The organism is Dehalococcoidia bacterium, from assembly GCA_021295915.1.
Classification (GTDB): Bacteria; Chloroflexota; Dehalococcoidia; order Lucifugimonadales; family UBA1123; genus VXRN01.
Genome location: JAGWBK010000013.1, coordinates 57672 through 112477, shown reverse-complemented (window position 1 = coordinate 112477; position 54806 = coordinate 57672). Strand labels below are relative to the sequence as shown.

47 protein-coding genes (1 of these 47 only partly in view) are annotated in these 54806 nt (G+C 61.3%); 19 read left to right on the top strand and 28 right to left on the bottom strand.

What is annotated here, in order from left to right; translation table 11 throughout:
- Positions 1 to 2300 (bottom strand): transaldolase (gene tal, locus J4G14_06045; protein MCE2457361.1); only part of this gene is annotated, 2300 nt, incomplete at its 3' end.
- 219 nt (positions 2301 to 2519) lie between these two features.
- A complete protein-coding gene (locus J4G14_06040) occupies positions 2520 to 3719 on the bottom strand; it encodes an alkaline phosphatase family protein (GenBank protein ID MCE2457360.1) in 1200 nt (399 codons plus the stop codon).
- Positions 3720 to 4031: 312 nt separating this feature from the next.
- Between J4G14_06040 and J4G14_06035 the strand changes: the two genes are divergently transcribed.
- The gene (locus tag J4G14_06035; GenBank protein MCE2457359.1) at positions 4032 to 6338 is read left to right on the top strand and encodes a hypothetical protein; all 2307 of its coding nucleotides are present in this window, start codon (positions 4032 to 4034) and stop codon (positions 6336 to 6338) included.
- Here J4G14_06035 and J4G14_06030 read toward each other — a convergent pair.
- Positions 6254 to 7636, bottom strand: a complete 1383-nt coding sequence (locus tag J4G14_06030) for an amidohydrolase family protein (GenBank protein ID MCE2457358.1) — start codon at positions 7634 to 7636, stop codon at positions 6254 to 6256. The genes J4G14_06035 and J4G14_06030 overlap by 85 nt on opposite strands.
- A gap of 314 nt (positions 7637 to 7950) precedes the next feature.
- Between J4G14_06030 and J4G14_06025 the strand changes: the two genes are divergently transcribed.
- Positions 7951 to 9564, top strand: a complete 1614-nt coding sequence (locus J4G14_06025; GenBank protein MCE2457357.1) for a hypothetical protein — start codon at positions 7951 to 7953, stop codon at positions 9562 to 9564.
- Positions 9565 to 9633: 69 nt separating this feature from the next.
- Here the strand turns inward: J4G14_06025 and J4G14_06020 are convergent, their stop codons facing one another.
- From J4G14_06020 to J4G14_05985, 8 genes are all read right to left on the bottom strand, one after another.
- Positions 9634 to 10065 (bottom strand): PIN domain-containing protein, encoded by a 432-nt coding sequence (locus tag J4G14_06020; GenBank protein MCE2457356.1) that lies wholly within the window; start codon positions 10063 to 10065, stop codon positions 9634 to 9636.
- Entirely contained in the window at positions 10065 to 10376 is a 312-nt protein-coding gene (locus J4G14_06015; protein MCE2457355.1) for a ribbon-helix-helix protein, CopG family, read from the bottom strand. The genes J4G14_06020 and J4G14_06015 overlap by 1 nt, the downstream gene beginning before the upstream one ends.
- Before the next feature lie 46 nt (positions 10377 to 10422).
- Entirely contained in the window at positions 10423 to 11046 is a 624-nt protein-coding gene (locus tag J4G14_06010; protein ID MCE2457354.1) for a TlpA family protein disulfide reductase, read from the bottom strand.
- A gap of 15 nt (positions 11047 to 11061) precedes the next feature.
- The gene (locus J4G14_06005) at positions 11062 to 12771 is read right to left on the bottom strand and encodes an MFS transporter (GenBank protein ID MCE2457353.1); all 1710 of its coding nucleotides are present in this window, start codon (positions 12769 to 12771) and stop codon (positions 11062 to 11064) included.
- On the bottom strand, positions 12699 to 13742 hold the full coding sequence (locus J4G14_06000; GenBank protein MCE2457352.1) for an LLM class flavin-dependent oxidoreductase: 1044 nt from the start codon (positions 13740 to 13742) through the stop codon (positions 12699 to 12701). The genes J4G14_06005 and J4G14_06000 overlap by 73 nt, the downstream gene beginning before the upstream one ends.
- A complete protein-coding gene (gene recQ, locus J4G14_05995; GenBank protein ID MCE2457351.1) occupies positions 13739 to 15931 on the bottom strand; it encodes a DNA helicase RecQ in 2193 nt (730 codons plus the stop codon). Before recQ ends, J4G14_06000 begins: the two co-directional genes overlap by 4 nt.
- Positions 15932 to 16159: 228 nt before the next feature.
- On the bottom strand, positions 16160 to 16759 hold the full coding sequence (locus J4G14_05990) for a hypothetical protein (GenBank protein ID MCE2457350.1): 600 nt from the start codon (positions 16757 to 16759) through the stop codon (positions 16160 to 16162).
- A 272-nt stretch (positions 16760 to 17031) separates the two neighbouring features.
- Positions 17032 to 17364, bottom strand: coding sequence for a hypothetical protein (locus J4G14_05985; GenBank protein ID MCE2457349.1), 333 nt, complete (start codon positions 17362 to 17364; stop codon positions 17032 to 17034).
- Positions 17365 to 17461: 97 nt separating this feature from the next.
- On the opposite strand from J4G14_05985, the gene J4G14_05980 reads away from it, so the two are divergent.
- Positions 17462 to 18886, top strand: a complete 1425-nt coding sequence (locus J4G14_05980) for a CoA transferase (protein MCE2457348.1) — start codon at positions 17462 to 17464, stop codon at positions 18884 to 18886.
- Positions 18887 to 19166: 280 nt separating this feature from the next.
- Here the strand turns inward: J4G14_05980 and J4G14_05975 are convergent, their stop codons facing one another.
- The gene (locus J4G14_05975) at positions 19167 to 19772 is read right to left on the bottom strand and encodes an urea carboxylase-associated family protein (GenBank protein ID MCE2457347.1); all 606 of its coding nucleotides are present in this window, start codon (positions 19770 to 19772) and stop codon (positions 19167 to 19169) included.
- A gap of 387 nt (positions 19773 to 20159) precedes the next feature.
- Between J4G14_05975 and J4G14_05970 the strand changes: the two genes are divergently transcribed.
- The 4 genes from J4G14_05970 to J4G14_05955 all read left to right on the top strand — a co-directional run bounded on the left by J4G14_05970 (position 20160) and on the right by J4G14_05955 (position 23627).
- Positions 20160 to 20672, top strand: coding sequence for an adenine phosphoribosyltransferase (locus J4G14_05970; protein ID MCE2457346.1), 513 nt, complete (start codon positions 20160 to 20162; stop codon positions 20670 to 20672).
- Positions 20673 to 20856: 184 nt separating this feature from the next.
- Complete coding sequence (locus tag J4G14_05965) at positions 20857 to 21363, top strand: cyclic nucleotide-binding domain-containing protein (GenBank protein ID MCE2457345.1); 507 nt, start codon at positions 20857 to 20859, stop codon at positions 21361 to 21363.
- A gap of 197 nt (positions 21364 to 21560) precedes the next feature.
- The gene (locus tag J4G14_05960) at positions 21561 to 22559 is read left to right on the top strand and encodes an ABC transporter ATP-binding protein (protein ID MCE2457344.1); all 999 of its coding nucleotides are present in this window, start codon (positions 21561 to 21563) and stop codon (positions 22557 to 22559) included.
- 21 nt (positions 22560 to 22580) lie between these two features.
- Positions 22581 to 23627 (top strand): dipeptide ABC transporter ATP-binding protein, encoded by a 1047-nt coding sequence (locus J4G14_05955; GenBank protein MCE2457343.1) that lies wholly within the window; start codon positions 22581 to 22583, stop codon positions 23625 to 23627.
- A 272-nt stretch (positions 23628 to 23899) separates the two neighbouring features.
- On the opposite strand, the gene J4G14_05950 is transcribed toward J4G14_05955, so the two are convergent.
- Together J4G14_05950 and J4G14_05945 are read right to left on the bottom strand one after the other, a co-directional pair.
- Positions 23900 to 25597 carry a glycoside hydrolase family 88 protein gene (locus J4G14_05950; protein ID MCE2457342.1) on the bottom strand — a complete coding sequence of 566 codons (1698 nt, stop codon included), beginning with the start codon at positions 25595 to 25597 and terminating at the stop codon, positions 23900 to 23902.
- Between the two features lie 245 nt (positions 25598 to 25842).
- Positions 25843 to 26961: an FAD-binding oxidoreductase gene (locus tag J4G14_05945; protein MCE2457341.1), complete on the bottom strand. Its 1119-nt coding sequence runs from the start codon at positions 26959 to 26961 to the stop codon at positions 25843 to 25845.
- A 286-nt stretch (positions 26962 to 27247) separates the two neighbouring features.
- Here J4G14_05945 and J4G14_05940 point away from each other — a divergent pair, with 286 nt between their 5' ends.
- Positions 27248 to 27586: an antibiotic biosynthesis monooxygenase gene (locus J4G14_05940; protein ID MCE2457340.1), complete on the top strand. Its 339-nt coding sequence runs from the start codon at positions 27248 to 27250 to the stop codon at positions 27584 to 27586.
- A 351-nt stretch (positions 27587 to 27937) separates the two neighbouring features.
- Here the strand turns inward: J4G14_05940 and mutL are convergent, their stop codons facing one another.
- From mutL to J4G14_05910, 6 genes are all read right to left on the bottom strand, one after another.
- On the bottom strand, positions 27938 to 29734 hold the full coding sequence (mutL, locus tag J4G14_05935) for a DNA mismatch repair endonuclease MutL (protein ID MCE2457339.1): 1797 nt from the start codon (positions 29732 to 29734) through the stop codon (positions 27938 to 27940).
- Positions 29735 to 29738: 4 nt separating this feature from the next.
- On the bottom strand, positions 29739 to 30179 hold the full coding sequence (locus J4G14_05930) for an HAD hydrolase family protein (protein ID MCE2457338.1): 441 nt from the start codon (positions 30177 to 30179) through the stop codon (positions 29739 to 29741).
- Between the two features lie 213 nt (positions 30180 to 30392).
- Complete coding sequence (locus tag J4G14_05925; protein ID MCE2457337.1) at positions 30393 to 31070, bottom strand: ThuA domain-containing protein; 678 nt, start codon at positions 31068 to 31070, stop codon at positions 30393 to 30395.
- Positions 31071 to 31368: 298 nt separating this feature from the next.
- Positions 31369 to 31872, bottom strand: coding sequence for an OB-fold domain-containing protein (locus J4G14_05920; protein MCE2457336.1), 504 nt, complete (start codon positions 31870 to 31872; stop codon positions 31369 to 31371).
- Between the two features lie 113 nt (positions 31873 to 31985).
- Entirely contained in the window at positions 31986 to 33203 is a 1218-nt protein-coding gene (locus J4G14_05915) for an acetyl-CoA acetyltransferase (GenBank protein MCE2457335.1), read from the bottom strand.
- A 498-nt stretch (positions 33204 to 33701) separates the two neighbouring features.
- A complete protein-coding gene (locus J4G14_05910; protein ID MCE2457334.1) occupies positions 33702 to 34010 on the bottom strand; it encodes a hypothetical protein in 309 nt (102 codons plus the stop codon).
- A 465-nt stretch (positions 34011 to 34475) separates the two neighbouring features.
- Here J4G14_05910 and J4G14_05905 point away from each other — a divergent pair, with 465 nt between their 5' ends.
- The 3 genes from J4G14_05905 to J4G14_05895 all read left to right on the top strand — a co-directional run bounded on the left by J4G14_05905 (position 34476) and on the right by J4G14_05895 (position 38278).
- Positions 34476 to 34769, top strand: a complete 294-nt coding sequence (locus J4G14_05905) for a DUF503 domain-containing protein (GenBank protein MCE2457333.1) — start codon at positions 34476 to 34478, stop codon at positions 34767 to 34769.
- A gap of 139 nt (positions 34770 to 34908) precedes the next feature.
- On the top strand, positions 34909 to 37191 hold the full coding sequence (locus J4G14_05900) for a DEAD/DEAH box helicase (protein ID MCE2457332.1): 2283 nt from the start codon (positions 34909 to 34911) through the stop codon (positions 37189 to 37191).
- Positions 37192 to 37525: 334 nt separating this feature from the next.
- Positions 37526 to 38278, top strand: coding sequence for a hypothetical protein (locus tag J4G14_05895; GenBank protein ID MCE2457331.1), 753 nt, complete (start codon positions 37526 to 37528; stop codon positions 38276 to 38278).
- A 10-nt stretch (positions 38279 to 38288) separates the two neighbouring features.
- Here J4G14_05895 and J4G14_05890 read toward each other — a convergent pair whose 3' ends face one another.
- The 4 genes from J4G14_05890 to J4G14_05875 form a co-directional block, all read right to left on the bottom strand.
- Positions 38289 to 39599, bottom strand: coding sequence for a sulfatase-like hydrolase/transferase (locus J4G14_05890; protein MCE2457330.1), 1311 nt, complete (start codon positions 39597 to 39599; stop codon positions 38289 to 38291).
- A gap of 240 nt (positions 39600 to 39839) precedes the next feature.
- Positions 39840 to 40964 carry an LLM class flavin-dependent oxidoreductase gene (locus tag J4G14_05885; protein MCE2457329.1) on the bottom strand — a complete coding sequence of 375 codons (1125 nt, stop codon included), beginning with the start codon at positions 40962 to 40964 and terminating at the stop codon, positions 39840 to 39842.
- Between the two features lie 151 nt (positions 40965 to 41115).
- Positions 41116 to 42288, bottom strand: coding sequence for a CoA transferase (locus tag J4G14_05880; protein MCE2457328.1), 1173 nt, complete (start codon positions 42286 to 42288; stop codon positions 41116 to 41118).
- The gene (locus J4G14_05875) at positions 42288 to 43493 is read right to left on the bottom strand and encodes a CoA transferase (protein ID MCE2457327.1); all 1206 of its coding nucleotides are present in this window, start codon (positions 43491 to 43493) and stop codon (positions 42288 to 42290) included. Before J4G14_05875 ends, J4G14_05880 begins: the two co-directional genes overlap by 1 nt.
- Before the next feature lie 478 nt (positions 43494 to 43971).
- Between J4G14_05875 and J4G14_05870 the strand changes: the two genes are divergently transcribed.
- The 6 genes from J4G14_05870 (at position 43972) to J4G14_05845 (ending at position 49389) form a co-directional block, all read left to right on the top strand.
- The gene (locus J4G14_05870; GenBank protein ID MCE2457326.1) at positions 43972 to 44349 is read left to right on the top strand and encodes a hypothetical protein; all 378 of its coding nucleotides are present in this window, start codon (positions 43972 to 43974) and stop codon (positions 44347 to 44349) included.
- Entirely contained in the window at positions 44349 to 45335 is a 987-nt protein-coding gene (locus tag J4G14_05865) for an LLM class flavin-dependent oxidoreductase (GenBank protein ID MCE2457325.1), read from the top strand. The genes J4G14_05870 and J4G14_05865 overlap by 1 nt, the downstream gene beginning before the upstream one ends.
- A gap of 237 nt (positions 45336 to 45572) precedes the next feature.
- On the top strand, positions 45573 to 46847 hold the full coding sequence (locus J4G14_05860; protein ID MCE2457324.1) for an LLM class flavin-dependent oxidoreductase: 1275 nt from the start codon (positions 45573 to 45575) through the stop codon (positions 46845 to 46847).
- A 22-nt stretch (positions 46848 to 46869) separates the two neighbouring features.
- A complete protein-coding gene (locus J4G14_05855; protein MCE2457323.1) occupies positions 46870 to 47247 on the top strand; it encodes a hypothetical protein in 378 nt (125 codons plus the stop codon).
- A 244-nt stretch (positions 47248 to 47491) separates the two neighbouring features.
- Positions 47492 to 48418 carry an NAD(P)-dependent oxidoreductase gene (locus tag J4G14_05850; protein ID MCE2457322.1) on the top strand — a complete coding sequence of 309 codons (927 nt, stop codon included), beginning with the start codon at positions 47492 to 47494 and terminating at the stop codon, positions 48416 to 48418.
- 119 nt (positions 48419 to 48537) lie between these two features.
- The gene (locus J4G14_05845) at positions 48538 to 49389 is read left to right on the top strand and encodes an enoyl-CoA hydratase/isomerase family protein (protein MCE2457321.1); all 852 of its coding nucleotides are present in this window, start codon (positions 48538 to 48540) and stop codon (positions 49387 to 49389) included.
- Positions 49390 to 49933: 544 nt separating this feature from the next.
- Here J4G14_05845 and J4G14_05840 read toward each other — a convergent pair.
- The 4 genes from J4G14_05840 to J4G14_05825 all read right to left on the bottom strand — a co-directional run bounded on the left by J4G14_05840 (position 49934) and on the right by J4G14_05825 (position 52717).
- On the bottom strand, positions 49934 to 50182 hold the full coding sequence (locus J4G14_05840) for a hypothetical protein (protein ID MCE2457320.1): 249 nt from the start codon (positions 50180 to 50182) through the stop codon (positions 49934 to 49936).
- Between the two features lie 110 nt (positions 50183 to 50292).
- A complete protein-coding gene (locus J4G14_05835) occupies positions 50293 to 51099 on the bottom strand; it encodes an enoyl-CoA hydratase/isomerase family protein (protein MCE2457319.1) in 807 nt (268 codons plus the stop codon).
- Positions 51100 to 51248: 149 nt separating this feature from the next.
- Positions 51249 to 51686 (bottom strand): carbon monoxide dehydrogenase subunit G, encoded by a 438-nt coding sequence (locus J4G14_05830; GenBank protein ID MCE2457318.1) that lies wholly within the window; start codon positions 51684 to 51686, stop codon positions 51249 to 51251.
- Positions 51687 to 51934: 248 nt separating this feature from the next.
- Entirely contained in the window at positions 51935 to 52717 is a 783-nt protein-coding gene (locus J4G14_05825) for a glucose 1-dehydrogenase (GenBank protein ID MCE2457317.1), read from the bottom strand.
- 342 nt (positions 52718 to 53059) lie between these two features.
- Between J4G14_05825 and J4G14_05820 the strand changes: the two genes are divergently transcribed.
- Both J4G14_05820 and J4G14_05815 read left to right on the top strand, forming a co-directional pair.
- A complete protein-coding gene (locus J4G14_05820; GenBank protein MCE2457316.1) occupies positions 53060 to 54241 on the top strand; it encodes a hypothetical protein in 1182 nt (393 codons plus the stop codon).
- 148 nt (positions 54242 to 54389) lie between these two features.
- On the top strand, positions 54390 to 54806 hold the 5' portion of the coding sequence (locus J4G14_05815; GenBank protein MCE2457315.1) for a DNA-packaging protein. Its footprint extends 768 nt past the window's final position; 417 of the gene's 1185 nt are visible here — the first part of the coding sequence; the start codon lies at positions 54390 to 54392; its stop codon lies beyond the right edge, outside the window.

The window sequence follows — 54806 nt, the reverse complement described above, 5'->3', positions numbered from 1 at the left end:
CCGCCGAGACCGCTGACATCGCCGACCCTGTACCTGACCAGCGGATGACCGTCGGATATGAGACGCTCTGCCAACGCATCCATCCCCGACTCATCCCCAGCCATCTCAAGAGACACGAACACCCGGTCGTCGCCAACCTGCCCGAGTGCCTCCACAGGCTCCCCCGCAATCGGGACTATGCCCATGCCGTCCTTGCCCAGACTCTCGGCCACAAGCTGCTCAGCCCACAGCCCAAACGACGCGAGCGAAGGCGACGTCAGGATAGTCAGCTTATCGCGCCCTGCAAGGGCTAGCGATCCCAGCACAGCCCCGAACCACGCTCCCGCGTTTGAAGAAACGGGAATAGTCCTGCCACACGCGCCCTGCATTGCCATAGCACTGTTCAGCAGGCCTCGTAGGTCGAATCCGATCAGCGCAGCGGGTACGAGACCGAAGTAGCTCAGCACCGAGTACCTTCCGCCTATGTCCGGCCTGTTGCGAAACACGCGCCTGAATCCGGCCTCCTGTCCAAGCTCGTCCAGTGCCGAGTCAGCGTCTGTGATGGCTACGAACCTGTTCCCGGCACTCTCAGCGCCGATCGCATCCTCGACCACGCTTCTGAAGAACTTGTAGAGCATGTTCGGCTCGATCGTGGTGCCCGACTTGGACGAGACCAGGAACAGAGTGCGAGCCGGGTCGATGGACTCCACAACACTCGCTATACGCGCCGGAATAGTCGAGTCGAGCACGATCAACTCCGGCCAGCCCAGCCCTGGCTTCCTCTCCCATGATAGGAGAGGGTTGCCTTCTCTTAGCCTCCTCTCCCTTGATGGGAGAGGATTGAGGTGAGGGTGAAGAGTAGAATCCCGCTCATCCCGGCCTTCTCCTACCATGGGAGAAAGAGCTTTGGCACACTGCCCAAGCACCTCAGCCCCCAGGCTGCTCCCACCCATTCCGAGCAGGACTACATGCTTCGTCCCCTCGTTTCGGACCGCGTTTGCGAATAGGGCGAGATCGTCCACGCTGCCCAGCATCGACGACGGCGTATCCAGCCAGCCGAGCCGGTCCGTGATCTCAGTCGGATCGGTCGACCAGAGTGTATGGTCGCCAGACCAGATGCGAGCTGCCGCATCGGAATCTTGTAGGGACGCCACCGCCTCGTCAGCGGTGGCTAGTGCTTTTCCCAGTGACCCTCCGGCAGGAGCTGCCACCGCTGATAAGAGCTTGTCTCGTTTGACGACTATGTTGTCGAGCAGTTCGTCGAAGGAGTCGGCGAACGCCTTGACCCCGGCGTGCATTAGCTGCGTGGTGACAGCCTCCATGCTGACGCCTCCCGCCTCCAGGGCGGAGATGACATCGCGTGACTCGTCGACGTCGTCATCGATGGCGGTCTGCGCCGTCCCGTGCTCCATGAACGCGGCGAGCGTCGCGTCTGGCATCGTGTTGACCGTGTGCGGCCCGATGAGCGTCTCCACGTACAGCACGTCGCTGTACTCCGGGTTCTTGGTGCTCGTGGACGCCCAAAGCGGCCTCTGCACCCTCGCTCCGTGCTCTGCGACCGCCCGGAACCTGTCGGTGCTGAACGTGGACTTGAAGTCCTGGTAGGCGATCTTCGCATTCGCGACCGCCGCCTTGCCAGCGTACTCGTCCAGCGCGCCGCCGGAGTCGCCGATCAGTCCGTCCACCGAGGAGTCGACGCGGCTGACGAAGAATGACGCCACTGACGACACTCGCGCCGGGTCGCCACCCGCCGCGACCAGGTCTTCGAGACCAGCTACGTACGCATCGCGCACCCTCGCATACATCTCCAGCGAGAAGATGAGCGTTACGTTGACGTTGATCCCCCTGCCAATCAGGTCCCGGATCGCGGGGATGCCCTCCGGCGTGGCGGGAACCTTGATCATCACGTTGGGACGGTCCAGCGCCAGGAAAAGCCTCCGTGCGGCCTTGATGGTCCCCTTGGTGTCGTGCGCAAGATGGGGGTTGACCTCCAGAGAGGCGAAGCCGTCAGCGCCCTCTGTTCTCTCGTAGATGGGCAGCAGTAGGTCGGCGGCGGCGCGGATGTCCTCGACAGCCAGCCCCTCGAAGAGGTCCTGCGGATCGCTACTACGCTTGGCGTGAGCGACGAGCGACTCATCGTAGTCGTCGCTGGACGAGATCGCCTTCTCGAAGATCGTCGGGTTCGATGTGAGACCCGTAACCCCCGAGTCGATCAACCTTTGAAGCTCACCAGTCTCGATGAGCGCACGGTACATGTTGTCGTACCAGACCGACTGACCAAGCCGGCCCAGTTGTTGAATTGGGTTGAGTGTCTGTGACACGGGCTGCCTCCTTCACACGATGGAGATGTCTTTACAGGTTAGTAGGCACCACCTGTTCAGTCATTCCCGCGAAAGCGGGAACCCACGTAGTGGCTCGCCGCTCGGCAATCCAAGGGTGGGGTGGTGTCGAACTCAGAGTTCGAATACCAGACCTGATAAAGTCTCCACGGTTCTCTATCAGTTATACCATCTTCGTGTGAACTCTGTGTTACCGACAGGTTAAGCCACGATAAACGGAATCCGCATCTCTTCCGGCGTGAGTCCCGAGTGGTGGCAGTTCAGCTGCACCATCCTCCCCGGTCCCCGCGCCGCGTTGTACTCCAGCATATCCGGCCCCGTCGAGATCGCGATCTGGTTCCCCAGCCGCTGCATGGCGACGTCCGACGGCGGCTCGGGCCCGAGCATCTCCAGCTTGATCGCCTCCTCCAGGTCGATCACCGCGAACCTCTCACCGAACCGGCGATCGAAGTACCGGCGCATCCGGTCCCCAGCCCACGACCACGTCGGCAGGTACATAACCCGCGCGTCTCCCGACGGCGGCGAGATCATCAGCGGCTGGATCTCGCGGTTGGGACGGAGCGTGTGACGCTGAGCCGCGGTCGCATCCAGCAGACCGTGATCGGCCGTGACCACCATGCGTCCCTTGTCGCCGATGGCCGAGTGCAGCCGCGACAGCTCGTTGTCCAGCTCGACCAGCGCTTGCAGCACCTCCGGCCGTGCCATCCCGTGCAGGTGCGCGAGGCTGTCAACGCGCGGCACATACAGGTACGTGAATGTAGGTTCGCTGGCGTTCAGCACACGCTCGGACACCACGTTGACCGCTTCCGAGAGAGACTTGTACCCAAAGCTCTTGAGCCCGCCGTTGAAGTAGTTCGAGTAGACCGAGTCCTTGATTCGCTCTGGCACGACGACCAGTCCGTCCCGCGTCATTCGCGACCAGGCCGACTTGACCGGAAAAGTCCGCTCCGGATCGATTCCCCGCTTCATTAGGTCTGCGCCTGTGCCGCGGTCGGTGTACTGGAGTATGGTCGCTACGCCGTTCATCTCGGGAAGGTAGGTCCACCAGCCCATGACCCCGTGCTCCGCTGGCCACTGAGCGGTTGTCAGCGACGTGAGCGCAACAGAGGTCGTGGAGGGAAAGACCGTCAGCATGTCGCTGTGCAGGTGAGTCGGCAGGAACGAGTCCTCAGGCAGCGTCTCCACCATGTTCATACCCACGCCGTCCGCAAGTGTGAGCACTAGGTGGTCCGCCGCCCCGATAGCTTCGACCATATCCTCGGCATGACCCGTCAGCTTGAGGTCGACGCCGCACAGCCTCGCAACCGCCCCCGCGAGGTCCACCAGGTTGGGGAGATCGTGACGAGGACGCAGCAGGATCCTGTCCGCAAACGCCTCTATCAGTGCTTCTACTCCGGGCATACCCCCTCCGGGCTTGCCCCGTAATCCGATACGGGGTTGATTAAGACTCCCCATGCTATCATGAACTTACCGGGCAGCACCTAACTCGCCACCAACAGGAAGCTGTGTCAATCTGGTAGGTGCCTGCTTCCCTAAGGAATCTAAAGTCCCCTCTCCCTCAGGGAGAGGGTTAGAGCCTGCCCCGGACTTGATCCAGGGGTGAGGGTGAAAACACTGCCTACCAAACGACACAGTCTCTTCCAACAGGCCCTCTCTACCTCAGAGCCTGCCCCGTACCCGATACGGGGGTAAGGGTGACATCCTCGCATACCAATGACGACACCCACCTCACCTGAATCCCTGGACGCGCTCCTGGCACAGTGGTCGGGAGCCATGGCCGAGTTGCACCCCGGCGACGTGGACCTGGGCTGGCAACTGCTCGATGCGGTTAAGTCCGTGTCCGACGTCGAGATCCAGGTGCGTGAGACCTCATCCCATGAGTGTCAGCTGGGAGTATGCATCGCCGACCGCGTTGGAACGCTGTCTCTGGTGAGCGGGCTGCTGACAGCCCACGGACTCGACATCGTCCAGGCCGATACCTTCACAGTCGCTCACACCGTCTCAACGCCGACCTTCACCGGTACGTCCCGGAGGCGAACGAGGAGACATGCCAATGGGCAGGTGGTCCGTCGCCGACCCAGGAAGACCCTCTACAGAAAGACCTCCACACCCTGGGCAGTGATGCTGTTCAACCTCAGGTCTCGCTCCGGACAGCCGCCCGATTGGGATGCGCTCAAGAGTGACATCGAGCGCGCGGGCCAGCAGTCGGCCACTGGGAAGTTCGACGCCGCCCGTCTGGAGGTGATTGAACGCTTCTCGCATACGATGCCTGCCTCTGAAAACTGGACAGATGGAAAACTGCCGGCGGATATCACCACTGACAACAAGAGATCAGACGATCACTCCGTACTGGAGATTACGTCTGGTGATACACCGGGCTTCCTGTTTGCCTTCAGCACCGCGCTCTCCAGCGTTCGTGTGAACGTCGTCAGGGCCAGGATAAGAACGGACGGGGACACCGTCCGCGACACCTTCTGGCTCACTGAGCCCTCAGGAGAGAAGATCGAGTCCAAACGTCGACTCGAACAGATCAGGGCCGCCGCAGCGCTCATTAAGCAGTTCACCCATCTGCTTCCCACCGCACCCGACCCCGGTCAGGCTCTGAGGCAGTTCAACCTCCTGACTTCCCAGCTTCTCTCTCGCTCTGACTGGACATCCGAACTTGAGGATCTCGAGTCTCCCGGCGTGCTTGAGACCCTGGCTGAGATGATGGGCACGAGCCGGTTCCTCTGGGAGGAGTTCCTGCGCGTCCAGCACGAGAACCTCTTTCCCGTTCTGCTGGACATACCCGGTCTCCACGCCAGCTGCTCGAGGGCCGTCCTGACGGACTCGCTCGAAGCTCTCCTGGCTGAGTGCTCCGGTCACGCCGACCGCGTCAGGGCGCTGAACGACTTCAAAGATCGCCAGATGTTCAGGATCGACCTGAGGTACATAACCGACAGGATCGACCGCAGGCAGTTCGGGGCAGAGATGTCGACCCTCGCCGAGGCGGTTGTCGAGAAGGCCTTCGAGCTCGGCATCGACTCGGCACGCTCCCGGTTCGGAGTCCCACGCCTCGAAGACGGCTCCGAGTGTAAATGGGCCGTGCTTGCTCTCGGCAAGTTTGGCGGCTCCGATATGGGCTTCGGCTCCGACCTCGAGCTGATATTCGTGTACGAGGCTGAAGGATCTACCAGCGGTTCCAAACCAACCCGCACGTCGACCTTCTTCAACGAGGTGGTACGCGAATTCTTACAGGTGCTCGAAACGCGACAGCACGGGGTTTTCGAGGTCGACATGAGACTCCGTCCGTACGGCTCCAAGGGGGCTATCGCATCTTCTCTGGCCGCTGTCGAGGACTACTACAGCAGCGGCGGCGATGCTCGACAGTTCGAGCGGCTCGCCCTCGTCAGGATGCGTCCCGTGGCCGGACATCCCGACCTCGGCGACCGTGTCATGCGCGTTAGGGACTCGTTTGTGTACTCCGCCGAGCCGCTGGACGTCGAGAACATCCGGCATCTGCGCCGGCGCCAGGCGGCCGAGCTGGTCGAGCGCGGCTCAGTCAACGCCAAGATCAGCTCCGGCGGGATAGTCGACATCGAGTACTACGTCCAGGCGTTGCAGATCGCCTGCGGTGTGGACGACCCGAGCGTGCGTCAGACGAACACGCTGGACGCCCTGGAGGCGCTGCAGGCGGGCGGTCACATCGACGGCGACCTCGCTGAAAGAATAGGGGAGTCCTACGGGTTCTTCCTCGGACTGGTTGACGCACTGCGCGTCGTCAGGGGAAACGCCTCCGACCTGAACATACCCGATCAGCACAGCCGGGACTTCCACCACCTCGCCCACCGGCTCGGATTCGAACCGGAGCTCCTGGATGACCGTATAGCTCGCCACATGGACGCCTCACGCAGCATGTGGGACGAGCTATGCTCCCCGGACTGCCCTAACCCCGGTCACCCAACAAGCGGCCCCGGCGGAAGCCGCACAGGGAATGGAACATCAGGGTTCTCATCAACCAGCCTGCTCCACACCTTGTGACCGATCGCTTCTGACCGCGCGATCACATCGTCTTCGTCAAATGCCAGGATGCGGCTGTCCCGCATGACCCACGCCCCATCCACCATCAGGTCAGTGATGTCGGCCGGCTGCGCCTGGTGTACGAACACGGAAACTACCCTCAGCGTCGGCACCAGGTGCGACCGCCTAAGGTCGACCATGAACAGGTCGGCCTTCTTACCGACTTCCAGGCTGCCGACCTTGTCTCCCACCCCAAGCGCCCTCGCGCCACCGATTGTCGCCCAGTCGAGCACGTCTTCAGGCTGCGGCCACATTTCGTCGTTCCGCCTGACTCGCTCGTGGAACAGTGCAGCCCTCACCACCTCTACCATGTCCTCAGCCATGTTGTCCGAGCCCATTCCGATCGGACATCCCGCCGCTTCCAGCTCGAACGCCGGAGCCGCCGCACCGCGACGGGCTGCGATCGCCGGGTTGTTGGAGATCGCCACGCTGTGCTGACCCAACAGAGCGATCTCCGAGTCGTCAACATAGCGACAGTGCGCGACCACCAGCCTGTCGCTCAGGAAGTCGTTGGCGAACAGGTACTGCGTCGGTCGTACGCCACGCGTCCTCATCACGCCCTCCACCTCCAGTGAGCTCTGGGAGAGGTGAATCGTGTACCTCAGACCGTGCTCGTCTGCCAGCTCGACCGCCCTCCGAAGCAGTGCAGGGGAGCACAGCTCAGGCGCGTGTGGCGACACGAAGCACTGCACACGACCGTCGCGCTGTCCGTGCCACGACGATATTAGATCGACGCTCCTCTGCAGTCCGGCCTCCAGCTTGGCCTCCGAGAACTCGTACCGCCCGACACTGAACTGCTCGTCATCTATGTCGTTGAAGTTCTCCGAGAGAAACAGGCGCAGGCCCGTGTCCGCCAGCCTGTCGGCATACTGCGGGATGTTGTCCGAGATTTCCAGCAGCGAGGTCGTGCCGCTCCTGATCGCCTCCGCAGCGGCGAGCCGGATGAAGACGTTGCGTTCGTCTACGTCCAGCATCCCTCTGCCCGTGGTCGGAAACTTGAGCGTCGTCGGAAACCCAAAGTCCTCCAGGATGCCCCGGTCGGCTGTGGCCAGCATATGTGTATGACAGTTGACGAACCCCGGAAACACCGCGCGTCCGCGCCCGTCGACACGCTCAGCGTCAGGATATCGCGCCTCAACCTCGTCACTCGGCCCAATCGCGACTATACGTCCGTCCTCGATAGCCATCCCCGAGCCATAGTGAATCGCCCGCTGCGGGTCACACGTAACGATCGTAGTGTCAGTAATAATGGTGGTCATTCCTGCATTCCCTCCTATCCGACGGGCAGAGGCATGTATTTTGCAGATCGTCGTTCCGGCGAAGGCCGGGACCCAGAGTTCGCATACAAACGACTCGTTGGTCTACATCCCCGTCTCCTACTGTCCGGCGATACTAGCACGAAGGAGCGACACGCGAGACTCTCACTCCTAACTCCTCTCCAGTCACTCCTGGCGTTTCGGTTGCCGCTCCTACGGGTTTCAAGTATCCTACCCGTGCATTTCAGCAAACTGAGATTGACCCGCCCATTTGCGGGTGCAGGGCGTGCCCTGCTCGGAAACGAAAGGAGAATTAAGTGGACGGATTTTCTGCAATAGCTCGAATCCTCAAGCTCGAAGGCGTCGAGTGGGTGGCCTGTTACCCATCGAATAACCTGATCGAGTCCGTTGCCCAGGAGGGCATTCGCACCATCATGTTCAGGCATGAACGCGGCGCTGTCATGGCCGCGGACGGCTTCAGCCGGGCAAGTAACCGGCAGAAGTTTGGCGTTGTAATCACCCAGGGCGCCTCTGGTGCCGAGAACGCTATGGGCGGCATCGCGCAGGCGTTCGGCGACAACGTCCCGGTACTGCTGATTCCTGGAGGCACCGGACTTGCCGCCTGGAACATCAGGCCCAACTTCTCCCCCGCTCGTGCGTACGCTCCGATCTCCAAGCAGACTGAGGTAATCCTCACACCCAGCGAGATAGGCAACGCAATGCGCCGCGCCTTCCATGCGCTCCGCAATGGACGCGGCGGACCTGTCACCGTTGAGACTCCAGCAGACGTGATGGCCGCCGACGTGCCCGAAGGGATCACCGAGAACTACAGATCGCCGGGCCGCTCGATGTCCGCGCCTTCACGCTCGGACGTTAAGGACGCCGTCAAGCTCCTTCTCGAAGCCAACAACCCGGTGCTTTGGGCTGGCGGAGGCGTGCTCTTCGGCGACGCGACCGATGAGCTCATGGAGCTCGCCGAGCTGCTCGACGTGCCCGTGTACACCACCATGCAGGGCAAGAGCGCCTTCCCTGAGACGCACCCGCTGTCTCTCGGGGCCGGCTCCGGTGCGACGACCTGGCCCGCGCGCAAGTGGCTGCTTGAATCCGACGTGCTGTTCGCCATCGGCTCCAGCCTCACCCACACCGGCTACGGCCAGCCCATTCCCGCAGGCAAGGTGCTAATCCAGAACACAGACAATGTCGATGACATAAACAAGCAGGAGAGCGTCGACGTAGGACTTCCGGGTGACTCCAAGGAGACCCTCGCAATGGTCATTGACGAGGTCAAGGCCGCCATCGGCGAGACTCCCAGGAACACCGGCGTGCGCGACCGGATCGCCGCCGAGAGGGAGAAGTGGATGGAGGAGTGGACTCCGCTGCTCCAGTCGGACGAGGTACCGATCAACACCTACCGCGTCATCCACGAGATCAACACGACTCTGGACAAGTCCAGGTCGGTCGTTACCCACGACGCGGGCGCGCCCCGCGACTCGATCATCCCGTTCTACGAAGCCACCACGCCTCACGGCTACGTCGGCTGGGGGAAGACCACCCACCTCGGCTTCGGCATTCCGCTGATGATCGGCTCCAAGCTGGCCAGCCCAGACAAGTTCTGCCTGAACCTCATGGGCGACGGCGCGTTCGGCATGTCCGGCCTCGACACCGAGACCGCGCAGCGCTCAGGCGCTCCGATTACGACGGTCGTGCTCAACAACGGCGGCATGGCGACCTACCCGGGCGGCTACCCGACGGCCCGGACGCAGTTTGGCGTCACCGAGATGACGGGCAACTACGCTAACGTGGCCGAGTCCTTCGGCGGAGTAGGCATCATGAAGCAGGCGCTCATAGACGCCCAGCAGCACAACGCCGACGGCAAGACGGTCATCATCGACGTCCACTCCAACTTCGAGGCCAAGAAGTCCAGGTTCTAGTCCGTCACTGACAGACTCAAAACGGGGCGGCTCCCAGAGCCGCCCCTGTTTGTTGAATCTCTTCTTTAACTATGGTGGTGGGACTTCACCCAAGAATGGATTGACTATCCGAACGCCTTCTACAACTTGTCCATGGCTGAAGTCTTCGGTAAGAATCGTGTCGACTCCGTTCAGCTTGGCCGCGGCCCAGATCAGGCTGTCCCAAAATGCGAGTTGATGCTCTACCGCTCCCCTCATCCCTTCCTGTACGACGTCCGTCGTGACTGGTACGATTTCCCAATGCTCGATAAACCGCTGCACCGTCACGCGCGCACTGGAGAGTTCAATCGGATTGGGGATATTTCGTGTGACGGTATTGAAGAATTCGTTCAGGATCTGCGTTGATAGCACTCCACGCTTGCTGAGTTCGAGTTGTGTGAGCACTTCAATGGCCCGTCTGGTTTTACGCTCGTCTCCAGGGTCGTATGCGTAGACCAGAATATTCGTGTCCACCAGAACCATTAACGGTAGAGGCCCCGCTCTCTCATTATCTCATCGTACATTTCTTCTCTCGTGAGCCGATGAGGATAGCCATCCCCGATCGACCGGCCTTCGAGCCGGCTCTTCATGAACTCGATCTCCTTGAGCCATGATCTGCGATCCGACAGGCGATTGGTCTCACTCTTGACCTTATGGTCTCCGTCGTCGATGTACGTGCAAATCGCGCGCTCAATCAACTCATCCTCGCTGATTCCCAGCACCTCGGCGAGCTTCCTCAGACCCTCGTCCTGCTCCGAATCTATATACACCTGTCTCTTGATCTTCTGCGTCATCGCAATTCGCCTCTCACGCGGCACTGCATTGAGCCTACAGTGTACATCACTGCAACTGCTGGAAAGCCCCCTCAGTACGACCCTCGGCCTCCCCACTCGGGCCGGAGTCCGCAAGCAGCATCTCCACCCACTCCTCCAGCTTGTCTTCAGGAATCGCCCCGACCCACCTGCCCTCTACGACACCTGAGGAGCCAATAAAGAACGTGACCGGCAGCCCGATCACCCCGTACTCGACGGTGATCGCTCCGTCAGGGTCCACCCCGTTGGGGAACGTGAGACCGAACTCGCGCACGTACGCCTCGGCGTCCGAGACTGCATCCTGTATGTCCACGCCAACGAACTGGATGCCCGTATCCTGATACCGCCGCCATAGCCGCTCGAACGACGGCGACTCCTGCCTGCACGGGGGACACCACGAGGCCCAGAAGTTGATGACAACCGGGCTTCCTTCGTGATCTGACAGCCTGAACTCGCCGTCCTCTGGTGAGCTTGCCGGATCCACATCCAGCAGCCGCATCGCGAAGTCAGGAGCCGGCTTCCCGACCCTCGTTATCCCGCTGCGACCCGTCGCCGGTGATCTGTTCGACAGCCCGTACGCCAGTGTCGCAAAGAGAGCGAGTACCAGCAGACTGAAGATCGCGATTGAAATAAACTTCCAGCGCGTGCTCATCTTATGTGTGAAGCATCAGGCGTCGCGCGCCCTGCCTGTTTCAGGCACCTTGAGGAACAGAGTCGCCACCAGCGCGATCGCGACAAGGACCACACTGACCGTGAACACATCGCTGATGGCCCCTGAGAGCGACGACTTGAGCGCGTTCAGGAACTGTTCAGCCATCTGCTGACCTTCCGGCCCCGTGAATCGCGCCTGTAAGTCTGCCAGCGCGGACGGGTCGACGAGCGCCTGAGGGTTCTCCTTCATGGCCTCGATTCGCTCTGGAGGCAGCACGTTGCTAACGGAGTCCGGCAGAGACTGATCCAGCTTCGATGCGAACCGGTTTGCCATCACCGCGCCGAGCAGCGCCAGCCCGAGCATCCCGCCGATCGACCTGAAGAACTGCAACGCCGAGGTCGCCGTGCCCATGAGCCTGTATGGTATGGAGTTCTGCACTGACAGTGTGAACGTCGGGAACGTCGATCCCAGCCCAGCTCCCATTATCACTATGTACACCACCGCACGAGCAAACGACGTGTTCTCGTCCATCGTGGACACCAGGAACAGCCCTGCGGTCATAAACGCTACGCCCCCAAGTCCGAATACTCGGTAGCGCAGCCCCGTTCGCGCGAGCAACTGCCCAGAAAGTGTCGCGCCAACCACAATCCCCAGCATCATCGGTGTGAGGAAGCTTCCACTGCTGGTTGCCGACGCCCCCAGCACGCCCTGGAAGAACAGCGGAATAAAGATGATCCCCCCGAACATGCCGAACCCGGTGAAGAACGTGACGATCAGAGACACCGCCACCATCCGGTTGCGGTAGATCTCGAGTGGCATGATCGGCGAGTCGCTTCTGTACTCTATCGTGATGAACGCCGCGACCATGACCACACCAATTACCAGCAGCCCGACGACCTGAGGCGACGCCCACCCATACTGCACGCCGCCCCATGACAGCGCCAGCAGGATCGGCACCACGGCAAGCACCAGCGTGACCATGCCCGCGTAGTCGTGCCTACGGTTCTCGACCTCCGGCTTGATAGCAGGGAACAGGAACGCGATCAGCAGCAGCACCGGGACGCCAATCGGCACGTTTATGAAGAACACCCAGTTCCAGGAGATGTTGTCCGTGATGAAGCCGCCAAGAGTCGGTCCTATGACCGACGACAATCCGAACACGACGCCGATGAACCCCTGGTACTTGCCCCGGGTCTCTGGTGGGAACAGGTCGGCGATGGCCGTGAAGCTGTTCACCATGATGATGCCGCCGCCCAGTCCCTGGACCGCGCGGAACACGATCAGCTGGTTCATCGTCTGGCTAAAGCCCGCGAGCACCGATCCGATGAGAAAGACGACTATCCCGGCCACGTAGAAGATCTTGCGCCCGTGAATGTCCGTCAGTCGACCAACGATCGGCACGGCTGTCGTGGACGCCACCAGGTACGCCGTCGTCACCCACGTGAATCGGTCGAACCCGCCGAGATCGGCGATGATCCGCGGCATGGCGGTTGCTACAACCGTCTGGTCAAGCGAGGCCAGGAACATCGCCAGCATCACGCCAAACATCGTGAGAACGATCTGACGTGTCGGAAGCTGGACGAATTCCTGCGCTACCGACTGATCGGCAGCACTGCCTGCCCCGGGAGTAGTCTGGCTACGAGGGTTGCCCCTCACGTCGCTGCCCTGAACCTTGGCATCACCTCGTTCGCGAACAGCCTGAGACTCGCCTCGTTGTCCTCCCACGACATCGGCCCCACCCTGAACTGCAGGATCAGACCACCGATGCCAATTCCCTGCAGCCGCTCGATGCGCTTGGCCACAGTGTCGGGCGAGCCGAATATCATGCTGTTTTCGACCCTGAACCTCGGGTCAGCAAGGCCCGTGCTGACCGACGACATCTCCTCGGCCGTGTTGAGCTTGAGCCGGGTCTCATTGATATGCGTTCTGCCTGCCACGTGTACCCGCGTTGCGACCCGTTCGGCGTCGGCATCGTTTTCAGCGACGTACATATTGCGCCAGATCCAGGAGTTCTCCATGGCCCATTTCACATGGGCCTCGTCGTATCCACTGTCGCGCATGGAGTCCTGGTACACGCTGAACCGTCTCTCGGTCTCGTCATCCGGCTGGACCACGAGCATTAGGGGACGACCCTGTTTGCCCATCTCGACCATCGAACCTTCGGTCGCCACCGCGCGGATCATCGGAGGGTGAGGATTCTGGTACACCTTCGGCCTGAGCACAGGCAGATCGATGTCGAAGTACTCGCCCTTGTGACGGTAGTTCTCCGTCGTCCAAGCCTTGGGCAGGATATCTTCCGACTCCAGGAGGCGTCCCTGCGCTTCAGAGAACGGGATGCCGTAGCTTCTGTATTCGTAGAAGTTGTAGGCGGTCCCCCGGCCGATACCAAGGATGATCCGCCCATTGCTGATGTTGTCTATCAGCGCGATCTCCTCGGCCAGTCTGATCGGATGATGCAGCGCCATCTGCACAGCCGCGAACCCGATCTGCACACGCCGGGTGCGCGCCGCCACCGCAGCCGCAAAAGTCACCGGATCGACATACGCGCACGCACCATCGATGTGATGCTCCCCCAGCCATACGGCATCGAACCCGAGCTCCTCGGTCAGCTCCGCCTCACGCAGCGCGTCGGTAACTGCGTCGTAGTCCGAGTCTGGAGTTGGGGAGTGCGGGAATAGAAAGTTACTGAATTTCATATGACCTCTTCCGTTTCAGGCTGACTTACATTTCGCTGATGTCTCAGGAAGGCTCTGGCCAGCCGCAGTTCCCCATATTCGAAGTCGTCGCCAAGATGGTCCTTGACCGGTTTCAGCGGGGCGTCGCCCAGTATCTCAAATGCTGATCTGATCTCTTCTATTCTGGCCTCGTCAGGCAGATATGGACTCGGATCAGAAATTGTGCCGGTCTCGATGAGCTCCGCAAGATGGCCCTCGATGGTAACTGGTGAGAGTTCCCTGAGCTCTGCAATCAATGTAAGCGAATGACCTTGTCTTGCCAACTCCCGCGTCTGGGACAGCGTGTCACTACCTGTAGCTCTCTTACGCTTGCCGGATGTAGGTCTGGCCCTGGCAATTGGGACTTCCTTCAGCCCATTGTCCGCCGCGTGACTGCGTATGACCTCCAGGAACTCTGGCCCAAAGTCCTGCATCTTCTTTTGGCCAACACCGCTGATTTTCAAGAAGCTGTCCACGCTGTGCGGGTAGTAGTGGGCCATCTCCCTCAACGGCGCGTCGCCGAATATAACGTATGGAGGCACACCCAACTCAGCCGACAGCCGGGTCCTGATCTTCCGCAGCTTCTCGAAGAGGACTTGGTCGTACTCCAGGTCGACCGTCTGACGCAACGGTCTGTCCGAGTGACTATTCAGTGTTGGAAGGCGGATCTCTTCACGACTCCTGAGAAACTCACGCCCCTCGGGAGTCACGGACAACGTCGGGTACTCGCCTCCCAGGTCGAGCAGACCACGGCTTACCAGCATGGTCATCAGCTCCCTCAGCGCGGATACAGAGTAGTCGTCCACAATCCCGAACACTGACAGGCTGTCGTGCCCAAGCTCCTCGACTCGTTTAATGCTCGCCCCCCTCAGCACCTGGGCTATGTAGGTAGACCCGAAGCGCTCCCCCGTACGGATCACTGCCGAGAGTATCTTCTGGGAGATCACGGTCGCATCGAACGTGTCCGACAGGCAGTTGTCGCAGTTTGCACAGTTCGCTTGATTGGGACTCTCACCGAAATGCCTTAGTAGAATGGCACGCCTGCAGGATGTCTGCTGACAGTACGATACGACCGCGTTCAGCTGCTGCTCGGCGACCATTCGCTGCGTCTCATCCGCAATCCGGTCTATGAGATACCTTTCGCGCTCTCGCTCGCGATGTCCATAGAACAGGATACATTCAGCCTCGAGGCCATCCCGTCCCGCGCGTCCGGACTCCTGGTAGTACCTCTCTATCGAGCGAGGCGTCTCATAGTGCATGACCATCCGCACATCCGGCTTATCTATGCCCATACCGAATGCGACCGTTGCTACGATCACTCGCGCCTCGTCCCTGACGAATCGCTCCTGGTTTCTCGCCCGGACATCGTCGTCGAGTCCCGCGTGGTAGGGCAGTGCGCTGATGCCGTCCTCGGTCAGGTCAGCGACCATGCTTTCCGTACCCGAGCGAGAGCTTCGATACACGATTGCACTGGAGTCCGGGTTGTCCCTGAGCCAACCGACTAGAACGTCATACCGATCGCTGTTCGGCAGCACACTGTACCGCAGATTAGGACGATCGAAGCTCGCCACGAACCGCGCCGGATCGCGCAGCCCAAGCTGGGTCTCGATGTCCTCCCGGACCTGCTCAGTAGCCGTCGCAGTCAGCGCTATGAACGGTGAGTCTTCACTCAGGTGTCTCAGCACACGCAGGTTGCGATAGTCCGGCCTGAACTCGTGCCCCCACTCAGATATGCAGTGCGCCTCATCCACGGCGATCAGGCTGATATCTATCGCGTTCAAGAATTGCTGGAAACCCGGTTGAACGATGCGCTCCGGCGCCACGTACAGCAGCCTGGTCTCACCGTGGAACGCCGACTTCTGGACCCTGATCTGCTCATCCCTTGGCTGAGTGCTGTTCAGGAAGTCTGCCGGCACCCCGTTTCGCTTGAGCGCGTCCACCTGGTCCTTCATAAGCGCAATCAATGGAGAGACCACCAGGGTCACGCCCGGAAGCGCGAGCGCCGGAAGTTGGTAGCACAGCGACTTGCCCCCGCCGGTGGGCATCAGAACGACAGCGTCACGACCGCCCATCACCTCGTCAATGACATCTTCCTGGAGCGGGCGGAACTCGTCGAAGCCGAAGTATCTCTTGAGCAGAACCTGCGCTGAGCCTGTCGAAGCGTTCCTCACCAAGCCATTATAGACGACGAATTCCCGCCGAAACCCTGTGATCTAAGGGGCAATTGCCCGCTCTCCCTTGATTGGCTGACAGGGGTATGTAAAAGGTACACAGATAGGTATGAGTACCACCAACAGACCCCCTCTCCCTGGGGAGAGGGTTGGGGTGAGGGTGAAAAGGTCCTAATTCCGACCCACTCGTCGTTAACCCATACTCCCATGGATCCCGGGTCTCACTCCTCACTCCCCGAAAACCGTCTCAGCCGCCAGCCTGTCGTAGGCCTGCTCAGTAAGCGTGGTGAAGTGGGATACGTGCTCCACCCGCAGCGACAGATCATTCTTGAGGTTCAACATCGAGTAGGTCGCGTTGTAGAACTCCATGGCCGACTCTATCGGGTACTGCCTGCGCCAGCCCTCAGACCACGGACCGGGAGGATCGGTCGCGACTTCCATCCTGGCGAACTCGGTCTCGACGAAGCGCCGGGCGATCTCGTACATCGCATCGACCACGTCGTCCGGTGTGTACCCCTCGAGTCCCCTGTTCTTGAAGAGGACTATCTGGTACAGCAGCATCCACCAGAACAGCACGACGAGCACAGGATCACTCACACGCTTGGAGTGTTTCTTTAGTCCCCAGTCCAGCCGTCGGTCATTGTTCTTCACCAGCAGTTGCTGCAGCGTCTGACCGGAGGCGTCGCAGAGCATGTTCCACAGCCTCGCTCTGGACTCATCGAGGCCGTCCGCCTCAGCCCTCGAACGGGCGACACCGACTACGCCCTCAATGGACTGTCCCAGCGCCCGTCGCCTCTGCCCCGGCATAAACAAGTCTGCTATTCCCATACGTCAAACCTGCAACTCAGCCAACTGCCCCCTCCCCCTAGAGATTTGCGGGGGTATCCGACTGAAGCCTGTAGCCTTTGACCTCAATCAACGCCCCCTCTCCCTCGAGACTTGCGGGGGTATCCGACTGAAGCCAGTAGCCTTTGACCTCAATCAACGCCCCCTCTCCCTGGGGAGAGGGTTGGGGTGAGGGGGAAAGTCGCGACTCCACACCTCATGTCACGCTTAATGGACAAAAGCACCCCCCAGCCCTTGTCCCCACTCCTCTTATCCTAATCATCCTTCGCAGCAAAATACCCCTCGACATACCCAAGCTGCACCGCCCGCACCAGCGCCGGAGCAATGGCCTGCGGAATCACAGACCCAAGCCCGCCCGAGCTCGCCGCCAGCCGCCCCAGGTTTTCCGTAGCCAGGTTCGCGACCACCGCCACGAACGGCTGAATCCAGTCAGGCGTGTACTGGTCCGCGCCCGAGTTCGGCCTCGACTCCTCCGCAAATATCAGCGCGTCCACAGCGCCATCGTCACCGTGCCTATCCGCAAGCATGGCCAGCGCATTCTCATAGTCCATCTCGAACTGCTGAAACGAAAGCTCAGGGTTCGTCACCGCATACCTCTATGTCCAAATTATGGCGCGAAGAATACCAGACTGTGGTATACCTGTACACGACCACATCACCCCAACCCACCAAAGGCAAGAAACCATGACAACAGTGATCGACAGCCCCCTCTCCACGCTGCTCCCTATCGCAGGCTGGGACCCCGCACTCGCCTCCGAAGTTGAGATACACGGCGGTGCAGACCCCATTCTGCCGACGCCGTTCCGAATCAGCGAGACATCTGCAGCGAGCCTTGCGGCAGTAGGACTTGCTGCCTCCGACCTCTGGGAGCTCCGCACCGGACGCGCCCAGCAGGTCAGCGTCGACACCCGTCACGCCACGGCCTCCCTGCGCAGCAGCAAGTACATGACAATGGACGGCAAACCCGCAGGCGCAGAGCGCCATCCGATCATGGGCGTATACCCAGCCAGGAACGGACGCTGGAGCTACCTGCACTGCAACTTCCCCAACCACCGTGATGCGGCCCTGAAGGTTCTGGGTGTCGAGGAAGAGGACGGAGAGGCAGTCCGCCGAGCCGTGGCCAACTGGGACGCCCTCGAACTGGAGGAGGCGATCATCGCAGCAAACGGCGCCGGCGGAATGGTGCGCTCCATGGCCGAGTGGGCCAAGCACCCGCAGGCCGCTGCCGTCGCGTCTCTCCCGCTACTTGAGATTACGAAGATCGCCGACAGCCCACCGGAGGCCTTGCCCGAAGGCTCCAGGCCGCTGTCAGGAGTACGCGTACTGGACCTCACCCGCGTGCTGGCCGGCCCGACCTGCGCACGCACTCTAGCCGAGCACGGCGCGGACGTGATGAAGATCACCGCTCCACATCTGCCCAGCATCGGTGCCCAGGAGTACGACACCGGACACGGCAAGCTCTCAGCACACCTCGACCTCCGCAATGACGCCGATATGGAGACCATGCGCGAGCTCGTGAGCCAGGCCGACGTCTTCTCCCAGGGATACCGCCCCGGCACTCTCGCCAGTCGTAGCCTCTCACCCGAAGACCTGGCGGCGATTCGCCCGGGCATCGTGTACATAACCCTGTCGGCCTTTGGAAGGGTGGGGCCGTGGTCCCAGCGTCGAGGCTTCGACACCGTCGTGCAGACCGTCAGCGGCATTACCCACCGCCAGGGTGAGCTGTTCCCCGGTGCCGCGCCCGGACCCCAGTTCTATCCCGTATCTGCGATCGACTACATCACCGGCTATCTCATGGCCTTCGGAGCCATGGTCGCGCTGGCCAAGCGTGTCAGAGAAGGCGGAAGCTGGAAGGTGCAGATCTCACTAGCCCAGACCGGGCGCTGGCTCGTCGACCGGGGACAGGTGCCCGAATCTGAACTCCGCGACGTGCCCGATGACTTCACGCCCGAAGAGATAGCCCGCTGGTCGACGTCCACCGACGTCCCCGGAGGCCGCCTCGGACACCTCGCCCCCGTAGTGCATCTCTCCGAGACCCAGCCCTACTGGGCCCGCCCCTCAGTCCCCCTCGGCTACCACGCCCCCACATGGCCCGACCGCTCAACCTAGAATTCCCGGACAACGGCCCCCTCTCCCTTGACGGGAGAGGGCTGGGGTGAGGGTGAAGACACCCCTCTCAACTCCCTCAGGGCTGGGATGGGTACGTAGACCGACGCTTCGTTCGTCCTGAGCTTGTCGAAGGGAGCCTGTCGAAGGACACCCCAGCCAACGGCCCCCTCTCCTGGGGGAGAGGGCTGGGGTGAGGGCGAAAATTACGCATACCTACCTCCTCACCTCGCTAAACGGAGTGTGGGTTCTACCTTCCATTTGGTGTAGGAGCACTGCCCCCTCACCTATACACCTCCAGCACAAGCCCCTTCGGCCGCCCCCCATTCAACACCGTCTGGTCCTGAGAACATGCCGTCACCACAACCACCAGGTCCTCCAACGCCCTGAGGAGAACGTGGTCTCCGGGCATCGCGAGTGACGCTCCTGTCTCGCGCCTTCCCTCGAGATCGGCGATTGGCGTGTTCTGAAACAGGTTGATGGGATCTGGATATCCCGGCGGAGAACACCCCAGTTGCTCCAGAGCGGCGTTGAGGTTGTCCCTGCAGTTGCGATGCCCCTCGATTCCGAAGTCTTCGAGGTATCGAAGCCGGTCGCACGTGGGCGCCAGCAGATCGTGAACGCCAACTGCATCCTCTTCCAGCATAAAGAGCGCCCTGCGGGCGACGCTGTAGAGCGGTCTGCCGACCACCAGGTTGAACTTGTCGAGGATGCTTCTGGTCTGGCTCGGCGACAGCGTATCTGCGAGATCGTCCTGGACGAAGGCGAACAGGTCCCCGACCTGCGCTCCTTCCGGCGCGATGACTCTCAGCCTCTGGTCACGTTGAAGGAAGACTCCTCGCCCCGACATGGCGGGAATGCGTACCCGTTCGATCAGCCTGTCGCTCATGTTTCCTCCTGTCCCTGCCTCGTACCCATTGAAAGCTGTGCCTAATGGCAGGTGTCTCCCTCCGGAGTATAAGCCCTCCCTCCCCCTGAGAGGTGTAGGTGAATCGACAATTCGTTCGCCCTGAGCTTGTCGAAGGGAGCCTGTCGAAGGACACTGCCTGCCAACGGCCCCCTCTCCCTTGACGGGTCGCAGATGCGCCTTGGCGGTTAGGGTGAGCAGACAGACAATACCAGCCAACGGCCCCCTCTCCTGGGGGAGAGGGTTGGAGCCTGCCCCGTACTCGATACGGGGGTGAGGGCGAAAACACTGCCCACCAAACAGACACACCCCCCAGCAGCCCCACCCATCTGCTATTCTTTTGCGAAATTAAACTCGGCGGTATTTAACGTGGACCTCACACAGCACATCAGAGACATCCCTGACTTTCCCACTCCAGGCATACTCTTCCGCGACATCACCCCTCTGCTTCACTACCCACCGGCATTTCGATTCGCCGTCGACCGGATGGCCGAGAGATTCGCAGACGCCAGCCCTGACGTCATCGTAGGGATCGAGGCGAGAGGCTTTCTGTTCGCGTCCCCGTTGGCCTACAAACTCGGCATCCCGCTGGTCCCCGCGCGCAAGCCGGGCAAACTGCCCTACGAGACCACCACCGTCAGCTACGAGCTCGAGTACGGCACCGACTCCATCGAGGTCCACGTGGACGCGATTCTCCCCGGCCAGCAGGTGTTGATAGTCGATGACCTGATAGCCACTGGCGGAACCCTGGCAGCCACCGTAGAGCTCATCGAACGCACAGGCGGCAAAGTGGCGGGCATTGGAGTCGTAGTCGAACTGTCCGACCTCAATGGCCGTGACCACCTGAACGGCTACAATATCGAGTCCCTGCTCACCTACTGACTCCCCCAGTTATTGGAGCGCGGGCGTCCCGCCCGCCCGTCCCGTAGGGGCAGGTTTCAAACCTGCCCCTACATCGATTGCCTGCCCATTTGACACACCCCACCTACTCTGAGACGATGAAATTACATCACCCGCTCAGGATGCCTTTCGCCTCAGGGGCAGAGAGTCGATAGCCTGATCTACCATGCTCTACCGCTCACCCTCAGCTATCGTTACCCACTTCCTGGAAGAGGTTGACCTCTTCCAGGGCCTTTCGATGCGACACCTGGAGCGCGTCGCCGCACTCTGCGAAGACCTCGACTTCAAGGAAGGAGACTATCTTGGACACCAGGACGAGCCCGGCGACAGGCTCTACCTGGTCCGCACTGGCGAGGTGACCGCGATAACCGGCGCAAGGGAGCAGTCGCTCGTCGTCAGGACGGTAAGAGTACACGAGGCGTTCCCGGTGGCGATCTTCTTCAATCCCCCGGTCCAGGTCACCACTGCGCGCGCCGCCACCGACGGCTCCGCATTCGTCATCCCGCGCGTCAGGCTGATGGAGTTGTGTCAGCTCGAGCCGAGGATCGGCCTCCACGTCTTCAGCGCCGCCTGCGGCATTCTTGCCAGCAGGTATCGATACACCCTGGACAGGCTGGCAGAAGTCGTCTCTGGCGTCGACATTTCCACTACGGCAGGCGGTGGAGAAGTCTAGCACGCCCTCCTCTTGGTTATGGTGTCGCTACGCTTGACAACCTTTGACCAATACCATATGTTGACGCCCAATCGAACGAAGCTTTTCTAATTGGATTTACGCTTCTCAGATCTCCCTCGGCAATACTGCAATAGCCGGTGGGATTTGTGTTTTGTCACCAGGTTAATTGGCTACTAATCTGGCGGAAGGGGGGCCAAATGCCCAAGCTGCTGGAGGTAAATAATCTCTCCACGTACTTCTTCACTCAGGACGGCATCGTAAAGGCCGTCGACGACATCAGTTACGAACTCGAAGAGGGTGAAGTCCTCGGCGTGGTTGGCGAGAGCGGTTGTGGTAAGAGCGTCCACGCCCTCTCAATCATGCGTCTGGTGCCTACGCCTCCGGGCCGCACCGTTGCTGGCGAGGTCGTCTTCGAAGGTGAAAACCTCCTGGATATGGACGACGCCGAGATGCGCAACATCAGGGGCAACCGCATCGCAATGGTATTCCAGGAGCCGATGACGTCCCTGAACCCGGTGCTCACCATCGGCCGACAGCTCACCGAGACTCTCGAGCTTCACCAGGGCATGTCCGGCCAGCAGGCCAGGAACAGGGCTGCTGAGCTTCTCCAGACGGTAGGAATACCTGATGCCGCGCGCAGACTGGTTGACTACCCTCACCAGTTCAGCGGCGGCATGAGGCAGCGCGTCATGATAGCCATGGCTCTGAGCTGCAACCCGAGACTGATCATCGCTGACGAGCCGACGACCGCCTTGGACGTGACTATCCAGGCCCAGATCCTGGAGCTCATGCAGGAGCTCGCACGCGACTTCGGTACGGCCATGATTATCATCACGCACAACCTCGGCGTGGTGGCCCGCTACGCGGACAACGTCAACGTCATGTATGCGGGCAGGATTATCGAGACTGGCTCCGCTCAGGAGATCTACCACAACCCGAAGCATCCCTACACACTGGCGCTGCTGAACTCAGTGCCGCGTCTGGATGCGAACGAGAGGATCAGGCTCGATGCGATTGAGGGACTGCCCCCCGACTTGGTCAACCTGCCGGAGGGATGCTCCTTCGCCCCCCGATGCAAATATGTGTTTGAACAGTGTATGGACGAGACTCCATACTTAACTGAGGCCGCGCAGGACCATAATTCAGCCTGCTGGAGACACAAAGAACTGCAGCAGATCGCTGGATTTGCGACCTGATAGGCGAGGTAGAAGAGTACGATGACGACTGAGATGGCGACCAACGGCTCCAGCACAAATGGCGATGCCCCCCTGCTGGAAGTGAAGAACCTGAAGATGTACTTCCCCGTTACCTCGGGGATCATCTTCCAGCGCAAGGTTGCGGATGTGAAGGCGGTCGACGACGTCTCCTTCACCATCAACGAGGGAGAGACCCTCGGCCTTGTCGGCGAGAGCGGTTGCGGCAAGACCACCACCGGGAGGGCCATTCTCCAGCTCTATAAGCCGACCGACGGCGACGTGGTGTTCGAGGGGACCCGACTCAACGACCTCGATGGCGGCAGCATGAGGGCCATGCGCAGGAAGATGCAGATCATCTTCCAGGACCCATACGGCTCTCTGAACCCCCGCATGACATGCGGCGACATCGTCGGCGAGCCGCTTATCGTCCACAAGCTCACGTCCTCCAAGGGCGAGTACAGGGACAGGGTCGCCGAGCTTCTGCAGGTAGTGGGCCTGAACCCCTACATGGCAGACAGGTACCCTCACGAGTTCAGCGGCGGCCAGCGCCAGCGTATCGGAATCGCCCGCGCCCTCGCGGTCAACCCGACCTTCATCGTTTGCGACGAGCCGGTATCCGCGCTGGACGTGTCCATTCAGGCACAGGTCATCAACCTGCTCGAAGACCTTCAGCAGCAGTTCGGACTCACCTACCTGTTCATCGCGCACGACCTCTCGGTCGTCCGGCACATCTCTGACCGTGTCGCGGTCATGTACCTCGGCCACATCGTCGAGATCGCCGACCGCAACGAGTTGTACGAGAACCCGCTGCACCCATACACTCGCGCGCTCCTCTCGGCAGTGCCGATTCCAGACCCAATGATCGAGGCTCAGAGAGAGCGGATCATCCTGACCGGCGACGTTCCAAGCCCGATCGCGCCGCCCTCAGGCTGCGTGTTCCATACACGCTGCCCGGTCATGGTTGAAGACTGCCAGCTTGAGGTGCCCGATCTCCGCGAGGTGTCACCAGGTCACTGGGTCGCCTGCATCCAGGTAGAAGGCTGGGAGACCGCCCCCAGCGTCGTCTAAAGGCTAGCCTCTCACTGAAACTCAAATGAGAAGGGGGTTGGCATTTACGACCCTTAGCCTTGAACCTAAGAGAACTCACCTCCTCGCCCTCAGGGCTGTCAGGAGTATGTGGACCAACAATTCGTTCGCCCTGAGCTTGTCGAAGGACATCCCCATCCCCTGGATTCCGGCCTTCACCGGAATGACGGTTTGCGAATACTGACCCCCTCTCCCTCAGGGTGAGGGTGAAACCACAGCCTGACGGATCTTTGCCGCCACCCTGAGCCCACGCGTCAACTACCAGCCCGCCGCAACCTCTCCATCTCCACCGCGAACCACAACGCCAGGTTCCCTGTCCTGTCATCCTGATCGTACTCCGCCGCGCGATCTATGTAGAACCGCCGGTCGTCCACCGCACCCGTCCCCGTGCACCCGTCCACCACAGACCCGTCGATCCCTATCCGCTCTGACGCCGCTCTCCACAGGCTGTCGACGAAGCCGCGATATGAGTCGTCCAGCCATCCGATCCTGAGGCCCCTGGCTACCGCGTAGCCGGTCATGCACACCGCGGTCAACTCCTGGTACGTGCCCGCAAAGTCCAGCAGCTGAGAAAACATACCTGAAGGCCGCTGAAGACCGCGCAGCGCGTCAAGATGGCGCGTGTGCATGTCGATCAGCCTGCCTCGCCCCGGATGCGACTCCGGCAGCCGCGTCAGCGTCTCGGCGTACCCAAGCGCAGCGAATCCGTTCCCACGACCCCAATAGTACGGCACCGACCGGCAGTGCATGAACAGCCCGTCGTCCTGCTGGATTTCCGCATTCAGCAGGAACTCAGCCTGTATGTCCATGTAGCTGGCGTCGCCGGTGAGTCCGAACGCCCTGCCCATCAGCGCGCCGGAGAAGAAGAAGTCCTCCGTGCGATAGTCAGGATCACATGGCGGAGGAGGTACGCCGGGATCGTTCCCACGATACAGGTCCGCTATCTCGAGCAGCAGGTCCCGGTGTCGCTCGTCACCCGTTATCGCGAACATCTCATCACACCACACCAGTCCCGCATGGTTCGCGCCGCCGTCCGATTCGCCGAACCAGGGCTTCGACCCGGACGTGTAAGGCTCAACCAGCGAGGCGACGCCCTGTGCGTATTCTTCGGCTTCCCCCGTCAGCTCACCGTACCTGAGACGTCCGCTGATAGAGACCCCCTTCGTGTAGATCACCGGATCGAAAGTGTCCCCATAGCGCTCTACCAGGGAGGCAGCCACGTCCAGAGGCGACCGGCCCCTGCGGTTGGCAAGCTCCGATCGCGCCTGCGACACCGTTGGACCTCCCACGCCGTCCAATGCGCCCCGCAGCTTCTGCAACTCAGCCGAGACGTCATCCACCGGCGCGGTGAGCCTGATACCCGGCACCTGTCCAAGATCGTTTGGCGTACCGCGAGACAACGCCGACAGCAGGCTGGCGTCTTCAGGCATGCGTTGAGCGCCAAGCGCATCCGCCACTGCAGACGACACTCCCGCGCACTCCCACGCAACGCTGTCTCCGGCGCGTACCTCGACGACGTAGTCCGGCGCCATGAAGCCGATGTACCTCCACAGGTACCGCGCCTCAGGGTCAGTCTCGTGGTTGAAGTAGCCGCCCTCAGGCGGATAGCCGTTAGAGGGATCACCGCCCGATCCGTTGCCTGGACCCACTCCGAGTTCCAGACCATCGGGATTCGCACACGGAATCGCGCTAAGCGCCACCCGGTTCCTGAGTACCCGGCTCGACGCATACGCGCGCAGCGCCGATACAGCGGCGTCCGCGTCCTCTGACGTCCCCGACAGCGTCCCAACGAGAAGAACACGGTGACGGTCCGAGTCATCCAGGTAGGCATCCCTCTGCACAAGCGAGACGATCTGCGTGTCACGCCGGGTGACCCCGCACCCATCCCTCGTCCACGGCACCCCAGACTCAGCAACCACCACGTCGACCTGTTCAGCAAATGACGATGTCAAGTTCCTCTCCTATCCGACTTGGTCTTCATCCAACTGCCCCTCTCCCTAGGGGCCAACAACCGTCTTTGGGACTCTCATGATTGAATCTCAACCAACTGACCCCTCTTTATCGGGGCCACAACTGTATCAGGGACTCTCATGACTGAACCTCAACCAACTGCCCCCTCTCCCTTGACGGGAGAGGGTTGGGGTGAGGGTGAAAACCACAACAACAACCTATCTCAGCTTGCTCCATACAGAATTTCTCAGTAAGAACCCCCACTCCCAAACCTCTCCGGCCGATAAGGCTCCAAAATATCCACCCTCGCCCCATCCAGTATCTCCATCGTCGCCAGCTCGCCAACCAGCGGACCCAACGTAATCCCACTGTGCATCAGTGCAACGTACATGTTGGCCACGGCCTCCGTATACCCGAGCACCGGCAGCCCGTCCACCGGCATCGGCCTGTACCCGACAGGCACCGGAACCGGCGTGGCCGACTTCAACTCAGGCAGATATGTCGACGCCCGCGCCAGTATCCGGGCAGCGTGCTCAGGCGAGTCGTCACGCGCAAGACTCTCCTGCGTGCCCTCACCCATCAGCACGACACCGTTGGTCCCCTGCCGGACGTGTACCTCAAGGCCTTCGTTGCCGACAGGAGGTCCATACAGCGCGGCGACGTTCCTGAGCACCGGCGAAATCGGGTTGGTGCTCACAACCACACCGGGGCTTTCATCCTGCGGGATGTGTACCCCGGCCATCGCCGCCAGCTCCGTCGTCCCAACACCCGCTGCCAGCACGACCGCGTCGCACTCCACGGATTCGCTGGAAGTCAGGACCGATGCCACGCGCCCGGCCTGCATGTCCAACCCGGTCACCTGGCAGTTGGAGACGACCCTGCCGCCCATCTCCTTCACCCGACGAGCGCAGGTCTGCGCGGCAAGCGTGCCCGGCACATGTCCGTCGTTGTCGCTGATCGCCGCAGCCTTCACCGGACCCGGATTGAGCCCCGGCTCCAGCCGCATCATCTCGGCCTCGTCGATCATCCTTGCCACGTAGCCCCACGACTGTAGCCTCGCTACGTTCTGCTTCAGGGATTCGGCATCCTCGTCTGTAGCCGTCCACGTGAGCTGCCCACCCCAGCGCAGCCCTATGTCCGCGTCGAGCAGACGCGCAAACCGGTCCCACGTGTCGAGCGACCGCCGGTTCAAGCCACCGTAGCCCCTCGGCTCCTTGCCGAAGCCATTGATCCACGCGAACGAGTGACTTGTGGCCCCCATTCCCGGTTCGCCAGAGTCGATCAGCGTCACCTCCGCGCCCCATCGGGCGAGGTAGAAGGCGATCGCCCCGCCCACGATTCCGGCTCCAACCACCGCTACACGCATACTGCCGAGACCTCCTGAGTTTCCGGCCACAGTTTACCCCAATGAAACTACATAAGTCCCCGCCGCGCACTCCAGGAGGGGACCGACAGGGGTAGGCGTCTCGCATATCGTCGTTCCGGCGGAGCCCGGAACCCAGAGTGCGGGACCCAACGTCGCATTAGCAGCGAGTGGGGCAGGGGGCCCTCACTCCTCTCAACTCACCCCTGCAACGCCGGAGGATGCGCCCCGAACGCCCCTATACACGAGTGATATAATCCGCCCAACTTTCAAAGAAGAGGTACACGCAATGATCTCCATCTTCGTAACGATTCGCATCAAGGACGGCTACGCCGACGAGTTCAGAGAGGCCAGCTTCGGCGACGCCCAGGGATCGGTCCGAGACGAACCCGGTTGCTTCCGCTTCGACATCCTACAGAACGACGAGGACGCCAACCTCTTCCACCTGTACGAGGTCTACGCCGACTCCGCCGCCCTGGACGCCCACCGCGAGGCTCCTCACTACAAGAAGTGGCGCTCCTCCGTTGAGCACATGTTCGACGGCGATATCCAGCGCGTCGCAATGACCACAATCTTCCCATCCGACGACGGCTGGCGCGCCCAGAAGCCCCACCTCCTCAACTGGTAGGGATCAGCCCCATCTCCATGACGGCTGACAGACGTACGCTGCTATAGCTTGTGTCCTTGAAACTCACTCATCTACCCCCTTCTCCCTAAGGGCTTACAGGGGTATGTAGAGGTACACAGATAGCCATGAGTACCATCAACAAACCCCCTCTCCCTCAGGGAGAGGGCTGGGGTGAGGGTGAAAAGCTCGCTTGCAAACCACAACGCCGACCCATCACCCGTCATTCCCACGAAAGCGGGAACCCAGAGGCATACCCCACACCTCGTTTAGGGGTGACTCGTCGCTCGGCCATCCAACAGACCCCCTCTCCTTTGACGGGAGAGGGCTGGGGTGAGGGTGAAACCACACCCCCTACGTCCTCCCGAACTCCCGATCCAACTGCCCCGAACTCATGTGGATCATCGTCGGACGCCCATGCGGGCAGCTATTCGGCTGAGCGCACGCCTCAAGCTGTCGCACCAGCTCCTGCATCTCCTCGTGCGTCATCACCTTGCCGGCGCGTATCGCCCCATGACAGGCGATCGAGTACGCAGCCCGCTCCTCCCACGTCTCGAATCCGCCCCCGTCTTCCATGAGGTCTAGCACGTCGGTCAGCGCAGTCTGGTGGTCCATGTCGACCAGCAGCGCCGGAACGGCCCTGACTACCACCGACGTCCCTCCGAACGGTTCAAGCACGAACCCCATCCCCGAGATAACATCGGACTGCGATGTGACTAGCTCGAACGCAACGTCGTCCAGTTCGACGACCGTCGGCTCAAGCAGGCTCTGGACGTCAGGCGAACCCTCGGCAGCCCGAGCCACCGTGCGTTCGAACATCACTCGCTCGTGCGCCGCGTGTTGATCGATGAGGTACATACCGTCAGGCCCTTCGGCGACCACGTACGTGTTCTGCACTTGCCCGAGCACTCGCAGGATGGGCAGCGTGTCTCGCGGCGTGGAGGGCGAAGGCGGAGCCTGTTCGGCCTCCGGCGGATCTATGATGTTGTGATACTGCTCGACTACGTCCCCTCGCCGGGACGGCAGAATGCCATGCGATTCGGGCGAGGCGAACGGCACTGTCGGCCAGAACGCCGAAGGACTCGGCATCTGCGCCCTGTGACCGCCGCCGTGGCCCGGCTGTGTGACCGCCCTGTGGCTGACCTCGGGTATCGGTGCGTGCTCCCCGAGCGTCCTGCGGACGGCCCGCTGTACCGCGCTGAACACGCTGTTCTCTCGCCTGAACCGTATCTCGGCCTTCGCGGGATGCGCGTTTACGTCCACTTCCTGGAACGGCACGCTGACGCTGAGCACAGCCACCGGGTATCTGCGTTCGGCCATGAACCCGTGGTACGCCTGCTCGATCGCGTACGAGAGCGACCGGTTTCTCACCCACCGCCTGTTCGCGAACAGGCTGATGTAGTTGCGGTTGGCCCGGTCCAGTGACGGCGGCCCGATCAGCCCGCTGACCTCGATGGTCGCCTCTTCGGACTCTTCGGAGGCGATCTCCAGCATGACCTCGGCGACCTGCCGGCCGTGTACCGCCGACACCGCGTCCCGTAACTCGCCGCTTCCAGGGCTGGAGAATGACCGCCCACGGTCTGGACTCAGCTCGAAGCCGACCTCTGGATACGCCATCGCGTAGTGAGCGACGACCCTGTGAATCCGCGTCTGCTCTGCGTTGGTCGAACTCAGAAACCTGCGGCGCGCGGGCAGGTTGCGGAATAGCTGCCTGACGGTGATCGTCGTGCCGTGCGGAGCGCCCGTCGGCCCGACCGACACGACCTCGCCATTGTCGATCTCTATGCGGGTGCCACTGTCGGAGTCTGGGGTCCGCGTGCGCAGTTCGACGCGAGCGACCGATGCGATGCTCGGCAGCGCCTCTCCGCGAAAGCCGAGAGTGGACACTGCATCCAGGTCTTCAGCGATCTCCAGCTTGCTGGTCGCGAACCGCTGGAAAGCCAGCTCTACTTGGTCTGCACGAATACCCGAGCCGTCGTCGGTGAGTCGAATGTACTCGATACCACCGCCGCGGATCTCTATCCGGATCCTCGACGCGTCCGCGTCCAGCGCGTTCTCGACCAGCTCCTTGACCGCCGAGGCGGGCCGCTCGATGACCTCTCCAGCCGCGATCTTCGACGAAACTTCAGGTCTGAGGAGCTGGATGGGCATGGCCCTAGCCCGGTCGCTGGCTGCGAGCGGCCCTGTATCCCACCTTGTCGGACCCGCCCGTGGTCACAAAGTCGCTGATTATGGTGTAGATGTGGTCCATCTCATCGTCAGAAGCAGACTTGAAGAAGTACGGCTTCGCAAGCACGCCGCCGAACGTGTCCACGATTTCCGGGTAGTCGTCGATGACGAAGTCCGGCCAGTGCGGCACCCTCAGTAGTTTCAGGCCGTTCACGAAATCGTAGATCGGCTTCTTGTAGATGCCCGACACGAGGTCCTGGAGTTCGTGTCGTTCGACGTCCGCGTTCCTGAGGCCCACTCCGGACCAGATGAACACCTCGTGCCCGTCCTCGACCAGCCGCTCGAAGGTCTGCCTGGTGCCTGGCCGCAGACTGCCGTCCACGGCCAGTATCGTGTAGTCGACGTCAAAGAATATCTTGATGCTCAAACTGTCTCTCTTCTCAGCCAAGCTGGAGGGCTATGTACTTCCCCTCTCCCTCAGTGTTGTGGAGGGTACGTAAGGGTAAACGAACAAGTGTGATTTCTGGTCAACAGACTCCCTCTCCCTCAGGGAGAGGGTTGGGGTGAGGGTGAGAAGATCTTGTTACCAAGCTACTGCGCTCTACTCATATCCTCTTCCGCCGGTAACACGAAGAGTTTCCTAGTTGCTGGTTGCCCACGAGAGGCCATTGAGTACCAGCTTCTGGAACTCAGGCGTCTCGAAGCTGAGCCCGTTGTGCCCAAGCAGCGTCACGAACACCTTGCCGCTTCCGTACTTCCGAGTCCATCCGAGCGGGAACGTACCGGCAGGCATGTGGACGGCATCCTGACCGCCCCAGGCATAGGTGCCCTCCTCAGAGGTGCCGGACATGAAGACGTTGTTGCCTTCCTGGTAGTCGACGCCCATGTACAGCTCGTCGTTGGTCTCGAAGTCAGATATGCCGGACACTCCGGCGTGTTCGGGCTGAGTGATGTTGACAGTGAACTTGCCGTACGGCGGATGGAAGCTGGTGCCCATCACCCAACCGCCACCGGTGATCTCGTTGTACTCCTGCCAGGTCTCAGGCACGCAGCCTGAGATATGTATGCAGACGAACCCCTTGCCGGAGCTGATGAAGTTCTTCATCCCCGCCTGTTCGTCGTCCGACAGCGTCATCTCGCCCGCGCGCAGCGTATTGAACACCAGCGCATCGTAGCCGCTCATGCGGTCTGCATCACTGAGCACCGACGCGTCTTGGGTCACGGTTATCGTGTGCCCCGCCTCGATCAGGAACCGGGTCAATACCGGCGTGGACTCTTCATACGGATGTCTTCCACCTGAAAGTACGAGTAGCTCCATCTGTCATCTCCTTGTATAACGTCTAGTTATGTTGTGATATAGCCAAACCCACTGTCAACCAAGTCCCATCTTTCCGTAGTTCTACCACCCTGGTATGCGCCCCCACCCAGAGCTGGCTCACAGGGGTGTTTGAACCGAGAATTCGTTCGTCCTGAGCTTGTCGAAGGACACTCCCTAACCAACAGGCCCCCTCTCCCTCAGGGAGAGGGCCGGAGCCTGCCCCGTACTTGATACGGGGGTGAGGGTGAAAGTACGCATACACTCATCACAGATTGAACTGATCTCCTCCCCTACATGCCTAAACAGGATACCGCCACACCTCACCCTCCGGCGCCTCATCCGTCAGTGTGAACTGCGGCAGCGTCAGACCATCTTCCATGTCCATGAACACCACCCTCACGCGCTTGCCGATCGCCACGTTCTCCTCGGCCTCAGCGTTCATGCTCTCATCGACGAGATTGGCAGTGAGTCTCAGACCATCGCCTGGATTCGGCTGTCCTTTCTGCTCGTCCAGTTCGACCAGCACGATGGGGTAGGGCACCCAGTCCCTGAATCCCGGCAGCACGCTGTGAGCGATGATCTGGTAGCTGTAGATCGTCCCGCTGCCGATGACCTCGTGCCACTCCGAGCTCATCGATGAACACCACGGGCACGCCGCTCCCGGCTCCCCCCGCAGCAGGTCGCAGTCCAGGCACTTCTTCACGACCAGCCGATGCTCCTGCGCCGCCTCAAAGTAGCCGAAGTATTCCGAGTCCTGCTCCTGGATGACTAGGGGAAGCTCACGATAGTTATAGACAGCCACTATATCCCTCTCATGAAAGTACGTTAGTCCTCAGTCTGTCCTGTCGTGAGGGCTCTCACTCCTCTCTCCTCTCCACTCACTCCTCGAAACTGCACCTGGTGCAGTTCCCTCCCTCACTTCCTCATTATCAGAGCGCTTCCCGTAGCCGGGTTGGCCCAACCCATGTTCATCGTGATCTCGACGTTCGGCACGCGCCGGCACCCGCCCTCCGAGTATTCGAAAGTGTGGTTCCCGTTCTGCCAGTCCGGGCAGTAGTCATCGACCGTTCCCCGAAGCTGCCGGACGTTCTCGATGACCATGTTCATGCCGTGCGTATACCCCTCGCACAGGTGGCCGCCGCTGGTGTTGTTGGGCCGCCGTCCACCGAGGTCGGTGATCCCGGACGTCACGTAGTCCTTGCCCTCGCCCTTCTTGCAGAAGCCGTAGTCCTCGAACTGCAGCAGGCTGGTGTACGTGAACGCGTCGTAGCAGCCGGTCACGTCGATGTCGTCGTGCGTGAGGTCGGCGAGCTCAAACAGCCTTGGCCCCACGTAGTGCCCTGCTACCCTCGTGATCGGCGCATGCTGGTAGTGGAAGTCCCCGCCCGGCTTGGTGCCACGACCCTGGACCGCCCTGATGTAAGCTGGCGGATTCTTCATGTCCTTCGCCCGCTCCGCCGACGTTATGATGATGCACGTCGCGTTGTCGGTCTCCAGGCAGCAGTCCAGCAGGTGCGCGCACGGCCTAACGATCCATCGCGAGTTCATCACGTCGTCGACCGTGACCCTGTGTTTCATCAGCGCCTTTGGATTGTTGCTGGCGTGATTGCTGTGCGTCACCTTGATCGCAGCGAGGTCCTCGCTCTTCACGCCGTACTCCATCATGTGACGGGTGAACGAAAAGGCGAACGTCTGCACCGCGCTCGCCAGCCCGTACGGCCTGCGCAAAAGGTCGGCGGACGTCACAGGCGCAGCGCCCCGTCCGGTGCCCCCGATACGAACTTGGGAGTACCCGTTCATGGCGCGGAATATGGCGACTGTTTCGCACATGCCAGCTTCGATTGACCCGATAGCCAGCCCGACCAGCGCCTCCGTGCTGGAGCCGCCGCCGGAGCAGTCCATGTAGAAGTTGAGCTGGTTGCCGAGGTCGTACGCCAGCACGCTCGACGAGGTCGAGTCGCCGCCGTGGTAGCTCAGCATCCCATCTATGTCCTTGGTCGTGAGTCCGGCATCCGCGACCGCGTTGCGAATGGCCTCCACCGCCAGCGCTCTCGTACTCCTGCCTGATCCCCGACTGTAATCAGTCTCACCGACTCCAACAATGCAATACTTGTCACGCAGGTTGTTCTGCACTTAGCTCCTCCTTGAGTCCAGCCCATCTCGACAGGCACCATCGTCGAGTTTATTTCCTAAGCCCCCTTAAGGCAACCGCCACTGGGAGCGCGGGCGTCCTGCCCGCAACGACTCCACCTCCCACAGCGCCGGCAGGTGTATTAACAAGAACCCTCTGATTGGAAACTCAATCAACGTCCCCCTCTCCCTTGACGGGCTGAGAGGCGTAGGTAAACTGGCAATTCGTTCGTCCTGAGCTTGTCGAAGGACATCCCCATCCCCTGTCAGCCCTTGACGGGAGAGGGCTGGAGCCTGCCCCGTACTTGATACGGGGGTGAGGGTGAAACCCCCGCCTACCAAACCGACACATTGCCCTGGGAGCGCGGGCGTCCCGCCCGCAACACCTCCGCCTCCCTCAGAGCCAGCCCCGTACTCGATACTAGGGAGAGGACTGAGGGTGAAAACACTGCCTACCAAACTGACACAGTCTCGTCGACCTGCTACTGTCCTGCATTGGTGTCAGAACGTTCGGGGATCTGCGTCGCAGTGGGTGTCTGTGTCGGCCTTGGCGTGTTCGTCGGCCTCGGTGTTCGCGTAGGTTGTGCCGTCCACGTCGGTCTTGGAGTCCGTGTGGGTTGCACCGTCCATGTAGGTCTCGGAGTCCTCGTGGGTTGCGTCGTCTCTATGGGCCTTGGTGTTCGCGTGGGTTGTGCCGTCCATGTGGGTCTCGGCGTCCTCGTAGGTTGCACAGTATGTATGGGCCTCGGTGTTCGTGTAGGTTGTGCCGTCCATGTGGGCCTTGGAGTCCGTGTGGGTTGGGCCGTCCATGTAGGCCTCGGGGTCTTTGTTGGTATGACCGTGACCGTAGGCGCTGATGTTCCTGTCGGCGAGGGAGCTAGAGTCGGGGTAGCAGCGGTATTCTCAGCCGAGAAGGTTGGCGTCGGTATGGGTGGGAGCGTGGTATCGGTTCGGTCGCATGACATGACCAGAAGGGCGACGGCCAGAACGGCGAACAGATATGTGCATCTTGGCATGGAGCTTTCGTCTCAGGTGAAAGGCCGCTGTCCCCAGGCAGCGTCCAGGTCAACCGTCAAACAGTCTGCTTCTCTTCAATATCTTTGATTCTTGCGGAGGTCACGTCACGGAGGAGTCGAGTTACCTGTTTAGGACGTTTCTACCTGGTTGCCGATGCTGAAATGGTATCAAACGGCGGAGTTCGTTAGTGGTCACGGTTGAACAGAGGTACAATGAACGCCATATCGAACACCCCGTAATGACCCTCATCTCTTCCCCATGAACGTCGGCGTAGCCAAACTAACCCTCCGCCTCTCAGGTTCCTCCAGCCTCAAGGACAAGCGACGCGTCATCAACTCCATACGCGAGCGAGTGAGGAACAAGTTCAACGTCGCCGTCGCCGAGGTCGATCAGAACGAATCCTGGCAGACCGCCGTCATCGGCATCACCTGCGTCTCCAACAACGTCCGCCACGCCGATCAGACCCTGGACAACGTCCTCGAGTTCATCGAGGCCGACCGCCCCGATGCCGAAGTGGTAGACTGCGAAATGGAGACACTCACCGGCTTCTGAGTAACCTGCCCTGAGCTTGCCGGGGCCTATGGCCCCAAGGTGCCTAACATGCGTTCGCCCTGAGCTTGTCGAAGCGGGGTGTCCCAAAGTACTAACCTTGCGTTCGTCCTGAGCTTGTCGAAGGACAGATATTGCCCGCATGGACACCGCAGCTTTTCTCAGACACATCCAGAGCCTGCTCTGGTACGCCGAACAGATCGTACACCTGGAGCAGGTACCGTCGCGCGAGGCACGTACAGCCGACCTCTTCCCTCCGCTGGATGACCGCATCACCGAGCGACTCGAAGCCCTCGGCATAGACTCCCTCTACACCCACCAGGCCGATGCCATCACCGCACTGCGCGAGGGCAAGAATGTCATCGTCGCGACCCCCGCCGCCAGCGGCAAGAGCATGTGCTACAACCTGCCCGTGATCGAGTCCCTGCTGAGCGACAGGTCGGCCCGCGCGCTCTACATCCATCCTGCCAAGGCGCTCTCTCAGGACCAGGAGAAGAAGCTCGCCGAGCTGATGCCCGAGGGCTCCCGCCTTCGACACGCGATCTTCGACGGCGACACCGCCCGCCAGGACCGCGCCTCCATCCGGCGCGGCTCGCACATCGTGATGACCAACCCGGACATGCTCCACCTCGGCATCCTGCCCAACCACCACGCCTGGTACAGGGCGCTCACGGGTCTCAAGTACGTGGTGCTCGACGAGGCGCACGCCTATCGCGGCGTGTTCGGCACGCATGTCGCCAACGTCATCAGGCGACTCAGACGCATCTGCCGGAAGCTGGGCAGCGCCCCCCAGTTCATCCTGTGCTCCGCCACGATAGCCAACCCGGGCGAACACGCCGAGCGACTCGTCGGCCTGCCGTTCGAGGTAATCGACGACGACGGTTCCCCCTACGGCGGAAAGGACTTCGCCCTGTGGAATCCACCGATGATCGACCTCGCCAAGGGCACGCGTCGCTCAACGAACTCCGAGGCCACCCAGATCTACGTCGAGCTTCTCAAGCGACACACGCGCACCATGACCTTCGTCCGCAGCCGGCGACAGGCCGAACTCCTCTACGTGTACGCCCGCGACCAGCTCAAGCAGTCGCACCCAGTCATCGCTGGACGTATCGCCCCTTACCGCGCGAGCTATCTGGCTGAAGACCGCCGCCGTATCGAACGCGACTTCTACGAGGGCAAGCTGCTCGGTCTGTCCACGACCAACGCCATGGAGCTTGGGGTCGACGTCGGCAACCTCGACGCCACGGTTCTGACCGGCTATCCGGGCTCCATCGCCAGCGCGTGGCAGCAGGCCGGACGCAGCGGACGCAGCGGCGAGCGCTCCCTCAGCGTGCTCGTCGCGCAGGACAACCCACTCGACCAGTACCTCATGCGCCATCCTGAGTCGTTCTTCGGCAAGAGCCACGAGACCGCTAGGATCTCACCAGCCAATCCCTACATCCTGAAGCCCCACCTGCTCTGCGCGGCCTACGAGTCCCCGCTGACGATGAACGACACCGAGTTCTTCGGCCCCGAGCTGCTCTGGTACGCCGACGAGCTGATCGAGGACGACTACGTTCACGTCCGACACGGACGCTGGCACCTCGTCCCCGAGATGACTTACCCGGCCGAGCGCGTCAACATGCGCACCGCGTCCGGAGCGTTCTACACGCTCGTCGATGCCGACACAGGGGCGGTCCTCGAAACGGTCTCCGAGTCATCCGCCTTCATGCAGCTTCACCCCGGCGCGATCTATCTGCATCAGGGTGAGTCCTACCTTGTCACCGAGCTCGACATGGAGTCCCACACCGCCTACGCTTCCAAAACCGACGCGCCCTACTACACGCAGTCCCGCGACCACACCGAGACCCGCATCCTCAGCACCTACTCCCAGCGCCCGGCGGGGAGTGTGGAGGTCTTCTTCGGCGAGGTCATCGTCTCGACTCAGGTGCTCGGATTCAAGCGAATCAAGCACCACACCGACGAAGTTCTCGGCGACGAGTACGTCGAGCTTCCCAAGCAGGAATTCGAGACCACCGCGCTCTGGTTCGGCCCCCCAAAACACACGCTGGACTTCATTCGTACGGAGAAGCTCGACCTGTCCGGCGGACTCCACGCCGTCGAGCACGCCGCCATAGGCATCCTGCCGCTGTTCGCCATGTGCGACCGCAACGACATCGGCGGCATAACGACGCCTCTGCACCCCGACACAGGCCAGCCCCAGGTCTTCATTCACGACGGCCACCCCGGAGGCGTCGGCGTCTCCGAACACGGCTACGAGGTGATCGAAGATCTGTGGCAGGCGACCCTCGAGGTCATCTCCCAGTGCCCCTGCGAGTCCGGCTGCCCATCGTGCATCCACTCCCCCAAGTGCGGCAGCAACAACCAGCCCCTCGACAAGCACGTAGCCCGCCTCATCCTAGCCTCCCTCCTCGGCGAAGAGTGAACCACATGGGAGCGCGGGCGTCCCGCCCGCACCAGAAGAATCCCCTCTCCCGTCGTTCCGGCGAAGGCCGGAACCCAGAGGTCGTAGGGTGGAATGGGAGGCTCTCACTCCTAACTCTTCGCCCCAACTGATAGGGGTATGTAAAGGTGCACAGATAAGCCTGAGTAACACCAACAGACCCCCTCTCCCTGGGGGAGAGGGTTGGGGAGAGGGTGAAAAGGTCGAATACATACCCATTTAAGCCTCACCCCAGGGTGTACACATGCTCACCGTTAAGTATAATTCCCTGACACGAGCCGACCCGAACTCAAAGTAGAATCGAGTGGACTGAAATATGGCTTTCACCTTCGAGCGAGGCTCAGAAGACAATCCCAGGGGTCACGCGCTCATCTACTTCCAGAGCTCACACGACGCCGGCGAACTGCTCGCGACCTACCTCGTGGTGTTGCCTATCCAGGTCGACGTCTCCAAGTATGTCCCCCCGTTCCTGATGAACCAGCTTGGCGAGGTCGGTGCGAAGGAGCTGTCAGCTTTCGCATTCCCGCCCGCGCCCGAGTTGGTCAGCGGCATGGACTACATCGAGAGCCTCGCAAAGGCCCGGGAGGACGACATCATCTTCGGCGGCACGGTCTCGACGATGGATGTCACGTCATTGCTCGGAACCGTCAACGAAGCGGTGGGCTGGTATGCCGACCTATGCTCAGATCCCACCGAGCAACCCGGCGCGCTCAAGGACGACATCGATGACGATGGCCTGAGCGTGAACGACGTCCTGTACGGCCTGATGAGCGACCAGGACAAGCTGAACGAGTTGACCCGACTCGTGGGCAGGCTGCGCGATGCAGTTGGGTCCGGTGACCTCGCTCTCGCCAGCGAGACCAGGTCAGAGATCATGGCGCTCGGGCGGCACCTGCCGGCCAGTCACCAGGTAACGCGGCTCGCCGAGGCCGCAGGCTCAGGCGGAGAGAACGCCGCCAAGCTCGCCAGTCTCTACCTCCAGCGCTGCTTCCACCTCATGTCCGAGGAGTACGTCAAACTCGGCCAGGTAGAAGAAGACATCAGAGGCATAGAAGACTCCGGCGTCTGAGCGCCGACCCCTACTGCAACTCCTCGAATATCGGACGCAGCCTCGCCCTCGCCTCTGACTGCTCCTTCGACTGGAACACCGCGTAAATTGGCAGCTCTTCGTCCAGGTCCGACCTGAGGTCGTACAGCTCTCCGGTCTCGTACAGCTTCCACTGGTAGTCACGAACGAATCGACTTTGACGCCCAACGTTGCGCGCGCTCATCGGCTCGAAGTGGAAGAAAGCCCACTCCCTAGGATTGCCCGCTTCCCCAGTGAGCTGCGGATAGAACGACCGCCCGTCGACGATGTACCCATCAGGGAATTCCAGACCTGCCGCCTCCATCATGGTCGGCAGGAAGTCCGTGGACTCCACCAGGTCCTTGTTCGCCGACCCGGCTGGAATCGTCCCAGGCATACGACAGATGAGCGGAACGTGCGTCCCCCTGTCGTTCGTCTTACCCTTGCCTCCGCATATCTCATTGTGCTCGTGCACTATCGAGCAGACGTCATGGGGACTGCCGTTGTCGCCCACGTATATCACCAGCGTGTCTTCACCGAGGCCCTGCTCGTCCAGGTAGTCCATGAGTCTGCCGATGACCTTGTCGTGGTACTCGACCATGTCCTTGTAGAAGCGCGGATCGTCGCCCCAGGAGGCATCCTCGATCTCCGCCCATGTCCGGCCACCGAGCGTCCTGTTCGAAGGCGGGTCGAACGACTCCCACTCCGGGCTGTCCGGCGTGGGCTCGTGCGGCTTGTGAGTCGCGGCCATCGGCCAATACACGAAGAACGGGTTGTCATCATCCTTCTTTCGCTCGATGTAGTCGATGATGTAGTCACAGAAGACGTCTTCCCCGTACTTACCCTCGGTGTCGTCCCGGTACTTGCCGTTCTGGTAGATGATGGGGTTCTTGTATCGGGACCCCTTCTCCTCGGTATGGTGAGCGTGCCAGACGCAGAACTCGTCGAACCCCGCGTCCTCGATCGGCTGACCCTTGGACCGCATCTCGGGCGACTCATCGGGCGGATTGTAGGAGTAGAGCTGCCACTTGCCGGAGATGCACGTGTTGTACCCAGCGTCCGAGAACAGGTGCCCGAACGTGACCTCATCCGGCTTGATCAGCCCGAACCCGATGTAGTTGCGGAAGTTGTACTTGCCAGTCATTAGCGATAGCCGTGTGGGAGTGCACAGCGGCATCACGTGCGCCTCATCGAACCGCATCCCCTCCTGCGCCATCTGGTCGAGACGCGGAGTCTCATACGAAGTACCCCCGTTCGCCCCGATCACCTCATACCCAAGGTCATCGGACATTATCAGGACTATGTTCGGCTGCTTATCGGACATTAATCTCTTCTCCCTATCTTTGGGATTGTCTCCAAAGTGTTTCATCAGACCCCCTCTCCCTTTACGGGCTTAGAGGGGTATGCAAATCGACAATTCGTTCGTCCTGAGCTTGTCGAAGGACGCCCCCATCCCCTGGACTCCGGCCTTTGCCGGAATGACGGTATGCGTAATACGTACCCCCTCTCCCTTGATGGGAGAGGGCTGGGGTGAGGGTGAAACCTTCTCACTTCTCACTCCTCTTTACTTACTCCTGCCCCCAATCACCTGCTCCCCAAAATCAGCAATCAGATCACGCGCCGCCTGCCTGTCCACCGCCGCCACCGCGACGTTGTTTACCCCAATCTCCTCCAGGTCATCCAGCTTCTGACTGATCTCATCAGCCGTACCCGTCAGCGTGCGGCCGACCATCTCCGGCGACACGAATCGCTCCTCTCCTTCCTTCAGGTACACGTAGTGACCCTCATGCACGTCGAGGTACCGCCTGTCATCCGGCGTCGGATTCGGTCGACCGTCCCCGTACTCGCGTATGTACCGGTCGTACTCTTCAGCGAGTCCCGGATTGCTCATCCCCAGGTTCGAGCCAGGCCCGTAGTCCTGCTCCCACATGGCGTGGATTCCTGGGACCAGCGACGGCCCCACGTTCCTGATCACTCGCTCGCTCGACTCTGTCTCGCCCTCTCTGAGGACGCACGATGTTGTCAGCATCGTCACGTAGGGCTTGGCTCCGTGTCCGCCAAAGTTGTCGAAGTTGTTTCCCGACGCCTCAGCCGCCGCCATTACCCTGGGCAGTCCTGATGGAACGGTTGCAGTCCTAGCCGTCGTTATCCAGCCGTCTGCGACCTCACCGGTGATCTTCTGACCCCGAGGCCCGTTCGCCGCAAGCATCACGGGGATAGGGTCTTCAAGATTGAAGAACTCGTCCCGTCCCGAGTTGGACTTCGAGTGGATTAGCCGTATCCATCGCTCTCGGCTCCCCTCGCGTAGCAGTACGTCTTCGCCGGCGAGCAGTCCCTTGACCTGCTGCGCGTACTCCTCGAAGTCGTCCATTCTCATCGCGGGAAGTCCCATCGTATTGCGGCCGGTATAGCCAGTACCGAGTCCGATGATGACCCGCCCGGGCGCGATCCTGTTGATTGACGCCGCGGCCGCAGCCGTTACAGGTGCCAGCCTGTTGGTCGGAATCGCGACAAGCGTCCCCAGCTTGATGGTCGACGTGTGTTGCGCCGCCAGCGCCATCGTCGCCCACACATCCGAGTAGATGAGCTGCGAGTCGAAGAACCACGCGTGCGTAAACCCCGCCTCCTCAGCCGCCTTCACCTCACGCCACGCCTCAATATACGAAGGTATCCCTATTCCATAGTCCATCAGATCAGTCCAAATCCCTCATATGATAAACCCCCTCTCCCTCAGGGAGAGGGTTGGGGTGAGGGTGAAAACTCTGGTTCCAACCAGTTGAGCAACCCCATACCTCCTTGGAATCCAGCTCTCACTCCTCACTCCTCTCCACTCACTCCTACTAGTAAATCACCTGGCTCTCAGTAAGCTCCTCGATCTCCTCCGCCCCAAGCCCCAGCAGCTCCCGGTACACATAGTCCGAGTCCTGCCCAAGCACCGGAGCCGGCCTCACGTCCTGCGTTCTCTGGCCATCGAACCTCCAAGGCAGCGTGGGCAGGACCCGCTCGGACCCATCCGGGTACTCGACAGACGTAAGGTAACCACCAGCGTTCAACTGCCGCTCCGAGTGCAGCCTGCCCATGTCCAGCGAGGGCCCACAAGGCACACCGGCTCTCTGAAGACGCTCAAACGCCTCCCACTCGTCCATCTTCGACGTCCACTCCGAGATCGCCTCATCAAGCTCCTGCTCACGGCTTCTCCTCCCGTCCGGCGACGAGAGTCCCGGGTCTTCCAGCAGATCAGTACGCTCGATCGCCGAACACAGCGCCTGCCAGTCGCCCTCGTGGAACACCTCGATGGCGATCCACCTGTCCTCGCCCCGGCACTTGTAAACGCCGTTCGGGACAGCGAATCGGTCTCGATTGCCAATCGGCTCCGGCTCTTCCCCTGTCATCTGGTGCTCCAGCAGCGCCTCAGGAAGGCTTGCCGATAGCGCCTCTGCCATGGAGAAGTCAACGTACTGCCCGGTGCCCGCCTCTGCGCGGTGATTGAGCGCGGCGAGCGTAACCATTGCCAACTCCATCCCGACCCAGGGGTCTGCCCACAGTCCGCCCTTGATCGGGTCCTGCTCCGGGTAGCCGGATATCGAGTTCCAGCCCGTATAGTGCTGGAGCAGGCTCCCATAGGCCACGTAGTCGCGGTCCGGGCCGCTGTGCCCCGTGCCTGAGGACGCGATCATTATCACGTCGGGCTTCACTTGCGACAGCGTTTCGTACCCGAGTCCCAGCCTCTCGAACACCCCGGCGGCATAGTTCTCCACGACAACGTCGCACAGCCCGACCAGGTCGAGTGCGAGTTCCTTGCCGCGCTGCTGGGACAGGTTCATCGCCGCGTACTTCTTGGACTGGTTGTACACCTGGAACGCCGACCCTCGCGTCGACGGGTCTGGCCGCCGAGCACTGCCGACCTTGATCACCTCCGCGCCCATCAGCGCAAGGTGGCGGGTGGCCGTTGGCCCAGCGATGATCCACGAGAAGTCAGCGACTCTCACACCTGCAAGCGGCGATCCACTCATCATAAGTTCACCCTAAGCCTGTCGAAGGACATTTCATCGTTGTGCTGTCCCAGCGTTGGCGCAGGACGACTTCCTAGTGTCAGCGGAGTATTCGACATCCGGTACGCCACCCCCGGGTACTGGAACGTCCCCGCGACCGGGTGGTCTATCGACACGAAGAACCGCCTGTCTTCGAGATGCGGGTCCGTGAGCAGGTCGCTTACCGTGTTCACCGGGAAGCAAGGAATCCGCCGCTCCTGCCCATCTCTGGCAATGTCGAACCTCGAACGCTGGCTGGTCCACGCCGCCAGCAGCTCCCACAGTTCCAGCGAGTTCTGCTGCCTTGCCGAGCGAGTGTTGAATTTCGGATCGTCGCTCCAGTCCGGGTTGCCCATCAGGTCGAGCCAGCGTGCCCACTGCGCGTCCTCGCGTGGTGAGATAGCGACATATCCGTCATTGCAGGGCAGCACACCGCCGATAGCAGCCACCTGCCCTCCGATCGACGCTTCCTTGATCTCAGCCGCCTGTCTCGTCGGCGACTCACCCCCGAACGCGATGTTGGAAAGTCCCGCGATGGCCTGTGTAGCCATCGCCTCGAAGCTCGATACCACGATGTGGCACCCCTGTCCGGTTGTTCGGAGCCTGAACAGCGCGCCGAGAGTCGCGGTAACCGCTGATACGCCCGCCACCTGGTCTGCCTGGTGTCCGCCCGCCCGTATCGGAGGCTCCGAGTCCGGGTCGGCAACCGGGCCGAGCATCCCGTGCGCGTTCGCGCTCAGGTGGAATAGCGACAGGTCGCCGGCATCGTACTCTGCGTACGGCCCCCAGTCCCCGAACGGCGTGATCTGCGTCAGTATGACGTCACTCCTGACCCCCGACAGCGACTCGTACCCGACACCCCGCTCGTCCAGCCATCCCAGGTCGTGATTGTCGATGATGATGTGAGCGTCAGCCGCCAGCTCCAGCAGCCGTTCACGGCCTGACTCAGTATCGAGGTCCAGGGTCACACCCCGCTTGCCCGAGTTCATCGTTAAGTAAAGCGCCGACTTCTCAGGATGTGGCGTCCCATCAGGAAACGGCCCGGCCAGCCGAGCGTAGTCCCCAGACGGCGATTCAACCTTGATCACATCCGCGCCAAGCCCCGCAAGCGTCCGAGCCGCATAAGGCGCAGACACACCTTCCCCAAAATCAAGGACCCTGATACCGCCCAGTAATCCGTCGCTCAAGAACGTCCCCCCGTCATTCGCACAGGACAACCCCGCACACCCCTATAAAAACGCATTGTACACACGCCCCAACCCGTATACCACCGCAGCATCCGACCTGAGCCAGTAGTGAGTTTCATATGGGCAGACTCATGCTACCGAAAGTCCCCTCTCCCTTGATGGGAGAGGGCTAGGGTGAGGGTGAAAGCGGTTTGATCTCAAATTACTTGGTATCACGTGCCTCACCTCGCATTTCTACCTTCCGCGGATTACGTAGACGTCTCCATATAGGGGAATTACGACGTTGCACGTATGTTAGCCTTACCCGGTGCTGCGGGTAAGGCCTTGGTAGTTCGACGGTAAGAGGGTAAGGTCAGATTGCATGTCTGAAATCAAGGTGTGGAACAGTGTAGAAGAGGTTCCTGTCTCTGGTACGGACCGCAACTGTTCGAGTTCTCGATAATCCTAATCAGCGATCGCCGTGTGCTAACCTGAACCCATGCTAACTCAAGAACATGCCCAGACCGCGCAAGACTTCCTCGCCGTGGCCGACGACGAATTCGCCTCAGGCGATATGCTCCAGGGCTCAGAGAAGATGTGGGGAGCGGCAGCCCACGCCGTAATGGCTGTCGCCCAGCAGAGAGACTGGCCCTTCGGAAACCACGGTGCTCTGCGTGTCGCTGTTAGGAGACTTGCCGACGAAAGCGGTGACCGTGCGCTGCTGGGTGGATTCAGTGCGTCGGAGAGATTACACGCTAACTTCTACCACGACTTCATGGAGCACGACGCTGACTTCGACTTCACCCGAGATGTCGTTCGCGACTTTGTCACCCGGATGCTCAGCCTGATGGACGAAAGCCCCAACGGCTCTGCATAATGACCCCCACCGGCATTGTCCTCTACCATGGAATCGACTCCGGACCCGAGCTCGCAGGCTACGGCCGCATGGCCGAGGACGCCGGCTTCGACTCCCTCTGGGTCACAGAGCGCTACTTCCACGAGGAGACCTCCTCGATGCTCGGGTATCTGGCAGCCACTACTGAGCAGATCAGGCTCGGAGTCGGCGTGGTAAACCCCTTCACCCGGAGCCCTGCGCTTCTCGGAATGGGCGCGGCCACACTCGACCGGCTGAGCGGAGGACGTATGATGCTCGGACTCGGTCGCAGCGACGCCGACGTCATCCACGGCCGTATGGGTATCGACTACCGCACCCCGCTGGCGCGACTTCGAGGCACCGTGTCCGCGCTCCAGTCGATGTGGGACGGAGACCGCGTCAGCGCCGAGTACGCTGGAGTGCGACTTAGCAACGTCGGACTCGCGATCCGTCCGATGCAGGAACGATTGCCGATCTACCTCGCCGCCATCGGTCCCAGGGCGCTGCGACTCGCAGGGGAGGTTGCCGACGGTGTCCTACTGAATGCCTACGCCCCGGTCGAGTACATTCGCTGGGCATCCCGAGTCGTGCGTGAGTCTGCCGAGGCCGCAGGCCGCGATCCCGCATCCATTGACATCACCTGCATGTTGATCGTCCGGCTGACCGACGACCCCGACGCGATGGTCCCAAGCCTGCAAGAACGAGTCGCTAGACTCATCGCCGAGCCTTTCACCGGAGAGGCCCTGCTTGGACACGGTGGCTTCGACCCGTCCATACTCGGCCCCGTCCGACAGCACATCGAATCAGGCGACGAGTCCGGAGCCGCGAAGTACGTCTCCGAGGAACTCGCGAGAGCCTGCTACCTGCTCGGCGACGCTACCGAGTGCCGCCGCCGAATCCAAGAGTACATCGACTCCGGCGTCGACACCCCCCTTCTCCTCCCACGCCTCGAAGCGTTCCACCAAACCTGCCAGGAACTAGCTCCCTAAGCCATCTGCCAGGCCCCCTCTCCCTTGACGGGAGAGTGTTGGAGCCTGCCCCGGACTTGATCCGGGGGTGAGGGTGAAAGTTCATCTACTTGAACTGGTATGGTCTCACTCCCAACTCCTCTCCACTCACTCCCAACCTCTCTGGAGCGCGGGCATCTTGCCCGCATCTGCACTCTCCATTCACTCCCATTACTAATATGATAAACTCGCGTCAATCTGGCACGCAGGGGGGAATCCATGTTCATCGGTCACTTCACAGAGCAGCCTTGGCAGGACGACAAGACCGGCCTGATGGGCACGCAGACCACTGACCTGAGCATCAGCAACGACGTATACGATCCAGAGGTCGGCGCCCAGCTCTACAACAGGTACCTCGACGAAAAGCTCTACGCCGAGGAGATGGGCTTCGACGGCCTGATGCTCAACGAGCATCACAGTACCCCCTTCTGTATGCAGGGTGTGACCAACATCGGCGCGTCGATTCTCGCCCGCCAGACCACCAAGGCCAAGATCGTCATCCTCGGCAACATTCTGCCGATCTGGGACGATCCCCTCTGGCTTGCCGAGCAGCTCGCGATGATCGACATGATCAGCCACGGCAGGCTCGTATCCGGCTTCGTCCGGGGCGGCGGACGCGAGAGCGTCTCCCATAACTCACCACCTGTGTTCAACCGCGAGCGCTTCGAGGAGGCCCACGACTTCGTTATCAAGGCCTGGACCGATCCCGGACCGTTCCGCTGGGAGGGCAAGCACTACCACTACCGATATGTGAACCCCTGGATGAGACCCTACCAGAAGCCGCACCCGCAGGTCTGGATTCCGTCGACGGTCAGCGTCGAGACGGTCAGATGGTCCGCCCAGCACCGCTACCCGCTGGTACTCCTGGCAACCAAGCTGGGCCCGACGAAGGACGCCTTCGACATGTACCACGACGCAGCGGCCGAGTTCGGCTACGAGTCCGGCACCCAGCACGTCTCCTACCTCTGGAAGGTCCACGTCGATGAGACCGAGGAGAAGGCAGAAGAGGTCGGACGCAAGTACCTCTCCGGCGTCTCCAACCCGTTCCTGAGCGGCAACGAAGGTATGGTCAACCCGGCCGTCATGTCACTGCCCGGCCACACCTCTCGCAGGTCACGCAGGCTTGAGGCGTCGAGGTTCGGCCCGACCGGCCGCTTCGGCACCAACCGCCGAACCTACGAGGACCAGGCCAACGACTACACCATCGTCACCGGCACGCCCGACACCGTCATCCCGAAGATCAAGCACGTGCTCGAAACGCTCCGACCCGGCAGCGTCTTCTTCTGGGACGGCGACGGCGCGATGACTCACGAGGACCAGATGCGCAGCCTCCGCCTGATGGGCGAGTACGTGATCCCAGCAGTCCGAGAGATGGGCGAAGAGCTAGAGCTCAGGGGCCCGTTCGAAGTCAGTCCATGGGACAACCAGCCAATGGAGGACACCAACGGCGCAGCCCAGCCCGCCGAGCCCGTAGAAGCCACCGCCGACGACTAACCAAGCTCCGGGCGTCCCACCAGTGCGACCCTCGCTCCCAGACACGGCCACCACCGAGTCACACCCCCTGACGCTCCTTGAGAGCGCAGGCCGTGTGTTCGCCACATTCGACGAGCGCACCCAGGACTCCGGCAACATCTCCTACGGCGTGCAGATCGACGGCCGTCGCTACTTCGTAAAGACCCCAGGCGGTCTCAACGAGGAGGGTAGGGGCGGCTTTCAACCTCGTCCTTACTTCAACTACACCGACCGCGTCGCCTCCCTCAGAAACGCTGTCTGCCTCGCCCAGTCCGCCTCTCACCACACCTTGCCCAAGCTCCACCAGGTAATCGAGTCGCCAACCGGCCCGATGCTCGTCTACGACTGGGTCGACGGCGACCTCGTCCGACGGCTCCCTTGACAGAGAGCCATTCAAGGGGACTGACAGCCAGTACGATGTTATCCTCAGGGCATGGCATGCGCCAAACACCCCAACGACCGCATCCAGTCCCTCGCCGAACTGCACACCACCTGGACAGCCGCAAACTGACCCCCTCTCCCTCAGGGAGAGGGCTGGAGCCTGCCCCGGACTAGATCCGGGGGTGAGGGTGAAAACCAAGCAGACAGACCACCCTTTTTACACTAGGAGCTAAGGAGCAACCCCAATGAAAGTAGGATTCATCGGCCTCGGAACCATGGGCGACCCCATCGCCCTCAACGCCATTCGCGGCGGCAACGAGCTCGTCGTCCACGACATCCGCCGCGAGTCGGCTACGCCCCATCTCGAATTGGGCGCAGAGTGGGCAGACACCCCGCGAGAGGTCGCCCAGCAGTCCGAGATCGTCTTCACGTCGCTTCCCGGCCCGGTCGAGGTGGAGGCCGTTGCCCTCGGCGAGGACGGACTGCACGAGGGCCTGACCGAAGGTAAGGTGTACCTCGACCTCAGCACCAGCTCCCCCGAAATGATCCGGCAGATACACGAACGTCTCGCCCCGCGCGGCATCCACGTTCTGGACGCGCCTGTGAGCGGCGGACCCGAGGGCGCACGTACCGGCAAGCTCGCCATCTGGGTGGGCGGCGACCGCGAGGTCTTCGACCGCGTCAAGCCCACGCTCGACTCGATGGGCGACCAGCCCTACTACGTCGGCCCCATAGGCGCGGGCGCGGTGGCCAAGCTCGTGCACAACTGCGCCGGGTACATCATCCAGGCCGGACTCGCCGAGGTCTTCACCATGGGTGTGAAGGCCGGTGTGGACCCGCTCGGACTCTGGCTCGCCGTCAAGCAGGGCGCCCAGGGCAGACGCGGAGCGTTCGACCGTCTCGCCGACCACTTCCTGATCGATAGCTACGACCCGCCCGACTTCGCCCTCCGTCTCGCGAGAAAGGACATGGACCTCGCCTGCCAGGTCGGCAGGCAGTACGACGTCCCCATGAAGCTCGCCAACCTGGCGCTGGCCGAGATGACCGAGGCGCTCAACAGAGGCTGGGGCGACCGCGACTCCAGGGTTGCCATGATCCTCCAGGAGGAGCGCGCCGGCGTACAGGTCAACACAACCGCAGAGGCAATCCAACAGGCACTGGACGAGGCCTAGTACCATGTCCAGGTGAAAATGACATACCATCCATCCCAATCGTCATACCGGCGAAGGCCGGTATCCAGAGTTCTCTGTAGATCTACGTATGATGAAACCATCTGGACACGGAACTAGACATGACATACGAAAACATCCTGTACAACGTCGACGAGCGGGTCTGCACCATCTCGCTCAACCGGCCCGAGAAGATGAACGCCCTGAGCTGGGCGCTGCGACTGGAGCTGCGTGACGCGCTGAAGAGGGCCGAACGCGATGGCGACGTCGGCTGCATCGTCATCAAGGGCGAGGGACGCGCCTTCAGCGCGGGCTACGACCTCACCCCGACCCAGCCGTCACCCAATCGCCCCGAGGAAGGCTACGTCTCCGAGGACGTCGACCAGCTAACCGCGCAGTACGCCCGCGACCTCGTCAACGGCCTGTGGCTTATCTGGGAGCTGACCAAGCCGGTCATCGCGCAGGTGCACGGCTGGTGCCTCGCCGGAGCGAGCGAGCTGGCCTCGATGTGCGACATCATGTTCGTCGCCGAGGACGCTCAGCTTGGCTACCCGCCGGTCAGGGCGCTGACGACCCCCGACACCATGTTCTTCCCGTGGAAGATGCCGATGAGCCAGGCCAAGTACCTGATGTTCACCGGCAAGGCCGTGTCCGGCACGGAGGCCGTCGAGATCGGCTGGGCCACAAAGGCGTTCCCCGCCGACGATCTCGACACCGAGACCGCCAGGGAGGCCAGGGCCATCGCGACCATCGCCCCCGACATGCTCGCCGCCTCCAAGAAGGCCGTGAACCGCGCCTACGAGATCATGGGCATCAGGACCGCGTTGGAGGTCGGAGTCGACTGGCAGGGACTGTCCACCTTCCGCCACACCGCCGGAGTGTTCAGCGACATCTCCCAGGCCGAAGGCCTCAGAGCCGCCCTCCAATGGCGCGACGGCCCCTTCGAAGACTACTCCGCCAGACCCAGAGAGTAGGAGTCGCAACTACCGGCCTGCTTGGATGTCTCATGCATTATCCAGAAACGCCTAACCAGTTCATTTGGCATGGTGTTGCGACGTATTTTATTGGCATCACTAATCGGTGCTGAGAGTTACAGCCCCTGTCCGTCCATCATAAGTCATCATGAAGTTTTGTAGGAACGATCTGCCTATTAGAGCGAGATGTCTCTGTCCTCCTGAAATGAGGTGCACTCCGGCGAATCTCCCGTAGACAGCAGCCCCAAATTCAGGGACATAGATCTGAGCCAAATGAAAGTTGACCTCACTTGCCCCATGCACTCCGGATACTACCTGCCGATCAGCGATGGGCAGGTCGAGGTCAATGGCAAGAGTCGAATCTATGCAACTCTCCAAAGCACCCGTGTCTACTAGGGCAGGGTATTGTCTGTCGGGCAAGTTCGGGAGTTCTGGACCATCGGGACTGTAGGTCGGGTCGAACCCAATGCTTACATACAGGGTCGGCCCGAAGCGTACTAATGAGTCGCGGCCCCGAACATCGGGGCCGTCTTCAAATCCGATGCTAACCGTCGGCATTCACAGGCCTGTATAACACGGAAGCAGGTAGTGCAATCGGGGGAGCGCCCACCTGCCTGATCAGGTAGGGACCACGACCAAAGCGCTTCACAGCATCCTCAGCAGCAGCTTCGAAAGACTCGTAAATTCCTGCTAGGTCTTCATCGTAGACCACAACCCACTTCCCGAAGTGGTCGGTCTCCAGGCAGCTGCGCATTTCTTCGTATGCGGATATTTGATCACTTAATGGAGTCATGTTGCACTCCTCCGCCGTGACGACTTAGGCGGAAACAGTAGAAGCCCCCCGATGGTGGCTCGTGGGATGTCAAGTACAGCGTAAGTGCGAGCGGATACTCCCTAGTCGCCCTACCGACCCACGTACCTTGGCTGCCGCTTTTCCACGAAGGCTCGGACGCCTTCTTTGTGGTCCTGGGTGCGGCGGGCGAGGTTTTGGGCGGGGCCGGCTAGGCGCAGGCTTTCGGCGAAGTCGACGTACAGTGATTGCTGTACCAGCTTCTTCAGTAGCGCCATCGAGTAGGTCGGGCCGCTCGCGATCTGGCGGGCGAGGTCGAGCGTCTGCTCCATGAGTTCGCCGTGCTCGACGACTTTGTTGACGATGCCGAGTCGTGCGCACTCGTCGGACTCGAGCACCGCGCCGGTGTACTGGAGCAGCATCGTGTTGCCGAGTCCGATCATCCTCGGAAGCTGCCAGCACGAGCCGTCCGCCGGGATCAGTCCGCGCCTGATGAACGTCTCCGACATCCGCGCGTTCTCCGACGCTATCCGAATGTCGCACGACAGCGCGATGCCCATGCCGAGACCCATCGCGTAGCCGTTCACGGCAGCGATGGACGGCTTCTGAAGCTCGTGAAGACGCAGCGGCACGAAGCGCACACCGTCGATCTCCTCTTCCGGGTCCGGCTCACCCAGGTCATCCCAGGCTTCGTTGAGCACGTCCCACGCCTTTCGGTCGGCGGGCAGCGCCGCCTCCTCGCTCCGAGCGCGGTTGGCGTCGTCCATCCGCTTGACGTTCGCCCCGGAGCAGAACGACGGATCGCGACCCGTCAGCACCACCGCCCGCAGGTGGTCCGAGCCCTCAAGCCTGTCCAGCTCCTGGTTAATCTCACCGGCCATCTCGTCGCCGATAGCGTTCCGCGTAGGCGGGTCGTCCATCGTAATCACCAGGACGCCGTCGATTTCCTGTTAGTCTGGACCTCTGTATCTGGGAATGTGGAATAGTGAATGGTGAATTCGGAATCTTCAGAGGGATGACCCGAGGCCTCAGCACAAAGCTTCATTCACCATTCCACACTCTCAATTCACTATTCCTCTATCTTCGTCCTCAGGCAGTCGAAGAATTGGCGCATCATCATTCGTGATGCACCGCCGAGCAGCCTCTGCCCGACACGCGCGACCACGCCGGTAACCTGCGTATCGCCCGTGACGTCGACGGTTGTCTTGCCGTCGGCTTCAGAGAAGCTGAGGTCGCCTGACCCCTGGACTGATCCGCCACGACCGCTGCCGGTCACCACCATGCGGTACGACTTGAACTCGTCGATGTCCTCCAGCCGCACCTCACCCTTGTACTCCCCCCGTACCGAAGCGACCCTGACCGTCAGGTCGATCTCATAGCTGTTCTCACCGGTGGAGCGTATCTCGTCGCAGCCCGGTATGCACGACGCCAGCACCTCCGAGGACAGCATCGACGTCCAGACCTTCTCGATGCCCGCGTCAAACGTGAATGAACCCTGTACTCTCACTTTTCAGCTTTCCTTCTACAGAAGCCCCTACTCCCTCGTTGGGCAGACAGGGGTGGGTAAACCGACAATTCGTTCGTCACCGGATCAAGTCCAGCGCAGGCTCTGAGCCTGTCGAAGGACGTCCCCATCCCCTGGATTGCCGAGCGGCGAGCCACTTCGTGGGTTCCGGCCTCCGCCGGAATGACGGGTAGAATCTCGGAGGTCTTCACCTCTTTATTTTGTGCCCCTTGGCGTCCTTCGTGGATAGATCAGTGCATCACCAGCCCGCCGTCCACGTTGAACGCCTGCCCGGTGATGTTCCGCGCTCCCGGACTCGCCAGGAACACCGCCATTGCCGCGATGTCCTCCGGCTCGTTTGACCGCCCGATCGGAATGATCTCATTGCGTTGACGTTGAAGCTCTTCGATGCTGACGCCCGCGCTCTCGGCCCTGCCGACCATCGTCGCTCTCGACATCTCTGTGATCGTCGACCCCGGGCATATCGCGTTGACGTTGATGTCGTGCTGACCGAGCTGGTGGGCGGCGATCATCGTCATCGAGATCACTGCGCCCTTGCTGGCAGCATAGGCAGCGTTGGACGTCCCAGAGTACCCCTTGCCGGCGATGGAGGCGATGTTGATTATGCGTCCGCCGTCGCCCTGCTCGATCATCTCCCTCGCAGCGCGCTGCATACTGAAGAACACGCCCTTGGCGTTGACCCTGTGGATGCGGTCCCAGTCGGACTCCTCTATATCCATGACGTACAGGTACCTGGTGACGCCGGCGTTGTTGACGATGATGTCGATCTTGCCGAACCTGTCCTTGGCGTCGGAGATCATGCGGTCGACCTGGGAGACGTCGCCGACATCGGTGTGCACCGCGAGACAGTCGCGGCCGAGGTTTCGTACCTCGATGCTGGTGTCCTCGGCATTGGCGATGTCGATGTCCGCCGCGACGATGTTAGCGCCCTCGCTGGCGAGTCCCAGCGAGATAGCGCGACCCATGCCCCTGCCGGCGCCGGTGACCACCGCGACCTTGTCTTCGAGCTGCATCTGTCGCATCTCCTGTGGCCGCCCGGCCCACCGCGACGGGCCAAATCAGCCGGGCCATAAAAGCGTCACCCCGTACTGAGATACGGGGTGGAGCGAGTGTATTCCAGCACCCAAGGGCTGTCAACGAAACTTGTACTGCCCGCACGCGGGCCCCCATAGGAGACACGTCGCGCTAAGAGCATTCCGCCTCTACTATCTGCGCTCACCCGTCATTCCCACGAAGCATGTCCCCGTGGAAACGGGGAGCGGGAATCCACACGCAGGGGTCAGGCAATCCCTTGACGCCAGACCACCACACCGGTACTATCAATAACAGAACATCAGTACTATTAGAGATCCATAATGAACCTAGCCCAAAGAATCCAGGCAAAGACAGACAACGGCGACCTCATCATAGACTTCCTAATCGAAGTCATGAGGGAAGAACGCCCCGACTTCAAGCTGTGCCACAGGCTCGACGCCGCACGGCTCCTCACGAAGTACGGCTGCAACTGCCGCGGACCCGCCACGACGGAACGTGGCCAGGCCATCGCCTTCATCCTCGACAACCCACGCGAGCCATCCCGACACAGGACAGATTCCAGCTCCCCAGACGACTCCGAGTTCGACCTCGCCCTAGCCAAGAAGATCCAAGAGTCCACCGATGATGGAGCCAAAGTCTGCCGCTTCCTGATCAACGTCATGGAAGGCCAACTCAAAGCCTTCAAACCCCACCACCGCATCTCAGCAGCCAGAGAACTCCTAACCCGAGGCTTCGGCAAACACGCAAGACAAAGACCCCCTCTCCCAGCGGGAGAGGGCTGGGGTGAGAGCCTGCCCCGTACTCGATACGGGGGAGAAAACCAGGACTACCAACCAACCCCACCCCACACCTCAAAACCAAGCCCCCAACCAACAAAATCAGAAAAATCCCCTAATCCGACAAATCAAAGTAACGTCACCCCGTACTCCGATACGGGGTCAGACACCCCCACCCCCACAGAAGACGACACCGACTGGTCAGCCTTCATCGAACTGGTCACACCAATCCTCGACGAAGACGACCGCATAAAGGCAGAACTCGCCAAACAGCACCCCGACAATCCACCCTATGAACGCGATCTCTCCGCCTACGACCAGGCATGGGAGAACTCCGAGAAGTGGTTCTACGAGTGGAAGAACTCACTGGACCCTGAAGAATACGAGGCCATCGTCGCCAGAGAACTCGGCGAGTTCAATGCAATGATCGACACCAAGATCGAACGCCGAAAGCAGATCAAAGCCGACAGAGAACGCAGAGAGAAAGAAGAAGCCGAGCGTCAGTCAGCCGTGGCGGAAGAGGTTCAGCAGTCTGAATCCACCCCGGAACCCGAACCCGGTCCTCCCACTCGCTCAAAGCACAGACGAAAGCTGATGTTCGAGCTCGGAAGGTCGATCTACATCGACTGCGGACATCCCGACTGCAGACTTCATGACGAAGACAGGGGCAGGTTCAGAGGCTCCGTCCAGTACGGCGCAGGCCCCAACTCGGGCCACTTCCCCTGACCAGGCAGTAGCTATGTCCACTAAACCCCGACTCAACGCACGTCTCGACTCCGTCTCACAGGACGACGCCCGCATCGACGCCACACTGTCGATGCGGCACACACTGCCGCCCGACCCACACCTGCGCTTCAGGTACCGCTGGCCGCTAATGGCCAGGGAGAACCAGACTCCGCCCGACGGACTCTGGACCGCGTGGATACTCCTCGCCGGACGCGGCTTCGGAAAGACACGCACCGGCGCAGAGTGGGTACGATCACAGGTCGAATCAGGCAAAGCTGGCAGAATCGCCCTTGTCGCCCGCACTCCCGCCGAGATCAGGGACACCATGATCCAGGGCGAGTCCGGCATCCTCAGCATCTGCCCTCCATGGGCAATGCCCGAGTACGAGTCCACTAAGCGAAAGCTGACGTGGCCCAACGGAGCAACAGCGTTCCTCTTCTCAAGCTACGAGCCCGACCAGCTCAGAGGCCCGCAGTTCGACGCTGCATGGTGCGACGAGCTCGCATCTTGGAAGTACCCTCGCGACACGTGGGACAACCTAGCGTTCGCCCTTAGGCTCGGCTCC

Bases quoted from the DNA above. Each gene is read 5' to 3' on its own strand.
- J4G14_06040 (MCE2457360.1), bottom strand. From the start codon at position 3,719: ATGCCCGGAGTAGAAGCACTGATAGAGGCGTTTGCGGACAGGATCCTG.
- J4G14_06035 (MCE2457359.1), top strand. From the start codon at position 4,032: ATGACGACACCCACCTCACCTGAATCCCTGGACGCGCTCCTGGCACAG.
- J4G14_06030 (MCE2457358.1), bottom strand. From the start codon at position 7,636: ATGACCACCATTATTACTGACACTACGATCGTTACGTGTGACCCGCAG.
- J4G14_06020 (MCE2457356.1), bottom strand. From the start codon at position 10,065: ATGGTTCTGGTGGACACGAATATTCTGGTCTACGCATACGACCCTGGA.
- J4G14_06015 (MCE2457355.1), bottom strand. From the start codon at position 10,376: ATGACGCAGAAGATCAAGAGACAGGTGTATATAGATTCGGAGCAGGAC.
- J4G14_06010 (MCE2457354.1), bottom strand. From the start codon at position 11,046: ATGAGCACGCGCTGGAAGTTTATTTCAATCGCGATCTTCAGTCTGCTG.
- J4G14_06000 (MCE2457352.1), bottom strand. From the start codon at position 13,742: ATGAAATTCAGTAACTTTCTATTCCCGCACTCCCCAACTCCAGACTCG.
- J4G14_05990 (MCE2457350.1), bottom strand. From the start codon at position 16,759: ATGGGAATAGCAGACTTGTTTATGCCGGGGCAGAGGCGACGGGCGCTG.
- J4G14_05980 (MCE2457348.1), top strand. From the start codon at position 17,462: ATGACAACAGTGATCGACAGCCCCCTCTCCACGCTGCTCCCTATCGCA.
- J4G14_05975 (MCE2457347.1), bottom strand. From the start codon at position 19,772: ATGAGCGACAGGCTGATCGAACGGGTACGCATTCCCGCCATGTCGGGG.
- J4G14_05965 (MCE2457345.1), top strand. From the start codon at position 20,857: ATGCTCTACCGCTCACCCTCAGCTATCGTTACCCACTTCCTGGAAGAG.
- J4G14_05960 (MCE2457344.1), top strand. From the start codon at position 21,561: ATGCCCAAGCTGCTGGAGGTAAATAATCTCTCCACGTACTTCTTCACT.
- J4G14_05955 (MCE2457343.1), top strand. From the start codon at position 22,581: ATGACGACTGAGATGGCGACCAACGGCTCCAGCACAAATGGCGATGCC.
- J4G14_05945 (MCE2457341.1), bottom strand. From the start codon at position 26,961: ATGCGTGTAGCGGTGGTTGGAGCCGGAATCGTGGGCGGGGCGATCGCC.
- J4G14_05940 (MCE2457340.1), top strand. From the start codon at position 27,248: ATGATCTCCATCTTCGTAACGATTCGCATCAAGGACGGCTACGCCGAC.
- mutL (MCE2457339.1), bottom strand. From the start codon at position 29,734: ATGCCCATCCAGCTCCTCAGACCTGAAGTTTCGTCGAAGATCGCGGCT.
- J4G14_05925 (MCE2457337.1), bottom strand. From the start codon at position 31,070: ATGGAGCTACTCGTACTTTCAGGTGGAAGACATCCGTATGAAGAGTCC.
- J4G14_05910 (MCE2457334.1), bottom strand. From the start codon at position 34,010: ATGGACGGCCCAACCCACACGGACTCCAAGGCCCACATGGACGGCACA.
- J4G14_05905 (MCE2457333.1), top strand. From the start codon at position 34,476: ATGAACGTCGGCGTAGCCAAACTAACCCTCCGCCTCTCAGGTTCCTCC.
- J4G14_05900 (MCE2457332.1), top strand. From the start codon at position 34,909: ATGGACACCGCAGCTTTTCTCAGACACATCCAGAGCCTGCTCTGGTAC.
- J4G14_05895 (MCE2457331.1), top strand. From the start codon at position 37,526: ATGGCTTTCACCTTCGAGCGAGGCTCAGAAGACAATCCCAGGGGTCAC.
- J4G14_05890 (MCE2457330.1), bottom strand. From the start codon at position 39,599: ATGTCCGATAAGCAGCCGAACATAGTCCTGATAATGTCCGATGACCTT.
- J4G14_05885 (MCE2457329.1), bottom strand. From the start codon at position 40,964: ATGGACTATGGAATAGGGATACCTTCGTATATTGAGGCGTGGCGTGAG.
- J4G14_05880 (MCE2457328.1), bottom strand. From the start codon at position 42,288: ATGAGTGGATCGCCGCTTGCAGGTGTGAGAGTCGCTGACTTCTCGTGG.
- J4G14_05870 (MCE2457326.1), top strand. From the start codon at position 43,972: ATGCTAACTCAAGAACATGCCCAGACCGCGCAAGACTTCCTCGCCGTG.
- J4G14_05865 (MCE2457325.1), top strand. From the start codon at position 44,349: ATGACCCCCACCGGCATTGTCCTCTACCATGGAATCGACTCCGGACCC.
- J4G14_05860 (MCE2457324.1), top strand. From the start codon at position 45,573: ATGTTCATCGGTCACTTCACAGAGCAGCCTTGGCAGGACGACAAGACC.
- J4G14_05850 (MCE2457322.1), top strand. From the start codon at position 47,492: ATGAAAGTAGGATTCATCGGCCTCGGAACCATGGGCGACCCCATCGCC.
- J4G14_05845 (MCE2457321.1), top strand. From the start codon at position 48,538: ATGACATACGAAAACATCCTGTACAACGTCGACGAGCGGGTCTGCACC.
- J4G14_05840 (MCE2457320.1), bottom strand. From the start codon at position 50,182: ATGACTCCATTAAGTGATCAAATATCCGCATACGAAGAAATGCGCAGC.
- J4G14_05835 (MCE2457319.1), bottom strand. From the start codon at position 51,099: ATGGACGACCCGCCTACGCGGAACGCTATCGGCGACGAGATGGCCGGT.
- J4G14_05825 (MCE2457317.1), bottom strand. From the start codon at position 52,717: ATGCAGCTCGAAGACAAGGTCGCGGTGGTCACCGGCGCCGGCAGGGGC.
- J4G14_05820 (MCE2457316.1), top strand. From the start codon at position 53,060: ATGAACCTAGCCCAAAGAATCCAGGCAAAGACAGACAACGGCGACCTC.